The organism is Streptomyces sp. NPDC059785 (assembly GCF_042732375.1).
Taxonomy (GTDB): domain Bacteria; phylum Actinomycetota; class Actinomycetes; order Streptomycetales; family Streptomycetaceae; genus Streptomyces.
Genome location: NZ_JBHWHV010000062.1, coordinates 1 through 56,299, shown reverse-complemented (window position 1 = coordinate 56,299; position 56,299 = coordinate 1). Strand labels below are relative to the sequence as shown.

At 71.9% G+C, this 56,299-nt stretch carries 50 protein-coding genes, 1 tRNA gene and 1 pseudogene (1 of these 52 cut by a window edge); 30 read left to right on the top strand and 22 right to left on the bottom strand.

The genetic code is table 11. The features are described 5' to 3' along the window. Positions 1 to 1,064 carry the 5' portion of a M6 family metalloprotease domain-containing protein gene (locus tag ACFV6E_RS34700; RefSeq protein WP_385467111.1) on the bottom strand. It extends 211 nt beyond the left edge of the window, so the window shows 1,064 of its 1,275 coding nt (coding positions 1–1,064); it begins with the start codon at positions 1,062 to 1,064; its stop codon lies off the left edge, out of view. A 356-nt stretch (positions 1,065 to 1,420) separates the two neighbouring features. Between ACFV6E_RS34700 and ACFV6E_RS34695 the strand changes: the two genes are divergently transcribed. Together ACFV6E_RS34695 and ACFV6E_RS34690 are read left to right on the top strand one after the other, a co-directional pair. Next, positions 1,421 to 2,068, top strand: a complete 648-nt coding sequence (locus ACFV6E_RS34695) for a TetR/AcrR family transcriptional regulator (protein ID WP_385168211.1) — start codon at positions 1,421 to 1,423, stop codon at positions 2,066 to 2,068. Positions 2,069 to 2,280: 212 nt separating this feature from the next. After that, positions 2,281 to 3,837, top strand: a complete 1,557-nt coding sequence (locus tag ACFV6E_RS34690; protein ID WP_385168149.1) for an MFS transporter — start codon at positions 2,281 to 2,283, stop codon at positions 3,835 to 3,837. Positions 3,838 to 3,966: 129 nt separating this feature from the next. On the opposite strand, the gene ACFV6E_RS34685 is transcribed toward ACFV6E_RS34690, so the two are convergent. Next, entirely contained in the window at positions 3,967 to 4,470 is a 504-nt protein-coding gene (locus ACFV6E_RS34685) for a MarR family winged helix-turn-helix transcriptional regulator (protein WP_385168151.1), read from the bottom strand. 137 nt (positions 4,471 to 4,607) lie between these two features. Here ACFV6E_RS34685 and ACFV6E_RS34680 point away from each other — a divergent pair, with 137 nt between their 5' ends. Then, entirely contained in the window at positions 4,608 to 5,417 is an 810-nt protein-coding gene (locus ACFV6E_RS34680) for a dioxygenase (RefSeq protein ID WP_385467108.1), read from the top strand. 42 nt (positions 5,418 to 5,459) lie between these two features. Here the strand turns inward: ACFV6E_RS34680 and ACFV6E_RS34675 are convergent, their stop codons facing one another. After that, positions 5,460 to 6,008 (bottom strand): GNAT family N-acetyltransferase, encoded by a 549-nt coding sequence (locus tag ACFV6E_RS34675; RefSeq protein ID WP_385467105.1) that lies wholly within the window; start codon positions 6,006 to 6,008, stop codon positions 5,460 to 5,462. A 170-nt stretch (positions 6,009 to 6,178) separates the two neighbouring features. On the opposite strand from ACFV6E_RS34675, the gene ACFV6E_RS34670 reads away from it, so the two are divergent. After that, positions 6,179 to 7,177 (top strand): RNA polymerase sigma factor RpoD/SigA, encoded by a 999-nt coding sequence (locus ACFV6E_RS34670; protein WP_385168160.1) that lies wholly within the window; start codon positions 6,179 to 6,181, stop codon positions 7,175 to 7,177. A 378-nt stretch (positions 7,178 to 7,555) separates the two neighbouring features. Here the strand turns inward: ACFV6E_RS34670 and ACFV6E_RS34665 are convergent, their stop codons facing one another. Further along, on the bottom strand, positions 7,556 to 8,560 hold the full coding sequence (locus ACFV6E_RS34665; protein WP_385467102.1) for a helix-turn-helix transcriptional regulator: 1,005 nt from the start codon (positions 8,558 to 8,560) through the stop codon (positions 7,556 to 7,558). Between the two features lie 206 nt (positions 8,561 to 8,766). On the opposite strand from ACFV6E_RS34665, the gene ACFV6E_RS34660 reads away from it, so the two are divergent. The 5 genes from ACFV6E_RS34660 (at position 8,767) to ACFV6E_RS34640 (ending at position 14,902) form a co-directional block, all read left to right on the top strand. After that, entirely contained in the window at positions 8,767 to 10,212 is a 1,446-nt protein-coding gene (locus ACFV6E_RS34660; RefSeq protein WP_385168214.1) for an MFS transporter, read from the top strand. A gap of 206 nt (positions 10,213 to 10,418) precedes the next feature. Next, entirely contained in the window at positions 10,419 to 11,180 is a 762-nt protein-coding gene (locus tag ACFV6E_RS34655; RefSeq protein WP_385168166.1) for a DeoR/GlpR family DNA-binding transcription regulator, read from the top strand. 78 nt (positions 11,181 to 11,258) lie between these two features. Beyond that, entirely contained in the window at positions 11,259 to 12,212 is a 954-nt protein-coding gene (gene pfkB / locus ACFV6E_RS34650; protein ID WP_385168169.1) for a 1-phosphofructokinase, read from the top strand. A 124-nt stretch (positions 12,213 to 12,336) separates the two neighbouring features. Beyond that, on the top strand, positions 12,337 to 14,430 hold the full coding sequence (locus tag ACFV6E_RS34645) for a fructose-specific PTS transporter subunit EIIC (protein ID WP_385467099.1): 2,094 nt from the start codon (positions 12,337 to 12,339) through the stop codon (positions 14,428 to 14,430). A 145-nt stretch (positions 14,431 to 14,575) separates the two neighbouring features. Then, positions 14,576 to 14,902 carry a hypothetical protein gene (locus tag ACFV6E_RS34640; protein WP_385168175.1) on the top strand — a complete coding sequence of 109 codons (327 nt, stop codon included), beginning with the start codon at positions 14,576 to 14,578 and terminating at the stop codon, positions 14,900 to 14,902. Positions 14,903 to 14,949: 47 nt separating this feature from the next. On the opposite strand, the gene ACFV6E_RS34635 is transcribed toward ACFV6E_RS34640, so the two are convergent. The 4 genes from ACFV6E_RS34635 to ACFV6E_RS34620 all read right to left on the bottom strand — a co-directional run bounded on the left by ACFV6E_RS34635 (position 14,950) and on the right by ACFV6E_RS34620 (position 19,480). Continuing rightward, positions 14,950 to 15,693: a DUF6227 family protein gene (locus ACFV6E_RS34635; protein ID WP_385168178.1), complete on the bottom strand. Its 744-nt coding sequence runs from the start codon at positions 15,691 to 15,693 to the stop codon at positions 14,950 to 14,952. 157 nt (positions 15,694 to 15,850) lie between these two features. Continuing rightward, positions 15,851 to 17,059, bottom strand: a complete 1,209-nt coding sequence (locus ACFV6E_RS34630) for an Ig-like domain-containing protein (RefSeq protein WP_385467096.1) — start codon at positions 17,057 to 17,059, stop codon at positions 15,851 to 15,853. A 160-nt stretch (positions 17,060 to 17,219) separates the two neighbouring features. After that, on the bottom strand, positions 17,220 to 18,269 hold the full coding sequence (locus ACFV6E_RS34625; protein WP_385467093.1) for a P1 family peptidase: 1,050 nt from the start codon (positions 18,267 to 18,269) through the stop codon (positions 17,220 to 17,222). Further along, complete coding sequence (locus ACFV6E_RS34620) at positions 18,266 to 19,480, bottom strand: low temperature requirement protein A (RefSeq protein ID WP_385467090.1); 1,215 nt, start codon at positions 19,478 to 19,480, stop codon at positions 18,266 to 18,268. Before ACFV6E_RS34620 ends, ACFV6E_RS34625 begins: the two co-directional genes overlap by 4 nt. Before the next feature lie 64 nt (positions 19,481 to 19,544). Between ACFV6E_RS34620 and ACFV6E_RS34615 the strand changes: the two genes are divergently transcribed. Continuing rightward, entirely contained in the window at positions 19,545 to 19,757 is a 213-nt protein-coding gene (locus tag ACFV6E_RS34615) for a hypothetical protein (protein ID WP_385168190.1), read from the top strand. Positions 19,758 to 19,809: 52 nt separating this feature from the next. Here the strand turns inward: ACFV6E_RS34615 and mscL are convergent, their stop codons facing one another. The 6 genes from mscL to ACFV6E_RS34585 form a co-directional block, all read right to left on the bottom strand. Further along, positions 19,810 to 20,292: a large conductance mechanosensitive channel protein MscL gene (gene mscL, locus ACFV6E_RS34610; RefSeq protein ID WP_385168193.1), complete on the bottom strand. Its 483-nt coding sequence runs from the start codon at positions 20,290 to 20,292 to the stop codon at positions 19,810 to 19,812. Positions 20,293 to 20,406: 114 nt separating this feature from the next. Continuing rightward, positions 20,407 to 20,898 carry a hypothetical protein gene (locus ACFV6E_RS34605; protein WP_385168196.1) on the bottom strand — a complete coding sequence of 164 codons (492 nt, stop codon included), beginning with the start codon at positions 20,896 to 20,898 and terminating at the stop codon, positions 20,407 to 20,409. Positions 20,899 to 21,420: 522 nt separating this feature from the next. Continuing rightward, positions 21,421 to 22,302, bottom strand: coding sequence for an S-methyl-5'-thioadenosine phosphorylase (locus tag ACFV6E_RS34600; protein WP_385467087.1), 882 nt, complete (start codon positions 22,300 to 22,302; stop codon positions 21,421 to 21,423). Between the two features lie 133 nt (positions 22,303 to 22,435). Continuing rightward, complete coding sequence (locus tag ACFV6E_RS34595) at positions 22,436 to 22,765, bottom strand: FmdB family zinc ribbon protein (RefSeq protein ID WP_385168201.1); 330 nt, start codon at positions 22,763 to 22,765, stop codon at positions 22,436 to 22,438. A 68-nt stretch (positions 22,766 to 22,833) separates the two neighbouring features. Further along, positions 22,834 to 24,147, bottom strand: a complete 1,314-nt coding sequence (locus ACFV6E_RS34590; RefSeq protein ID WP_385168203.1) for an MFS transporter — start codon at positions 24,145 to 24,147, stop codon at positions 22,834 to 22,836. A gap of 228 nt (positions 24,148 to 24,375) precedes the next feature. Further along, on the bottom strand, positions 24,376 to 25,929 hold the full coding sequence (locus ACFV6E_RS34585; protein ID WP_385168206.1) for a potassium/proton antiporter: 1,554 nt from the start codon (positions 25,927 to 25,929) through the stop codon (positions 24,376 to 24,378). Positions 25,930 to 26,183: 254 nt separating this feature from the next. Here ACFV6E_RS34585 and ACFV6E_RS34580 point away from each other — a divergent pair, with 254 nt between their 5' ends. Further along, complete coding sequence (locus ACFV6E_RS34580; RefSeq protein ID WP_385467084.1) at positions 26,184 to 28,934, top strand: penicillin acylase family protein; 2,751 nt, start codon at positions 26,184 to 26,186, stop codon at positions 28,932 to 28,934. A 65-nt stretch (positions 28,935 to 28,999) separates the two neighbouring features. Here ACFV6E_RS34580 and ACFV6E_RS34575 read toward each other — a convergent pair whose 3' ends face one another. Continuing rightward, entirely contained in the window at positions 29,000 to 29,614 is a 615-nt protein-coding gene (locus ACFV6E_RS34575; RefSeq protein ID WP_385467081.1) for a 5-formyltetrahydrofolate cyclo-ligase, read from the bottom strand. A 93-nt stretch (positions 29,615 to 29,707) separates the two neighbouring features. Between ACFV6E_RS34575 and galU the strand changes: the two genes are divergently transcribed. The 7 genes from galU to ACFV6E_RS34540 all read left to right on the top strand — a co-directional run bounded on the left by galU (position 29,708) and on the right by ACFV6E_RS34540 (position 35,572). Further along, a complete protein-coding gene (gene galU, locus ACFV6E_RS34570) occupies positions 29,708 to 30,610 on the top strand; it encodes a UTP--glucose-1-phosphate uridylyltransferase GalU (RefSeq protein WP_385174580.1) in 903 nt (300 codons plus the stop codon). Positions 30,611 to 30,614: 4 nt separating this feature from the next. Continuing rightward, complete coding sequence (gene glp / locus ACFV6E_RS34565) at positions 30,615 to 31,937, top strand: gephyrin-like molybdotransferase Glp (protein WP_385467079.1); 1,323 nt, start codon at positions 30,615 to 30,617, stop codon at positions 31,935 to 31,937. Between the two features lie 84 nt (positions 31,938 to 32,021). Beyond that, positions 32,022 to 32,606, top strand: coding sequence for a cyclic pyranopterin monophosphate synthase MoaC (moaC, locus tag ACFV6E_RS34560; RefSeq protein WP_385174575.1), 585 nt, complete (start codon positions 32,022 to 32,024; stop codon positions 32,604 to 32,606). Next, positions 32,603 to 33,115 carry a molybdenum cofactor biosynthesis protein B gene (locus tag ACFV6E_RS34555; RefSeq protein WP_385174572.1) on the top strand — a complete coding sequence of 171 codons (513 nt, stop codon included), beginning with the start codon at positions 32,603 to 32,605 and terminating at the stop codon, positions 33,113 to 33,115. The genes moaC and ACFV6E_RS34555 overlap by 4 nt, the downstream gene beginning before the upstream one ends. Before the next feature lie 17 nt (positions 33,116 to 33,132). After that, positions 33,133 to 33,744 (top strand): GNAT family N-acetyltransferase, encoded by a 612-nt coding sequence (locus ACFV6E_RS34550; protein ID WP_385174569.1) that lies wholly within the window; start codon positions 33,133 to 33,135, stop codon positions 33,742 to 33,744. Positions 33,745 to 34,081: 337 nt separating this feature from the next. Continuing rightward, positions 34,082 to 35,413, top strand: coding sequence for a gephyrin-like molybdotransferase receptor GlpR (gene glpR / locus ACFV6E_RS34545; RefSeq protein ID WP_385174566.1), 1,332 nt, complete (start codon positions 34,082 to 34,084; stop codon positions 35,411 to 35,413). A gap of 85 nt (positions 35,414 to 35,498) precedes the next feature. Continuing rightward, positions 35,499 to 35,572: transfer RNA gene (locus ACFV6E_RS34540), tRNA-Ala, on the top strand. Positions 35,573 to 35,629: 57 nt separating this feature from the next. Here ACFV6E_RS34540 and ACFV6E_RS34535 read toward each other — a convergent pair. Beyond that, entirely contained in the window at positions 35,630 to 36,106 is a 477-nt protein-coding gene (locus tag ACFV6E_RS34535; RefSeq protein ID WP_385467076.1) for a GNAT family N-acetyltransferase, read from the bottom strand. Positions 36,107 to 36,164: 58 nt separating this feature from the next. Between ACFV6E_RS34535 and ACFV6E_RS34530 the strand changes: the two genes are divergently transcribed. Next, positions 36,165 to 36,959 carry an exodeoxyribonuclease III gene (locus tag ACFV6E_RS34530; protein WP_385467073.1) on the top strand — a complete coding sequence of 265 codons (795 nt, stop codon included), beginning with the start codon at positions 36,165 to 36,167 and terminating at the stop codon, positions 36,957 to 36,959. A 20-nt stretch (positions 36,960 to 36,979) separates the two neighbouring features. Here ACFV6E_RS34530 and ACFV6E_RS34525 read toward each other — a convergent pair whose 3' ends face one another. Further along, positions 36,980 to 37,606 (bottom strand): MerR family transcriptional regulator, encoded by a 627-nt coding sequence (locus ACFV6E_RS34525; RefSeq protein ID WP_385174586.1) that lies wholly within the window; start codon positions 37,604 to 37,606, stop codon positions 36,980 to 36,982. Positions 37,607 to 37,758: 152 nt separating this feature from the next. Here ACFV6E_RS34525 and ACFV6E_RS34520 point away from each other — a divergent pair, with 152 nt between their 5' ends. From ACFV6E_RS34520 to ACFV6E_RS34505, 4 genes are all read left to right on the top strand, one after another. After that, entirely contained in the window at positions 37,759 to 39,279 is a 1,521-nt protein-coding gene (locus ACFV6E_RS34520) for a flavin-containing monooxygenase (protein ID WP_385467070.1), read from the top strand. After that, entirely contained in the window at positions 39,276 to 40,226 is a 951-nt protein-coding gene (locus ACFV6E_RS34515; RefSeq protein ID WP_385174557.1) for an alpha/beta fold hydrolase, read from the top strand. The genes ACFV6E_RS34520 and ACFV6E_RS34515 overlap by 4 nt, the downstream gene beginning before the upstream one ends. Then, on the top strand, positions 40,223 to 41,107 hold the full coding sequence (locus tag ACFV6E_RS34510; RefSeq protein WP_385467067.1) for an SDR family oxidoreductase: 885 nt from the start codon (positions 40,223 to 40,225) through the stop codon (positions 41,105 to 41,107). Before ACFV6E_RS34515 ends, ACFV6E_RS34510 begins: the two co-directional genes overlap by 4 nt. A 177-nt stretch (positions 41,108 to 41,284) precedes the next feature. After that, positions 41,285 to 41,470, top strand: a complete 186-nt coding sequence (locus tag ACFV6E_RS34505; protein ID WP_385174551.1) for a hypothetical protein — start codon at positions 41,285 to 41,287, stop codon at positions 41,468 to 41,470. A gap of 81 nt (positions 41,471 to 41,551) precedes the next feature. Here the strand turns inward: ACFV6E_RS34505 and ACFV6E_RS34500 are convergent, their stop codons facing one another. After that, on the bottom strand, positions 41,552 to 44,866 hold the full coding sequence (locus ACFV6E_RS34500) for a S41 family peptidase (RefSeq protein ID WP_385467064.1): 3,315 nt from the start codon (positions 44,864 to 44,866) through the stop codon (positions 41,552 to 41,554). Positions 44,867 to 45,184: 318 nt separating this feature from the next. On the opposite strand from ACFV6E_RS34500, the gene ACFV6E_RS34495 reads away from it, so the two are divergent. After that, a complete protein-coding gene (locus ACFV6E_RS34495) occupies positions 45,185 to 45,775 on the top strand; it encodes a TetR/AcrR family transcriptional regulator (RefSeq protein WP_385164615.1) in 591 nt (196 codons plus the stop codon). Between the two features lie 152 nt (positions 45,776 to 45,927). Continuing rightward, positions 45,928 to 48,159 (top strand): MMPL family transporter, encoded by a 2,232-nt coding sequence (locus ACFV6E_RS34490; RefSeq protein WP_385467062.1) that lies wholly within the window; start codon positions 45,928 to 45,930, stop codon positions 48,157 to 48,159. Between the two features lie 31 nt (positions 48,160 to 48,190). On the opposite strand, the gene ACFV6E_RS34485 is transcribed toward ACFV6E_RS34490, so the two are convergent. Further along, the gene (locus tag ACFV6E_RS34485) at positions 48,191 to 48,571 is read right to left on the bottom strand and encodes an SsgA family sporulation/cell division regulator (RefSeq protein ID WP_385164609.1); all 381 of its coding nucleotides are present in this window, start codon (positions 48,569 to 48,571) and stop codon (positions 48,191 to 48,193) included. Between the two features lie 208 nt (positions 48,572 to 48,779). On the opposite strand from ACFV6E_RS34485, the gene ACFV6E_RS34480 reads away from it, so the two are divergent. The 3 genes from ACFV6E_RS34480 to ACFV6E_RS34470 are packed head-to-tail and all read left to right on the top strand — an operon-like array spanning position 48,780 to position 51,384. Next, complete coding sequence (locus ACFV6E_RS34480) at positions 48,780 to 49,847, top strand: energy-coupling factor ABC transporter permease (RefSeq protein WP_385164606.1); 1,068 nt, start codon at positions 48,780 to 48,782, stop codon at positions 49,845 to 49,847. Continuing rightward, positions 49,847 to 50,608: a cobalt ECF transporter T component CbiQ gene (gene cbiQ / locus ACFV6E_RS34475; protein WP_385467060.1), complete on the top strand. Its 762-nt coding sequence runs from the start codon at positions 49,847 to 49,849 to the stop codon at positions 50,606 to 50,608. The genes ACFV6E_RS34480 and cbiQ overlap by 1 nt, the downstream gene beginning before the upstream one ends. Continuing rightward, entirely contained in the window at positions 50,584 to 51,384 is an 801-nt protein-coding gene (locus ACFV6E_RS34470) for an energy-coupling factor ABC transporter ATP-binding protein (RefSeq protein ID WP_385467057.1), read from the top strand. Before cbiQ ends, ACFV6E_RS34470 begins: the two co-directional genes overlap by 25 nt. Before the next feature lie 210 nt (positions 51,385 to 51,594). Here ACFV6E_RS34470 and ACFV6E_RS34465 read toward each other — a convergent pair whose 3' ends face one another. Next, positions 51,595 to 52,449 carry an NAD(P)H-binding protein gene (locus ACFV6E_RS34465; RefSeq protein WP_385467055.1) on the bottom strand — a complete coding sequence of 285 codons (855 nt, stop codon included), beginning with the start codon at positions 52,447 to 52,449 and terminating at the stop codon, positions 51,595 to 51,597. A 151-nt stretch (positions 52,450 to 52,600) separates the two neighbouring features. Between ACFV6E_RS34465 and ACFV6E_RS34460 the strand changes: the two genes are divergently transcribed. Further along, complete coding sequence (locus ACFV6E_RS34460; protein ID WP_385467052.1) at positions 52,601 to 53,764, top strand: serine hydrolase domain-containing protein; 1,164 nt, start codon at positions 52,601 to 52,603, stop codon at positions 53,762 to 53,764. A 177-nt stretch (positions 53,765 to 53,941) separates the two neighbouring features. Here ACFV6E_RS34460 and ACFV6E_RS34455 read toward each other — a convergent pair whose 3' ends face one another. Together ACFV6E_RS34455 and ACFV6E_RS34450 are read right to left on the bottom strand one after the other, a co-directional pair. Further along, positions 53,942 to 54,952, bottom strand: a complete 1,011-nt coding sequence (locus tag ACFV6E_RS34455; RefSeq protein ID WP_385467051.1) for a helix-turn-helix domain-containing protein — start codon at positions 54,950 to 54,952, stop codon at positions 53,942 to 53,944. Between the two features lie 131 nt (positions 54,953 to 55,083). Further along, positions 55,084 to 55,212 (bottom strand): annotated as a pseudogene (locus tag ACFV6E_RS34450) (EamA family transporter); the annotation flags it as partial. 19 nt (positions 55,213 to 55,231) lie between these two features. Here ACFV6E_RS34450 and ACFV6E_RS34445 point away from each other — a divergent pair. After that, a partial coding sequence (locus ACFV6E_RS34445; protein ID WP_385467049.1) for a recombinase family protein occupies positions 55,232 to 56,299 on the top strand: 1,068 nt, incomplete at its 3' end.

Genomic DNA, 56,299 nt, shown 5'->3' with positions numbered 1-56,299 from the left:
GCGTCGACCTTGTAGACGAGGATGCCGGGGCGGCAGACGGCCTCGTCGTTGCCCGCGCCGGTACGCAGTTCCAGCGCGTAACCGGTCTTCGTGCCGAGCGGTATGAAGACGAGCTTCGTGCCGCCGGGCGTGGCCAGCGGCGTCAGCGTGTACTCCTTCGTGCCGGGCGTCGCGGCGCAGCGGACCTGCGCGTCGTCCAGCCAGCCGAGCTTCCACTTGTGCCAGCCGAGCAGGTCGTTCCCGGCGCCCCAGTCCTCGCTCATGATGTCCCAGTGGCCGACCGCGCCGCCGCCGTCCTGGGTGTAGAGGTCGGGCAGGCCGAAGGTGTGGCCGTTCTCGTGGGGCAGCACCCGGTAGCCGGTGTCGCCGTAGGAGCCGGAGCCGTCGTCCTGGCGGCTGTAGACGAAGGACGCGTTGGAGACCGGCACGCCGTCCGCGACCGGGGCGTCCGCGTTGCCGGCGAACGTCACCGACAGGACGGTGTCCAGCGCGGAGGGCCCCGCGTTCGGGGTGACCAGCACGTTGAGGATGTCGTACGAGCGGAAGTCGACCTCGGGGTCGGCGGTGGCGACGATGTCCTGGACCAGGTCTCGGTAGGCGGGGTCGAAGGGGGCGCCCCGCTCTATCCCGTACTCCTTGAACGTCCTGGGCATCCGCAGCCAGTGTCTGACGGGGGCTTCCGGGCGGTAGTCGAGGCGGCCGTAGGAGCTGGTGCGGAACCATTCCCGGGTCTTCGGGAAGAACTCCTCCAGGCGGTCGAGGGCCTCGCCCTCACCGGGCGCGTCGGTGAAGTCGACCATCAGATTGAGGGCCCGGACGGTGCCGGTGGAGCGGGCGTAGCCGGCGGGGGTCGGGACGCCCTCCGACATCTGTACGTCCTCCGCGCCGCTGATCATGCAGGGGCCGAGCGCCGTGGAGCGGGCCAGTGCGATGGAGCCCGCCGAGGTCCTGCCCGCCGTGAGGTGCCCGGTGCCCGCGGAGGTGCTGGCCGCCAGTGTCAGGGCGGTCACCGAGGCGAGGGCGGCCACACGGCGCGGGCGTATCCGACGGCTGCTCGCCTGCATGCGTGGGCCCTTCGCCTCCCGGCAGCCCCCGGTCGCCGGCTGCACCCTCTCGATCACCCTCGGCCGCGGCGGGCGGCGGCGCTCGCTGGGAGGACCGAACGTGGGAAATCGGGGAGGTGAGGGGCGGTGCGCCGCTCCCGGAACCGGATGCTTCCGGCGATGTGATGCAGGTCACGGAAGGCGCGGGAAATAACTGGGGATCGTTTCCCCGTTTAGCCCTGTGTCCGAGCGAAACGGGGATCGATTCCCCGGATCACGCACCACGGACAGCAAGCCTTCGAGAAAGCCTCACCGGGGCCTCGCCGAGGTCCCACCGAGGCCCCGCTCAGCCCACCAGCTCACTCATGGAGACCACCGTGGACACCGCCACCCCGTGCCGCCGAGCGCCCCGGCCGCGCGCCGACGCTCTGCGCAACCGGGAGCGGATCGTCGCCGCCGCCCGCGAGATGATCGTCGAGTACGGCCCGGAAGTGCCGTTCGACGAGATCGCCCGCCGGGCCGGCGTCGGCAACGCCACGGTGTACCGGAACTTCCCCGACCGCGACACGCTGGTCCGTGAGGTCGTGTGCGCGGTCATGGACCGCACGTCGGAGCGGATCGAGGCGGCTCTCGCGGCCGAGGGCGGCGACGCCTTCGAGGCGCTGAGCGGCTTCGCGCACGCCGCGGCCGACGAGCGGATCGGTGCCCTGTGCCCGATGCTCTCGGAACGCTTCGACCAGGACCACCCCGAGCTCGTCGCCGCGCGCGACCGGATCACGGAACTGGTCGAGCTGCTCATGCAACGGGCCCGGGACGCTGGGCAGTTGCGGCCCGATGTCGCGTCCGGTGATCTGCTGGTGGCGCTCGGTCAGCTCACCCGGCCGCTGCCCGGCACCGTCTGCCGGGGCATCGACCGCTTCATGCACCGGCATCTTCAGCTGTTCCTGGACGGTATGCGGGCCCCGGCCCGTTCCGTACTGCCCGGAGCGGCCGTGACCGTGGAGGACCTCCGGCAAGCCCGATGACCCGAGCGGCACCCCGATGACCCGAGTGGCACCCCGATGACCCGAGTGGCCCTCAGATGACTGCCCGCGCAGTCGACTGACCGGCACCACCGATGAGTTGCGAGCCTCGCGCCCGTCACCATCTACGAATCTTCCTTTACTTACAGGCCCGTCCTTTCCTCCTTCCTCACACGTCCGTCGTTCTCCTGCGAAGTACCGAAGTGGGTACCCCCATGTCTGCAACAGCCAAGGCCACCGCCCCTCCGGCGGTCCCGGCCCCCGACAACAACCGCTGGAAGGCGCTCGTCTTCATCGCGCTCGCCCAGCTCATGGTCGTCCTCGACGCGACCATCGTGAACATCGCCCTGCCCTCCGCCCAGACGGACCTGGGCATCTCCGACGGCAACCGGCAGTGGGTCGTCACGGCCTACGCCCTCGCCTTCGGCGGTCTGCTGCTGTTCGGCGGCCGCATAGCCGACCTGTGGGGCCGCAAGCGCGCCTTCGTCGTCGGTCTGGCCGGCTTCGCCCTGGCCTCCGCCCTCGGTGGCGCGGCCACCAACCAGGCGATGATGTTCGGCGCCCGCGCCCTCCAGGGCGTGTTCGGCGCGCTGCTCGCGCCCGCCGCGCTCTCCCTGCTCGCCGTGATGTTCACGGACGCCAAGGAGCGCGCCAAGGCGTTCGGCATCTACGGTGCGATCGCCGGTGGCGGCAGCGCCGTCGGCCTGCTGCTCGGCGGCTTCCTCACCGAGTACCTGGACTGGCGCTGGACCTTCTTCGTGAACGTGCCGTTCGCCGTGGTCGCCGCGCTCGGTGCCTGGTTCGTCGTCCGTGAGCCCGAGGGCGGCCGCAACCGCTCCCCGCTCGACATCCCCGGCGTGATCCTGTCCACCCTCGGCCTGGTCGCGCTCGTCTACGGCTTCACCCGCGCCGAGTCCAACGGCTGGAGCGACTCCCTGACGATCGGCATGTTCGTCGCCTCGGTGGTGCTGCTCGCGGCGTTCGCGCTGGTGGAGTCCCGGCTCAAGTCGCCGCTGCTGCCGCTGCGCGTGATCACCGACCGCAACCGCGGCGGCGTCTACCTCTCGCTCGGCCTCGCCATCATCGGCATGTTCGGCCTGTTCCTCTTCCTGACCTACTACCTCCAGGTCGTGAAGGGCTACTCGCCGGTCAAGAGCGGCTTCGCGTTCCTGCCCATGGTCGCGGGCATGATCACCGGTTCCACCCAGATCGGTGCCCGGCTGATGACCCGGGTCGCGCCCCGGCTGCTGATGGGCCCCGGCTTCCTGGTCGGCGCCATCGGCATGGGCCTGCTGACCCAGCTCAAGGTCGACTCCTCGTACGCGTCCCTGCTGCTGCCCGGCATGCTGCTGCTCGGCCTCGGCATGGGTACGGCGTTCATGCCGGCCATGTCGCTCGCCACGCACGGTGTCCAGCCGCGTGACGCCGGTGTCGCCTCCGCGATGGTCAACACCTCGCAGCAGGTGGGCGGCGCGATCGGTACGGCGCTGCTGAACACGATCGCCGCCTCGGCCACCACGAGCTACATCAAGGACCACATCGCCGGTGCCGCCTCCGCGCCGCAGCAGCAGCTGGTCCAGATGGAGGGTCTGGTCCACGGCTACACCAGCGCGATCTGGTTCGCCGTCGGCATCCTCGTGGCCGCCTCCGCCATCGCCGTCACCCTCATCAACACCGGAAAGCCGAACCTTTCGGCCGCCTCCGGCGGCAGCGCGGACGATGGTGTCGAGGGCATCGAGGACGAGGTGAAGGTGCCGGTCATCGCCCACTGACCCGGCCCGACCGTACTCCGGTACTTCGTGTACGGGCGCGGGGTGGGGACGCCTCGCCCGTACGCCTTCCAGGTCCGCCCCGGTTCCGCTCAGCGGGACCGGGGCGGACGCATGCGCGCAGGGGCGGAGCTACCGCAGCCAGGGCAGGTCGGCCCCCGCGTCCTTCGGCTGGAGGCCCTCGGCGACGATGCGCATCGCCTCGCCGAGCGCCGTCTGCTGCTCGTCGCTGAGCCGGTCGAAGAGCGCCTGGCGCACCGCCGAGACATGGCCGGGCGCGGTCCGCCGCAGCACCTCGTAACCGTCGTCCGTCAGCACCGCGAACTGCCCCCGCTTGTCGGAGGGACAGTCCTCGCGCCGTACCCAGCCGTTCTTCTCCAGACGGGCGATCGCGTGGGAGAGCCGGGAGCGGGTGATCTTCGCCTTCTTGGCCAGCTCGGTCATCCGCAGCCGTCTGCGAGGAGCCTCGCCGAGCGTCACGAGCAGGCCGTAGTAGATGTGCGGCATGCCGGCGTCGCGCTGGAGCTGTCGGTCGAGATGGTCCTCGAGGAGGGTCGTGGCGTGCATGTACGCGCGCCAGATGCGCTGTTCCTCGTCATTGAGCCAGCGCGGCTCTTCAGCGGGTGCCGTGTTCATGCTTTCCACTGTACGAGCACCCTTCTTGAATTTTAAACAACCAGGGAGTACGCTGTTCGGCGTAGCTTGAGAGTTCAAGTAACCATGATTCACCTACCCGGGGACGCGGGAACCGAACGCCGGAGGGAGTGGCCGTCATGTCCGTCGCCGCGCGAGCTGTCGCCGAGGAGCGCGCCCCACGGGAGCGCATGCCCGCCCTGTACCTGAGCCACGGCGCCCCGCCGCTGGCCGACGACCCCGTCTGGCCCGGCCAGCTGGCCGCCTGGTCCGCGGACCTGCCGCGCCCCACGGCGATCCTCGTCGTCTCCGCCCACTGGGAGGAGGCGCCGCTCGCCCTCGGCGCCGTACGCACCGTGCCCCTGGTCTACGACTTCTGGGGCTTCCCCGAGCACTACTACCAGGTGCGGTACGAGGCCCCGGGCGCGCCCGCGCTCGCCGAGTCCGTACGCAAGCTGCTGCGCGCGCCCGGCACGCCCGTGCAGGACATCCCGGACCGCGGCCTGGACCACGGCGCCTACGTGCCGCTGGTGGAGATGTTCCCGGAGGCCGACATCCCGGTCCTGCAAATCTCCATGCCGACGCTCGACCCGGTCGCGCTCATGGAGATCGGCCGCAAGCTGGCCCCGCTGCGCGACGAGGGCGTACTGATCGTGGGCTCGGGCTTCTTCACGCACAACCTGCGCGCGCTCAGCCCCGAGGGGCACGTGTCCTCGGTGATGGCCGAGTTCGACGACTGGGGGCGGCGTGCCCTGGACGCCCAGGACCTGGACGCACTCCTCGACTTCGAGAACAAGGCTCCCGCCGGCCGCCTCGCACACCCCCGCACCGAGCACTTCGCCCCGCTGTTCGTGACCCTCGGCGCCGCCCACGACGAGCTGTCCACGCAGCGCACGGTGATCGACGGCTTCTGGCTGGGCCTGGCGAAGCGGTCGGTACAGCTCGGCTGACCGGCCGGGGCGGCGTACTTCCGGGACGTACTCCCGCGCGCCTCAAAGATCCTTCTCGTACCAGGCGACGTCCCAGTAGCGGCCGAACTTGCGGCCCACCTCCCGGTACGTGCCGACGTGCCGGAACCCGAAGCGTTCGTGCAGCCGCACGGACGCTTCGTTGGGCTGCGCGATGCCCGCGTAGGCGCGGTGGACGTCCTCGCCCGCGAGCGCGTCGAAGAGGGCCCTGTAGAGCAGGGTGCCGATGCCGCGGCCGCCGGCGTCCGGCGCGAGGTAGACCGTCACCTCCACGGAGGTCGCGTACGCCGGCTTCGCCCGGAAGGCGCTGGACGTGGCATACCCGAGCAGCCGCTCGCCGGACGCGCCCGGCGTGTGGTCCGGCGCACGGTCCGGCCCGGTGGCAACCATCAGGCGGTGCGGGCCGTCTACAGGATGGGAGAGCAGCCACGGGCGGCGCTCCTCGGGGGTGAAGACGGCCGTGTCGAATGTGATCGGTGTCTCACGTACGTAGTGGTTGTAGAGGTCCGTGAGGGCTTCGAGGTCGGCCTCGACTCCCGGTCTGACCTGCGTCTCTGTACGCTCCGTGGGCATCCGGCCTCCCTGTGTGGCGGCACAGGGTACTGCATGATCACGAAAAATGAAGGACGGCATGGGAATTCTGTCCGGATTCCAGTCGTTGTTTCCTACGGATGCCGGGCACTCGGGAGGGTGAACCGAGCGTCCAGGACCACCCGCCAGCCCACCATCGCAAGGGAGCACGCATGGCAACCCGTGCCGTCGCCCGTCGTAAGTCCGCCGCCGGCGAGACCGACGCGGCAAGCAGTGTTCGCGCCGTAGGCGGCGAGATCGCCGACCGCGACCTGGTCGGCATGTATCTCGACGAGATCGCGCGTACGCCGTTGCTCGACGCCGCCAAGGAAGTCGAGCTGTCCCAGATCATCGAGGCGGGTGTGTTCGCGCAGCAGATCCTCGACGGAGAGGTCGACGACGCCAAGGCGGAGGCGACCCGCGAGGAGCTCGAAGCGCTCGTCGCCGACTCCGAGCGGGCGAAGGACGTCTTCATCCGTTCGAACCTCCGCCTGGTCGTCGCCGTGGCCCGGCGTTACCCGCGCAGTGGCCTGCCCCTGCTCGACCTCATCCAGGAGGGCAACGCGGGCCTGGTGCGCGCGGTCGAGAAGTTCGACTACCGCAAGGGCTTCAAGTTCTCGACGTACGCCACGTGGTGGATCCGTCAGGCCATCACGCGCTCGATCGCGGACCAGTCGCGCACCATCCGTCTCCCCGTCCACCTGGTCGAGGAGCTGGGCCGCATCCGCCGGGTGCAGCGCGAGTTCAACCGCGAGCACGGGCGTGAGCCGGAGCCCGCGGAGATCGCCGCGGAGCTGGGCTCGAACCCGGAGCGTGTGGTCGACGTCCTCGACTGGGCCCGCGACCCGGTCTCGCTGAACATGGCGGTGGACGACGAGGGCGAGACCCAGTTCGGCGACCTCTTGGAGGACACCTCCGCGGTGTCGCCGGAGCAGTCCGTACTGACGCTGCTGCGCAGCGAGGAGCTGGACGACCTGATCGGCCGCCTCGACCAGCGCACGGCCTCCATCATCAAGATGCGGTACGGCATCGAGGACGGCCGCGAGCGCACGCTCACCGAGGTCGGCAAGGAGCACGGCCTCACGCGCGAGCGCATCCGCCAGATCGAGAAGCACGCCTTGCTGGAGCTGAAGAAGCTGGCCCGCGACACCGGGTTCGACGCGGCGGCATGACGGTGACGTGACGGCGCGGTGCGGATGTGACGCGTGAGCAACGCGTGCGCGCCACTCGCCGTCCGTTCGCCGGACATGACCGGGTCAAGCTGCTTCAACCGACCGGGCTCGGGGCACAAGAACTCCGAGCCCGTACTGCGGAACCTGCGGAGACCTTCGGATTCGAAGCTGCGTAAACCTTCGGGCTCGCCCCGAGCCAGAGATCCGCGCCGTCACGCCCGGACGGCCGGACGACAACCGAAGAGCGGACAACCGAAGAGCGGACAACCCGAGACGGGTGTCCCAAGAGCCGAGTCCTGACGCACTCCCCCCCGGCGTTGGGACTCTTCCAGAGCCGAGCTCCGTCGCCTCCCCCCTGGCGCCGGGGCTCGGCTCCATTCACGCCGCCGGACTCCCGCTCCCGCCGCCCTCACTTCTGCTCCCGTCCGTCGCCCGGAGCAGGCGCTCGCCCAGGTCGCGCAGGTACCCGGTCAGCTCCGGCGGCCGGCGCACGGTGAACTCGCAGTCCACCAGCGCCAGCCGCACCGCCAGCCACTCCAGGGAGTCGGCCGAGCCGCCGCGCAGCCGGCAACTGTGCTCGCCGAGCGGTTCCGGCGTGCCCAGCCAGGCCGGCAGCCGCGCCGCGACGAACTCGGCGGGCGCCGCGAAGGTCACGTCGAACGCGTACGTCTCCTGCCGGCCGAACATCGACTGGCGCAGATACTCGGCCGCGCTCCCCGTCGGCAGCTCGCGCGGCGCGAAGCGCGCCCCGGTCGCGAAGGGCTCGGCCACCCGGTCGACCCGGAAGGTGCGCCAGTCCTCGCGGTCCAGGTCGTAGGCGACGAGGTACCAGCGGCGGCCGGTGGAGACCAGCCGGTACGGCTCGGTCAGCCGCCGCGAGGGCGTCCCGTCACCGGAGCGGTACGCGAACCGCAGCCGTTCCCGTCCCGCCACCGCGGAGGCCATCACGGTCAGCGTCTCCGGGGCGATGCTCGCGCCGTCCCCGGCGGTCAGCGGGGTGGTGGCGGCCTGGAGCACGGACACCCGGTGCCGCAGCCGGGCCGGCAGCACCTGCTCCAGCTTGGCCAGAGCACGTACGGACGCCTCGTCGACGCCCTCGACGGCGTGCCCCGCCCCGGCTCGCAGCCCCACCGCGATCGCCACGGCCTCCTCGTCGTCGAGCACCAGCGGGGGCATCGCCTTGCCCGCGACCAGCCGGTACCCGCCGTCGGAACCCTTGGTCGCCTGCACCGGGTAGCCCAGCTCGCGCAGCCGGTCGATGTCCCGGCGGACGGTACGGCGCGAGACCCCGAGCCGCGCGGACAGCTCACTGCCGGGCCACTCGCGCGGGGTCTGGAGCAGCGACAGCAGCTGAAGAAGCCGGGCGGGCGTATCGGTGGTCATACGGCGGTCACCTCGGACGTGGTCATACGGCGGTCACCTCGGACGTCATGCCGACAGGGTGCCGTAGGACTAGGACACGATCTGACCTACTGCGGTCCTAGCTTGCTCGCATGACATCGACCGAGACCCCCGCGCCACCTCTCGACAGCACGACGGAGCACGGCAGCACGACCACACCCGACAGTGGCCGGAGCACCACAACCGCCATGGCCGCCGGGCCCGACCGCCGGCGCTGGTTCGCCCTCGCCATCGTGATGACCGCGGCCTTCATGGACCTGGTCGACGTGACGATCGTGAACATAGCGATCCCGTCGATCCAGCGGGACGCGGGCGCCTCGTTCAGCCAGATCCAGTGGATCACCGCGGGCTACGCGCTGGCCTTCGCCGCCGGGCTGATCACCGGTGGCCGGCTCGGTGACATCCACGGCCGCAAGCGGCTCTTCCTGATCGGTATCGGCGGTTTCACGCTCGCGTCCGCCCTGTGCGGCTTCGCCGTGAACCCGGAGATGCTCGTCGCCTCGCGCGTCCTCCAGGGCGCGATGGCCGCGATGATGGTGCCGCAGGTCCTGTCGATCGTGCACGCCACCTTCCCCGCGCACGAGCGCGGCAAGGTCTTCGGGCTGTTCGGCGCGATCGTGGGCCTCGGTGCCGTGTCGGGGCCGCTGCTCGGCGCGCTGCTCACCGAGTGGAACCTGTTCGGCCTGGAATGGCGCCCGATCTTCCTCATCAACCTGCCGGTGGGCGTGGCCGGGCTGCTCCTCGGGCGGAGGTTCATCAGCGAGTCCAGGGCGCCGCGGGCCCTCCGCCTGGACCTGGCCGGCGTCGTCCTCGTCACCCTCGGTCTGCTGATGCTGCTCTACCCGCTCACCCGGGGCCGCGAGCTGGGCTGGCCGCTGTGGGGGTACGCGTCGATGGCCGGTGCCCTCGTCGTCTTCGCGGCGCTGGTGGCGTACGAGCGGCGGAAGGCGGCGCGGGACGGTTCGCCGCTGGTGGAGCTGGAGCTGTTCAGGGTGAAGAGCTTCGCGGCGGGCATCGCCGTGCAGACGGTCTTCGGGATCGGCCTCGGCATCTTCTTCCTCGTGTGGACGCTCTACATGCAGACCGGCCTCGGCTGGAGCCCGCTGCGGGCCGGGCTGACCGGTGTACCGTTCTCGATCGCCGTCTCGGCGGCGGCCGGGCTGTCCGTGCAGACACTGGTCCCGCGCTTCGGACGCAAGGTGCTCCAGGCGGGCGCGCTGACCATGGCGGCCGGTGTGCTGCTCTACATCTGGGAGTCCGACCGGTACGGCATGTCCCTGGCCGCCTGGCAGATGGCGCTGCCGCTCACGGTGATGGGCGTGGGCATGGGGCTGATCGTGGCTCCGCTGACGGACGCGGTGCTGTCGGAGGTGCCGCGTGAGCACTCCGGTTCGGCGTCCGGTCTCATCAACACCGTGCAGCAGATGGGCAACGCGCTCGGTCTGGGGCTCGTCTCCGTGGTCTTCTTCGGCTCGATCGGCGACCGGCTGACCCCCGCCGAGGTGGGACCGGCCTTCGCGACCGCCTTCGAGCACGCGCTCGGCTGGGTGGCCGGCGTACTGGGCCTGATCTTCCTGCTGATGTTCGCCCTGCCGAAGCGGCCCGCCCAGCACGTGGAGGGCGGGGACGCGTAGCACGCGGAGGGCGGGGCGGGGACGCGTAGCCGGGCGCCCGCACCGGGCCCCCGTACCCTCACCCCTCCTTGTTCCGCCTTGTTCTGCCTCGTTCCGCGAAGCCCGTTCATGCCCACTTCGCGCCCGAACCTGTTTACTTTGTGGAATTCCGGGCGTAGCCTCCGACTGAAACCACAGGTTCGGGCATCAGTCGGAGGCGAACGGACATGTACGCACCGGAGCGGCAGCAGGAGATCCTCCGGCTGGCCCGTGACGGCGGCCGGGTGGACGTCGTCTCCCTGGCCGAGGAGTTCCAGGTCACCGCGGAGACGATCCGCCGGGACCTGAAGGCGCTCGACCGCGCCGGTCTCGTCCGCCGTGTCCACGGCGGCGCGATCCCGGCCGGGCGCCTGGACTTCGAGCCCGACCTCGCCGAACGTGAGTCGACCGCGGCCGACGAGAAGGACCGCATCGCCCAGGCTGCCACGGCGGAGCTGCCGGTCGAGGGCACGGTCATCCTCGACGCGGGCAGCACGGTCGCCCGGCTCGCCGGTGCCCTCCCGCTGGAGGCGGAGCTGACCGCCGTCACCCACAGCCTGCCGATCGCCGCCCGCCTCGCCGACCACCCCGGCATCCAGCTCCACCTCGTCGGCGGCCGCGTCCGGCACCGTACGCGCGCCGCCGTCGACGCCTGGGCCCTGCGCGCGTACGGCGAGATCCGCGCGGACGTGCTCTTCGTGGCGGCCAACGGTTTCTCCGTCGACCACGGGCTGACCACCCCCGACCTCGCCGAAGCCGCCGTGAAGCGGGCGGCGGTGCAGGCCGCCCGCCGGGTGGTGCTGCTCGCCGACTCCTCCAAGCACGGCCAGGAACACTTCGCCCGCTTCGGCGCCCTGAGCGACGTGGACCTGCTGATCACCGACAGCGGACTGAGCCCCGAGGACACCGCCGCCATCGAGCGCGGCGGCACGGAAGTGCTGCATGTCTAGATCGAAGCGCTGCGTATCCAGACCGAAGTGCCGCATGTCCGGACCGAAGTGCCGCATGTCCAGGAAGAACGAGTACCGATGATCCTCACCGTCACCCCCAACCCCTCCCTCGACCGTACGTACGAGGTGCCGTCGCTCGGCCGCGGCGAGGTCATCCGGGCCACCGGCGAACGGATGGACCCGGGCGGCAAGGGCGTGAACGTCTCACGGGCGGTCGCCGCCGCCGGCCGGCGCACCGTCGCCGTACTGCCGCTGGGCGGCGCCCCCGGCGCCCTCGTCGCCGAACTGCTCGACGCGCAGGGCATCGAGGTCGCGCCCGTCCCCGTCGCCGGGGCGACCCGCTCCAACATCTCGGTCGCCGAGCCGGACGGCACCCTCACGAAGATCAACGCGCCCGGCCCCGAACTCACCGCCGCCGAGGCCGAACTGCTCCTGGACACGGTCCGCCGCCAGTACCGCGCCGGCGACACCCGCTGGATCACCTGCTGCGGCAGCCTGCCCCGCGGCCTCGCGCCCTCCTGGTACGCGGAGCTGGTCGCCCGCGCCCACGCGGCGGGCGCCCGGATCGCCCTGGACACCTCGGGCCCCGCGCTGCTCGCCGCCCTCCGCGAACGGCCCGACCTCGTCAAGCCCAACGCCGAGGAGCTCGCCGGAGCCGTCGGCCGCCCGCTCGCCACCGTCGGCGACGCGGTCAAGGCCGCCGAGGAACTGCGCGAGCTGGGCGCCGGTGCCGTACTGGCGAGCCTCGGCGCGGACGGCCAACTGCTCGTCGACGCCTCGGGCACCTGGTTCGGCAGCGCCCGGGTCGACGCCGTACGCAGCAACGTCGGCGCCGGTGACTCCTCCCTCGCCGGTTTCCTGATCGCCGGCGGCAACGGCCCCGAGGCGCTCGCCTCCGCCGTCGCGCACGGCGCCGCCGCCGTACAACTCCCCGGCAGCGTCATGCCGCGCCCCGCCGACCTGGACCCCGCCGCGGTGACCGTCACCCACGAGGTCCCCGCCGACCGCGCCCTCACGGAGCCGGCGTCATGACACCCCCCGGCACCATCCTCCCTGTTCCCGTCCCCGTCCCCGTTACCGTCCCCGTCCCCGTCCCCCTCCCCGAGACCCCAGCCCACGAGTTCCCCCGGGCGATACGCGTGCGAAGGAGCCCGCGATGAGCGAGATGATCACCGCGGACCTGGTCGACCTCGACCTGTCCGCCGAGACCAAGGAGGCGGCGGCACGTGCCCTCGCCGAACGCATGGTGGCCCTGGGGCGGGTGACCGACCTCGACGGTTTCCTCGCCGACGTGGCGGCCCGCGAGGCGCAGATGCCGACCGGCCTCGACGGCGGCATCGGCATCCCGCACTGCCGCAGCGCGCACGTCACCGAGCCGACGCTCGCCTTCGGACGCAGCGCCGCCGGGGTCGACTTCGGGGCGCCGGACGGACCCGCCGACCTGATCTTCCTGATCGCCGCTCCCGCCGGAGCCGACGACGCCCACCTCACGATCCTCTCGTCGCTGGCCCGGCAGCTCATGAACGAGGAGTTCACCGCGGCGCTGCGCGCCGTGGACGACGCGGCGACCGCGGCGGCGCTGATCCGCGGCGAGAAGCCGACCGAGGAAGCGCTCGGTGCGGCGCAGGCTCCCGCTGAAGACGTCCCCGCTGAAGACGTCCCCGCCGAAGACGCCTCCGCCGAAGACGCCTCCGCTGAGGACGCTCCTGCCGAGGGCGCCCCCGCTCCTGCCGCGAACGAGGACCGCCCCCCGTTCCGGATCGTCGCCGTCACCTCCTGCCCCACCGGTATCGCCCACACCTACATGGCGGCCGAGTCGCTGGAGAAGGCCGGCCGCGAGGCGGGCGTCGAACTCGTCGTCGAGACGCAGGGTTCGGCCGGGTTCACCCGGCTCGACCCGGCCGTGATCGCCGCCGCCGACGGCGTGGTCTTCGCGCACGACGTGCCCGTACGCGACAAGGACCGCTTCGCCGGCAAGCCGACCGTCGACGTCGGCGTGAAGGCGGGCATCAACCGCCCCGGCGAGCTGATCACCGAGGTCCGCGAGAAGGCGGCACGCGGCGAGGTAACCTCCGGTTCCGCGCCGGACACCCCCGTCGACCGGTCCGGCGAATCCGGCGAGGGTTACGGGACCAAGCTCCGTAAGTGGCTGATGTCGGGCGTCAGTTACATGGTCCCGTTCGTCGCCGCGGGCGGTCTGCTGATCGCCCTCGGCTTCGCGATCGGCGGCTACCAGATCAACAAGGCACCCTCGGTCATGGACCACTTCGTGTGGACGCAGGCCGACAGCTGGGGCGCCCTGCTCTTCCAGATCGGCAACGTCGCCTTCGGCTTCCTCGTCCCCGTCCTGGCCGGCTACATCGCCTACGGCATGGCCGACCGCCCCGGCCTCGTCCCGGGCTTCGTCGGCGGCGCGATCTCGCTCACCATCAACGCCGGTTTCCTCGGCGGCCTGGCGGCCGGTCTGATCGCCGGTGGTGTGGTGATGGCGATCCAGCGGGTCCGCATCCCGGCGGCGCTGCGCGGCATCATGCCGGTGGTGGTGATCCCGCTGATCTCCTCGGCGGTCGTCGGGTTCCTGATGTTCGTCGTGATCGGCAAGCCCATCGCCTCCGCGCAGAAGGGCATGACCGACTGGCTGAGCGGCCTCAGCGGCGCCAACGCCGTCCTGCTCGGCGCCCTGCTCGGCCTGATGATGTGCTTCGACCTCGGCGGCCCGGTCAACAAGGTCGCCTACGCCTTCGCCACCGCGGGCATCGCCGTCGCCGAGCCCAGCGACTCCGCGATGAAGATCATGGCCGCGGTGATGGCCGCCGGTATGGTCCCGCCGCTGGCGATGGCCCTGGCGACGACCGTGCGCGGCAGGCTCTTCACGCGGACCGAGCGCGAGAACGGCAAGGCCGCCTGGGTGCTCGGCATCTCCTTCATCTCCGAGGGCGCGATCCCGTTCGCCGCGGCCGACCCGCTGCGCGTGATCCCCTCCTCGATGGTGGGCGGCGCGATCACCGGGGCCCTGTCGATGGCGTTCGGCGCGACGCTGCGCGCCCCGCACGGCGGCGTCTTCGTGGTGCCGCTGATCGGCAACCCGTTCCTCTACCTGGTCGCGATCGCCGCCGGCGTCGCGGTCACCGCCACCCTGGTCGTCGTCCTGAAGGGCCTGCGCAAGCAGGGGCCCCAGGGCGCCGGTGCCGGAGCGGCCGACGGCCGGACGGCCGCCGACGCCGGGACCAAGGAGCCGGTCGCGGCCTGAGGCATGAACAGTCGGCGCTCATAGCCGACGCGAACAGCCGCCCGCTTTGCGGCGGCTGTGAGCGGTTCAGGAACGCTTAACCGCTTCTGCGAGATACATCACGGTCCGGGGTCGAAGTCCCGGACCGTGGTGTTCACTGGGGCGCATGGCTGAGCATGTGTCGATCCTTCAGGTGACCGTGGTGGCCGTCGTCCTGCTGGGGACCGCCCTCTGGGTCGCCGGAGCCGTGCGCCTGCTGCGCCGCGGCCGGCCGACGGAGGCCACTTCCGACCGAAAGGGGGCCACTTCCGACCGGTCGGAGGAGACACCCGGTCGGCCTGAGGAGGTGGCGCGGCGCCGCAGCGAGACCCTTCGGGCGCTGCCCCGCCAGCGCCGCGTCGGCCCCGCCGCCGAGTCGGTCGAACTCAGTTCCCAGGAACGCGCCGCCTTCGCCGCCCTGATCCGGCAGTTCAGCGACAGCCACCGCCGGTAGCCGGGACCGGACCCGGCATCCTTACGGCATCGGCATCGGCGTGAGTGTCAGCCGCAGCGGGCCGCCCGGCGCTCCATCGCGTCGCGGGCCGCCTCCTCCGTCGCGTACACCTCGCACATGTGCCGTCGGTCCGGCGTCGCCGTGTGCTCCACCTCCCAGAGGGAGATCTCGCGTCCGTCCCGCAGCAGGAACGCGTGCTCGTACAGCGAGAAGCACGGGCCGACCCGGCGGCCGGGGCGGCCGAACGCCTGGGTGATCTGGTGGGCGAACGCCTCGCGTTGCAGGAGCGCGGTCAGCGGCGGCTCCGGCAGGTCGGTGTTCTCCGCGCGCCGCAGCAGCCGGCGCGCGTGGTCCGCGGAGTCGTCCGGGACGTAGACGTGGCGGGGCTGGGGGAGCGGCGACAGCTGCACCGTCACGGGCAGCTCGAAGTCAGGGGCGTCCGCCGGCAGCGGCAGCCGGGACGTCGCGGCGCGCAGCTCCTCCTCGTCCGCGTACACCTCGTGCTGGGCCTCGCTGCCGGGCGCGGTGTTGTGGACCAGCTCCCACAGCGTGACCGCCGAGCCGTCGGCGAGCAGCCACGTGTGCCGGTACGTCTCCCGGTGCAGGCCCGCGCTGTGGTGCGCGGAGTGCAGCGAACTGTCCTGGGCCAGCGCGCAGTCGAGAAGCTGTATCGTCTCGTCCGGCAGGTCGAATGAGTTCAGGGCGCGACCGAGGAGTCGCGCGAGGTGCTCCTCCGGAGACTCGGGCGACTCGGGTGGTTCGTACGCTGTTGTGTCGTACGGAACGCTCAAGGCTTCTCCCGGCGTTGCTGCATGTCACCTTGTGGGTGCATACCGTAGCCCCTCGGTCGGACATCATGTCCGCGAACCGAGAAAACGTACGGACAGAAAACGGGCGGGCCGCGCGAGAGGTTCCCGCGCGACCCGCCGTAGCGTCAAAAAGCCCTCGTCAGGCGGCACTTCCCGCGGTCCACTCGCTCCACGACATGTTCCAGCCGTTGAGCCCGTTGTCCGGCGAGACCGTCTTGTCGGGGGAGTTCTTCACCGTGACGACGTCCCCGATGAGCGAGTTGTCGAAGAACCACTTGGCCGTCGTGTCGCCCTGCGCGCCCTGCACGTCGGCCAGTCCCACGCAGCCGTGGCTCGTGCCCTCCCGCCCGAAGGGCGGGTTGCCCCGGCTGTACCAGTAGTTGCCGTGGATGAACGTCCCCGACGACGTCAGCCGCATCGCGTGCGGCACGTCCGGGATGTCGTACTCCCCGCCGTAACCGACCGTCGACCCGTCCATCCGCGTCTGCGTGAACTTCTCCGAGATCACCATCTGGCCGTTGTACGTGGTGTTCTGCGGGCTGCCCGCCGAGATCGGGATCGTCCTGACGGTCTCACCGTCCCGCACCACCGTCATCGTCTGCGTGTTCACGTCCACCGTGGAGACCTGCGAGCGGCCCACGGTGAAGGTGACGGTCTTGTCCTGCACGCCGTAGACGCCGTCCGCGCCCTCCACACCGTCCAGGTCGATCTTCATCGTGACCTTGGAACCGGCCTTCCAGTACTCCTCCGGCCTGAAGTCGAGCCGCTGCGTCCCGAACCAGTGCCCCTCCACCTGCTGGCCGCTGTCGGACGTCACCGTGATGTGCGACTGCACGGCCTTCTTCTCGCTGATCGCCTTGTCGAAGGTGAACGAGACCGGCATCCCGACCCCGACCTTGGCGCCGCCGTCCGGCGTGTACGTACCGATGAAGCTGTTGCCCGTCGAGACCGTCGTGAAGATGGAGTTGGCCGCGGCCGTGTGCCCGTCCCCGTCCTTCGCCGTCGCCGCTATCCGGTACTTCGTCCCCCGCTCCAGCTGCTCCTCCGGCTTCCACACGGTGTCGTTCCCGGACAGCGCCCCGGGCACGGCCGCCCCGGTCTCGGCCACGGTCATCTTCACCTCGGTCAGCTTGCCGTCGCTGACCTTCACGCCGGTCGCGTTGATGGACGCGTTCGTCGAACCGTCCTTCGCCGAGATCGCGATCTCCGGCGCGGACGCCTTGCCGTCCTTGCCTTCTCCGTTGTCCGCGGTGGCGTCGCCGCCGCAGGCAGTGAGGGTGAGGGCGCCGACCATCAGGGCGGCACAGGCCCCCAGTACGCGCCGCGCGTGAATGTCCGGCGTTGTCACGGGCTGCTCCAGGTTGTCGTGTGGTGAGTGTTCCGCTCCCCTGCGCGGGGGAAGAGCGGCCCACGGCACCCGGAGGTTCCCTCCGTCCCCCGCCGATCACCGTCACGTGACAGAACCGGGACAATCGCCCACTCAACCGTTCACCCGACCACCCCTCGCGTCACCTCCCCCCACCGTTCCCGTACAACTCCTCGTACGACGGCCAGCTCCCGCCCGGCCCCGCCACCGGCTCCGCCGCCCGCACCGCCCGCACGATCGCCCGGGTCACGACGTCCGCGCCCGCCGCGAGCACCTCGTTGAGCGCGAGCGGCTGCCCGGGCAGCGGCGGCCCGTCACCCGTCGCCAGCGCGAAGACGGTGTCCCCGTCATGGAGCAGATGCACCGGCCGTACGGCCCGCGCGATGCCGTCGTGCGCCGTGCCCGCCAGCTTCTGCGCCTGGGCCCGCGTCAGCGCGGTGTCGGTGGCGACGACGGCGAGCGTGGTGTTCAGCGGCGGCGAACCGTTGCCCGCCGCGGTCTGGGCCAGCCGCCGCCGCGCCGCGGCGTGCACCTCCGCCGGCGGGCACGCCGTACGGCCTTGCAGCAACTCCCCGTACAGCGCCCCCGTTCCCGGCTCCACCGCGGAGCCCGCCGCGTTGGCCACGACCAGCGCGGCCACCGTGATCCCCGAGCCGAGCCGCACGCTCGCGGTACCGATGCCGCCCTTCAGCGCCCCGATCGCCGCTCCGGTGCCCGCGCCGACGCATCCCTCGGTCACCGGCGCGCCCGGCTCGCTCGCGGCGGCGGCCTCGACCGCCGCCCGGCCGGTGGCCGCGTCCGGGCGGGCCCGGAAGTCGCCGCCGCGGCCGAGGTCGAAGACGCAGGCGGCCGGCACGACCGGCACCACGTGCGTCGGGTCCGGGCCCACCCGCACCCCGCGGCCCCGCTCCTCCAGCCAGGCCATCACGCCCGACGCCGAGTCCAGGCCGTAGGCGCTGCCGCCGGTCAGCACGAAGGCCTCGACCTTCTGCACCACGTTGCGCGGGTCCAGCGCGTCGGTCTCCTTGGTGCCGGGCCCGCCGCCGCGCACGTCCACGGCCGCGGTCGCCCCGCCCTCGGGTGCCAGCACCACGGTGGTGCCGGTGAGCCAGCCGCCGCCGGTGCGGGTCGCGTGCCCCACCCGCAGCCCCGCGACATCCGTCAGCGCGTCGAGCGCCCCGCCCTGTGTCATGCCTTCACCGTCCTGCGTGCCGTCAGGGTGACGCCGACCACCACCGCCAGTGCGGCCACGATGCCCGCGACGAGCACCGCCTGTTCCCCGAGGAACGGGCACACGATGATCAGCAGGGAGGTGGTCGGCAGGATGAGCTGCTCCGCGATACCGGCCTTGTAGTGGCGCGAGTGCAGCGCCCACACGGTGAGGAAGAACAGCGCGGTCGGCAGGGCCACCGCGGCGGAGGCGGCGAGCCGCGAGATGTGCGCCTCGCCGATCGCCTGCTCGACCGCGACCTCGAGCCCCGCGCCGATCGCCGCGGCCGACGCGAAGATCAGGTAGTGGCCGTATCCCCACAGGAACGCCTGCCGCTGGGACCGCAGGTGCTCGTGCCCCGGCACCACGAAGTAGACCCACCAGGCGGCGAACACGATCAGCAGCCCGCCCACGGCGATCGGCAGCAGCGCGCCCAGCTCCTCGTGCTTGTCCGCCGCCGACTTCACGGCGACCGTGGCGGCCGCGATCGTCTCGCCGAGCACGATGATGGTGAACAGGCCGTAGCGCTCGGCGATGTGATGCGGGTGCCAGGCGGAGGGCACGTGCCGCTCCGCGAACACCGGGACGGCCAGCTCGACGAGGACCATCACCAGGAACAGCCACGGCCGCGCGGACTGCGGCAGCACGATCAGTCCGAGCCAGCCGACCTGGCACAGCAGCACACCGCCCGCGTACCGAAGCGCCATCCGTCTCTCGGCGCCACCGGCGGACCGGGCCGCGCGCAGCCACTGGGTGATCATGGCCAGCCGCATGATCACGTAGCCGAGCCAGACGAACAGGAAGTCGTGGTCCTGGAAGGCTCTCGACACTCCGGCCGCGAGCACCAGCACACCGGCGATCTGGAGCAGCGTGACGAACCGGTACAGCGCGTCGTCGTTGTCGTACGCCGAGGCGAACCAGGTGAAGTTCATCCAGGCCCACCAGATCGCGAAGAAGATCATCGCGTAGTACATGATCCCCGTGCCCGCGTGCCCCTCGGCGACGGCGTGCACGAGCTGGACCCCGCCCTGGGCGACGGCCACGACGAAACAGAGGTCGAAGAACAGCTCCAGCGGCGACGCGACCCGGTGTGCCTCGCCCTTGGCGCGAGCGGTCATCCGGCGCAGCGGTCCGCGGTCGGCCGCTTCCGGAGTGCGGGTGGGTTCGGGTTCGGAGGAGGAACTGGTCGTCATACCGCCAAGCACAGCAGAAAAGATCCAGAAACGCTCGTACGGGGGCGGGACGTACCCTGGACGCATGAGCAGCACCCCCGATCCCGCGCCGCGGCCGACGTCCTCCGGTGCCGGGCGCCCGGAGAACCCCAAGGCCGCACTGGTCTTCGACGACCCGCTGAGCCGGCAGTCCTCGGACGACACGGACCGCGGCTGGGGCGAGCGGACCGACGGCGACGGTGACAGCGCGGCCGACCTGAAGCGCTTCCTCGACGAGAAGCCGCCGCACCACCTCTGACGCCGGCTCCGGGCCGGAGCCTCGGCGGCCGCCACGGCAGGACGCCGGCGCGCTACTCCCGGTCGCGGCCGCCCGCCTCGCGCTGCTGGGCCAGCAGCGCGTCGCGGATCTCCTTGAGCACCGCCAGCTCGGTCACCTCGATCACCTCGGAGGTGCTTTCCTTCGCCTTCCGGCGGGCCTGCTGCATGGCCAGATACTTGGACATGGGCAGAACCATGAGGAAGTAGACGACGGCCGCGGTGATCAGGAAGCTGAGCGTCGCGCTGAGCACCGAGCCCCACATGATGGGGATGCCCTTCTGGACCGTGCCGTCCGCCGACATGGCGCAGGGCGCTTGCAGGCACGAGTGGTACTTGTCGAGATCCTTGGTGCCGAACGCGCCCACCAGCGGGTTGATGATGCCCTTCACCAGTGAGTTCACGATGTTGGTGAAGGCCGCGCCGATGACGACCGCGACTGCCAGGTCGACGACGTTGCCACGCATCAAGAAGGCTTTGAAGCCATCCCAGACGCCCGGCTCCTTCTTCTCGCTCACCACAAGGCCCCTTCGCGCACGTCGTAGATCGAACAGTTCCGCAACCTACGTCAGGGCCCGCCCGACCTGTCCAATCGGACCCCTCGATCGAGGGACTTGACAGCGCATCGCAGGTCAGCACAGCGTCACCGCCAGCCGTGCGGAAGTGCTGGCCCCGACCAGCCGGGCCGCCGTGGCGCGGGGGACCGCGAGCACCACCAGCGCACCCGTCTCCACGGCGCCGACGTCCGGCACCTCGGTCACACGCGCGCCCGACGCGACGACCCGTGTCCCGCCGCCGCTGTCCGCCGCGACGACGTCCACCCGGTCGCCCGGCCGCAGCAGCCGGACCGTGGCCCCGTCGGCGATCCGCACCGGCGCGGTCACCGTCCGGACCGCGCTCCGCGCACGTCCGGCGGCCGGGGCGGGCGCGGCCGCGGCAGCGGTGGCGGCGGGACCGGGCGGCGCCGGATGACCCCGGGCCCGCCCGGCGTCACCGGGCCCCGCCGCGACGAGCGCGGCAGCGGTGACCGCGAGACCCGCGGCGACGGCCCGCCTGCGGTGCCGCAGCAACCGCCGCAGCCGGCCGTGCCCGCCGCGCACCCGGACGGGAGGGAAGTGCGGCACCTCGCACGTGGGCGGGGCGTCCGGGCCGAGCGGGCCAGCGGAAGTCGGACGCTCCGCCCACGAGGGAGGAGAGGGAAGAGAAGGAGGAGAAGGAGAAGCGGGAGGAGAGGGGATCCGCTGTGCCATGAGTGCCACCACCTGCGACGAGAGACCGGCCGGAACGGCTTGCGATCCCACGATGAGGCACGGCGGCGAAGTCCGCCGGAGCCCGTGGATTACCCACGGGTTGTGGACAACTCCGTCCCCCGAACGGGAAGTTCCGCCCGGCCTGCCCGGCCCGCCTGCCCGGCCCGCCTGGCCCGCCTGCCTGGCCCGCCTGCCTGGCCCGCCTGGCCGGTCTGCCTGGCCGGTCTGCCTGGCCCGCCTGCCTGGCCCGCCTGGCCGGTCTGCCTGGCCCGCCTGCCTGGCCCGCCTGCCTGGCCCGCCCGCCCGGCCTGCCTGCCTGCCCGGTCTGCCTGGCCCGCCCGCCCGCCCGGCCCGCCTGGCCCGCCCGGCCTCGGGCAGCTCGCAGCCCGCCCCGCCTCAGGGCAGCTCGAACCCCGGGTCCATCCCGCCCAGCGCCGTCGTGCACAGGCAGTCCCGCGCCCCGTTCGCCGGCAGTCCCGCGATCGCCTCGAAGAGCACCCCGCGCAACCGGTCGACGTTGGCCGCGAACACCTTCAGCACGTCCTCGTGCGAGACGCCCTCGCCGGTCTCGGCGCCCGCGTCGAGGTCGGTGACGAGGGTCAACGACGTGTAGCAGAGTTCCAGTTCACGGGCGAGCGTGGCCTCGGGGTGACCGGTCATGCCCACCACCGACCAGCCCTGCGCCTGGTGCCAGAGGGACTCGGCCCGGGTCGAGAACCGCGGGCCCTCGACGACCACGAGCGTGCCGCCGTCCACCGGTTCCCAGTCCCGTCCGCGCGCGGCCGCGAGGGCCGCCGCGCGCCCGGCGGGGCAGTAGGGGTCGGCCAGCGACACGTGCACGACGTTCGGCACCCGGCCGCCGGGCAGCGGCAGCCCGTCGAAGTACGTCTGGGTCCTGGCCTTCGTACGGTCGACGAGCTGGTCCGGGACGAGGAGGGTGCCAGGACCGTACTCGGGCCGCAGGCCGCCGACGGCGCAGGGGCCGAGCACCTGCCGTACGCCGACGGAGCGCAGGGCCCAGAGGTTGGCGCGGTAGTTGATGCGGTGCGGCGGCAGGTGGTGGCCGCGGCCGTGGCGGGGGAGGAACGCGACGCGCCGGCCCGCGACCTCGCCGAGGAAGAGGGAGTCGCTGGGCGGTCCGTAGGGGGTGTCGACCTGTATCTCGGTCACGTCGTCCAGGAACGAGTAGAGCCCCGAGCCGCCGATGACCCCGATCTCGGCCGCCGGAGCCTGCTTCTGGGCGGGGTCCTGCGCGTTCTCGTTCACCATGTTCGCCATGGAGCGCACCCTAGCCGGACCCGGAGAACAGCCGGACCCGGAGAACGCCGAAGGCCCCGCCGTCCGGGACGGCGGGGCCTTCAGAGCGAGCACTGGCTGCCGGGTACGGGCCGGTGCGTACGCGGTACGCGGTCTACGCGGCGGAGCTGCCGGCCGACGAGGAACCCGCCGAGGACGACTTCGAGTCCGAGGACGACGAAGAGGACGACGAGGACGTGGTCGACGACTTGGAGTCGGACGACGAACTCGACTTCGAGGACGACGCCGGGCTGCTGCTCGACGAGGAGCCGCGGCTGTCGTTCCGGTAGAACCCGGAGCCCTTGAACACAATGCCGACGGCCGAGAACACCTTCTTCAGGCGGCCACCGCAGTTGGGGCACTCGGTCAGAGCGTCGTCGGTGAACTTCTGCACCGCCTCGAGGCCCTCGCCACACTCGGTGCACTGGTACTGGTAGGTCGGCACTGGTCTTCCTCCTGGCACTCTCACTCAATGAGTGCTAACGACGGTCCATAGTGACCTATTCCCGGGGATCAGTCCACTGCCACCGGAGAGCGGTGACCGACGCCACGTGCCACCGTCCGGCTCCGCGAGGGCGGTGACAGGTGTGACGAGAGGGTCAGGAGGGTCGCCAGCGCAAGCACCGTACCGGCCATCGGGACCAGGAAACCGGCGCCGTCCCACAGGCGGTCCTCGAGCTGTCCGGCGGCCGTGACGGCCGCCGCCTGGCCCAGTGCCACCGCGCCGGTCAGCCAGGTGAAGGCCTCGGTGCGGACGGCCGCCGGGACGAGGGCCTCGACCAGGGTGTAGCCGGTGATCAGGGCGGGCGCGATGCACATGCCGACCAGCAGGCCGACACCGGCGAGCACGACGACGGAGTGGGCGGCCCACAGTCCGGAGGCGGTCAGTGCGAGCGCGGTGTACCCGAGGACGAGCCGCCGCCGCGGGGCCGCCTTCCAGGCGATGGCGCCGCAGACGATCCCGGAGAGCATGTTGCCCGCGGCGAAGATCCCGTACAGGACGCCGTTCAGGCCGGGTTCGCCGATGGACTCGGTGAAGGCGGCGAGCGAGACCTGCATGCCGCCGAAGACCGAGCCGATGCCCAGGAAGGTCGCGATCAGGACCCGCACCCCGGGGACGGCCAGTGCCAAGGCGTGCTCCACGCGCGCGTGCTCCGTGTCTCCGGCGCCCTGGAGCCGCCCTTCGGGCTCCGCCTCCGCACAGCGCCGGGCGGCCACCGCGGGCTGCGTGCTCTTCTGCGCGGCGAAGAGCAGTCCGCCCACCAGGGTCAGCGCGGCCTCGGTCAGCAGCCCGGCGGCAGGGTTCACGGCGGTGCACAGGGCGGTGGCGAGCAGGGGTCCGAAGACGAAGGTGAGCTCGTCGGTGACGGACTCGAAGGCCGCCGCGGTCGTCATCAGCGGGGAGTCCGCGAGCTTGACGCCCCAGCGGGCGCGGACCATCGGGCCGACCTGCGGCACCGAGGCGCCGGTGGGCACGGCGGCCGCGAACAGCGCCCACAGGGGCGCGTCCGACAGCGCCAGAGCCGTCAGCGCGAGGCCCGCCAGGGCGTGCACGAGCACCCCGGGCAGCAGGACGGCGCGCTGGCCGTAGCGGTCGGCGAGCCGTCCGCTGTAGGGGGCGAACAGCGCCATGGCGACGCCGGTCACGGCGGCGACGGCGCCCGCGGCCCCGTAGGAGCCGCTGGTGTGCTGCACCAGGAGCACGATGGAGATGGTGAGCATCGCGAACGGCTGCCGTGCGGCGAAGCCGGGGAGCAGGAACGTCCAGGCGCCGCGTGTGCGCAGCAGCTGTCCGTACCCGGGGCGGGAGGTGACCGTGGACGCCACGGCCCATGCCTTTCTGCCGCCTGGTAGCGCGCCCGTGCGGGGGGCGCCGAGAGCTGTCCTCTTGCGCGGAACTGCGGTAGATACCGGCGCCCGATGAGGGAGGACGTCCCGGCCGCCATACGGTCGCGCCAGCTCTGCGTCAGGCAGAGTTGGTTCGATCAGGGTGCGCACCGATCGTACAGGGGTGCGAGCCGGCGGAGCCGGGCGAACCGGCCCTCCCAGGGACCCTCATCGCCCGGCCCGCTGCCCCGCCCCGCGATCCGTCCCGTCGTCCGACGTGCCCAGCCAGCCGGCGAGCTTGCCGCCCTGCCCGACCGCGCGCAGCCGCTTCTCGGCCGCGTCCCTGACCGGGTCGGTGGCCACCACGAGCAGTTCGTCACCGTGCCGCAGGACGGTGGTCGGCAGCGGCACGAAGGACGTGCCCTCGCGGACGACGAGCGTGACGGCGGCGCCCGCGGGCAGCCGCAGTTCGCTCACCTCGACGCCGTGCATGCGGGACCCCTCCGGGATGCCCACGGACAGCAGATGCCCGCGCAGGCGCTCCAGGGGCGCCGATTCGATCCCCAGGTCGGCGGTTCCGGCGGAGGTGTCCAGGCGCAGCTTCCGGGCCAGCCAGGGAAGCGTGGGTCCCTGGATGAGGGTGTAGACGACGACCAGGACGAAGACGATGTTGAAAACCCGCTCACTGCCCGTCACCCCGTTCACCATCGGGATGGTCGCCAGGATGATGGGCACGGCGCCGCGCAGTCCGGCCCAGGACATCAGGGCCTTCTCCTGCCAGGGGAGTCGGAACGGCAGCAGCGTGGCGAAGACGCTCAGGGGGCGTGCCACCACGGTCAGCACCAGACCGATGACGAGGGCGGGCCAGATGTCGTCGGCCATCTCGTGCGGGGTGACGAGCAGGCCGAGCAGGACGAACATGCCGATCTGGGCGATCCAGCCGAGACCCTCGGCGAAGCCGCGGGTGGCCGGCCAGTGCGGCAGCTTGGCGTTGCCGAGCAGCATCGAGGCGAGGTAGACGGCGAGGAAGCCGCTGCCGTGGGCGAGCGCCCCGGCGGCGTACGCGGTGACGGCGATGGCCATGACGGCGATCGGGTAGAGGCCGGAGGCGGGCAGCGCCACGTGCCGCAGCCCGAACGCGCCGAGCCAGCCGACCGCGAGACCGATGGCGGCGCCGATGGCGAGCTCCAGGGCTATCTCGCCGAGCAGCACGTACCAGTGCTCCACCGGGCCCGCCGTGGAGAACGCGACGACCAGGATGACCACCGGGGCGTCGTTGAACCCCGATTCGGCCTCGAGCATGCCCGTCACGCGCGCGGGCAGCGGGATGCGCCGCAGGACCGAGAAGACCGCCGCCGCGTCCGTCGAGGACACCACCGCTCCGACGATGAGCGCCTGCCGCCATTCGAGCCCGACCACGTAGTGCGCGCCGGCGGCCGTCACCCCGACGCTCACCGCGACACCGGCGAGCGCCAGCGCGGAGGCCGCCGGCAGCACCGGCCCGACCTCTTTCCACTTCGTGCCCAGGCCGCCCTCGGCGAGGATCACGACCAGGGCCGCGTACCCGATGACCTGGGTCATCTCGGCGCTGTCGAAGTGGATGTCGCCGAGGCCGTCCTGGCCCATGGCGACGCCTATCCCCAGATAGACGAGCAGGCTGGGCAGGCCGCTGCGGGACGAGATGCGGACCGCCGCCACGGCGACGAGCAGGACGAGCGAGCAGATGAGCAGGAGCTGGTTGAGGTGGTGGACAGTCAGCGGCCGTTCCCTTCCTTGACGCACGCGATCAGCGCGAGCTCACGGACTTTGCAACCCGAGCACTTCGTTCCTGATATCGGTCACGGAACCCAAGTACTTCGTTACCTTACCTAACTCTTGACGTTTTCTTGACGCTCGTGGGGCAAGATCGAACGCTCATACCCCCGGGATCCCGACTCCGCGTCAAGGCGCGGCGGGCCCTGCGCCTACAGTTGCTCCAGCGCTCATTCGAAGTCACAGCCCGGCCTGCCGCTCGCGTAAGGACAGCAAGGACAGCGATGCCCCCCAACACCACCGCCTCTTCCGGCCAAAAGCCCGGCAAGTCCGGCAGGAAGAAGGGGCGCAGAGCCCGTCTGATCGTGATCGTTCTGGTGCTGGCCATCGTCGGCGGCGTCGCCTACGGCGCCTACTGGACCATCAGCACCGTCCGCGCCTCCCTGCCGCAGACCAAGGGCTCGATCGAGCTCAGCGGCCTGTCGGGGCCGGTCGACGTGAAGCGGGACGGCTACGGCATCCCGCAGATCTACGCCTCCTCCGACGAGGACCTGTTCATGGCGCAGGGCTACGTCCAGGCGCAGGACCGGTTCTACGAGATGGACGTGCGCCGCCACATGACCTCGGGCCGGCTGTCCGAGATGTTCGGCAAGGGACAGGTGAAGAACGACGAATTCCTGCGCACCCTCGGCTGGCACCGCGTGGCGCAGAAGGAGTACGACACCAAGCTGTCGGACTCCACGAAGAAATACCTCCAGGCGTACGCCAAGGGGGTCAACGCCTACCTCAAGGGCAAGGACGGCGCGGACCTCTCCCTGGAGTACGCGGCCCTGGGCTTCACCAACGACTACAAGCCCGAGAAGTGGACCCCGGTCGACTCGGTGGCCTGGCTCAAGGCGATGGCCTGGGACCTGCGCGGCAACATGCAGGACGAGATCGACCGCTCCCTGATGACCAGCCGCCTCGGCCCGAAGCAGATCGCCGACCTGTACCCGGACTACCCGTACAGCCGGAACAAGACGATCGTCCAGGAGGGCCAGTACGACGAGGTCACCCAGACCTGGTCGCAGAGCTCCTCGTCCTCCTCCACGGGCTCCGCGGCGGGCACGGGGCTGGCCGGCGGCACCGAGGCGCCCAGCGGCTTCCAGAGCCAGCTCTCGGGCCTCTACGACGTCCTGGACGACGTCCCCACGGCCGTCGGCGTGAACGGCAACGGCATCGGCTCGAACTCCTGGGTCGTCGACGGCGACCACACCATCACCGGCAAGCCGCTGCTCGCCAACGACCCGCACCTGTCCGCCTCGCTGCCGTCGGTCTGGTACCAGATGGGCCTGCACTGCCGCAGCGTGAACGCCAAGTGCCAGTACGACGTCGCGGGCTACACCTTCGCCGGGATGCCCGGCGTCGTCATCGGCCACAACCAGGACATCGCCTGGGGCCTGACCAACTCCGGGGTCGACGTCTCCGACCTCTACCTGGAGAAGCTCACCGGGGACGGCTACCAGTACGACGGCAAGGTGGTGCCGTTCACGACCCGCAAGGAGAAGATCGACGTCGCGGGCGGCAAGTCCAAGACGATCGTCGTGCGGGAGACCGGCAACGGGCCGCTGCTCTCGGACCGCGACGACGAGCTCGTCAAGGTCGGCAAGAAGGCCACCGTCGACACCGCGGCGCCCGACCGCGGCGACGGCTACGGCATCTCGCTGCGCTGGACCGCGCTCGAGGCGGGCAACACCATGGACGCCGTCTTCGAGCTGGACAAGGCGTCGGACTGGACCGAGTTCCGCAAGGCGTCCGAGTCCTTCGAGGTCCCCTCGCAGAACCTGGTCTACGCCGACACCGACGGCAACATCGGCTACCAGCTCCCGGGCCGGATCCCCACGCGCGGCAAGGGCGACGGCTCGCTGCCGTCGCCGGGCTGGGACTCCAAGTACCGCTGGACCGGCTACATCGACCAGGACGAGCTGCCCTACGAGTACAACCCCAAGCGCGGCTACATCGTGACCGCCAACCAGGCCGTCGTCGACGAGGACAAGTACCCCTACACGCTCACCACGGACTGGGGCTACGGCGCGCGCAGCCAGCGGATCACCGACCTGATCGAGTCGAAGATCAAGGGCGGCGGCAAGATCTCGACCGACGACATGCGCCAGATGCAGCTCGACAACAGCAGCGAGATCGCCAAGCTGCTGGTGCCCAAGCTGCTCGACATCGACGTCTCCGACCCGGACGTCCGCCAGGCCCAGAAGCTTCTGGAGGGCTGGGACTACACCCAGGACGCCGACTCAGCGGCGGCCGCTTACTTCAACGCGACCTGGCGCAACATCCTCAAGCTCGCCTTCGGCAACAAGCTCCCCAAGGAGCTGCGGGTCAAGGGCCAGTGCCTGTCGGTGGACCGGGTGGACACCACCGGGCCCGCGGACGAGGACCAGAAGGTGCGCGAGTGCGGCGAGCGCGACGCGGACCAGGCGCAGCCGGACGGCGGCGACCGCTGGTTCGAGGTGGTCCGCAAGATCATCGACGACGAGGACAACGACTGGTGGCAGTCGCCCAAGTCGCGCACCGACAAGGCCACGGACACCCGTGACGAGCTGCTCGGGCGGGCCATGAAGGACGCCCGCTGGGAGCTGACGGCCAAGCTGGGCAAGGACATCGACACCTGGTCCTGGGGCCGGCTGCACCGTCTGTTCCTGAAGAACCAGACCCTCGGCACCGAGGGCCCGAGCCTGCTGAAGTACGCGCTCAACCGCGGTCCCTGGAAGCTCAGCGGCGGCGAGGCGACGGTCAACGCGACCGGCTGGAACGCGGCCGGGGGCTACAACGTCGTCTGGGTCCCGTCGATGCGCATGGTGGTGAACCTCGGGGACCTCGACAAGTCGAAGTGGATCAACCTCACCGGCGCCTCGGGACACGCCTACAGCGCCCACTACACCGACCAGACGGAGAAGTGGGTCAAGGGCGAGCTGTTGTCCTGGTCGTTCTCGGACAAGGCCGTCGACAAGAGCACGAGCGACACGCTGCTGCTGAAGCCGTGACGCCCGGCGGATCGTGAAAGTGGCCCTCCACGCGCGCGGGGAGGGCCACTTCCGTTCTCCCGCCGTCAGCGGAACCGGCGCACCCCCGAGGGCGTCACCACCGCGTGCACCGGCCGGTCGTGCGGCTCCCCGGGGATCCGCTCGACGACCTCGGCGTCGTACAGCAGCACCACCAGGGCCGGACCGGCGCCCGTGGCCTCCAGCCGGGCCAGCACCCGGTCGTACGAGCCGCCGCCGCGGCCCAGGCGCGTGCCGCGCGCGTCGACCGCGAGGCCGGGCAGCAGCACGGCGTCGGCCTCCAGGACGGCCGCCGGGCCGAGCGGCTCGCCCGACGGCTCCAGGAGGGCCATCCGCCCGCCCCCCCGGCGCTCGACGAGCGCATCCACGCCGTCGTACCTCCCCCAGTCCAGATCGTCGTCCGGCAGCAGCCGGGGCAGGAGTACGCGCACGCCCCGCGCGCGCAGCGCGTCCAGGACGGCCGCGGTACCCGGCTCACCGCCCACGGAGACGTACGCCGCCACCGTGCGCGCGTGCGCCAGTTCGGGCAGCCGGAGCGCGTGGACGGCCAGGGCGGCGGCCGATTCCCGCACGTCACCGGCCGTCAACCTGTTCCTCACCGCGAGGAGTTCCCGTCGCAACGTTCGCTTGTCAGGCTCCGCTCGGGGACCGAGATGGCTCACAGGTGACTCCCGTATTCTCGTAATGCGCTCAAATGAGAACGAATTAACCGGAGCCACAGATTCCGCACATAGCCACCGGATATGGTTGCGGGCATGAGCGAGTCACACCCCAGGATCAGCAAGGCTGTCATCCCCGCAGCAGGCCTCGGCACCCGGTTCCTGCCGGCCACCAAAGCCACTCCCAAGGAGATGCTGCCGGTCGTCGACAAGCCCGCGATCCAGTACGTGGTCGAAGAGGCCGTATCCGCGGGGCTCGACGACGTCCTCATGATCACCGGTCGTAACAAGCGTCCCCTGGAGGACCACTTCGACCGCAACTACGAGCTCGAGTCCGCCCTCCAGAAGAAGGGCGACGCGAGCCGGCTCGCCAAGGTCCAGGAGTCCAGCGACCTGGCCACCATGCACTACGTCCGCCAGGGCGACCCCAAGGGGCTCGGCCACGCGGTCCTGTGCGCCGCCCCGCACGTCGGCAGCGAGCCCTTCGCCGTCCTCCTCGGCGACGACCTGATCGACCCGCGCGACCCCCTGCTCGCCCGCATGGTCGAGGCCCAGGAGCAGCACGGCGGCAGCGTCGTCGCCCTCATGGAGGTCGCCCCCGAGCAGATCCACCTCTACGGGTGCGCCGCCGTCGAGGCCACCGGCGACGACGACATCGTCAAGGTGACGGACCTGATCGAGAAGCCGGACGCGGCGGACGCACCCAGCAACTACGCGGTCATCGGCCGCTACGTGCTCGACCCCGGCATCTTCGACATCCTGCGCAAGACCGAGCCCGGCCGCGGCGGCGAGATCCAGCTCACCGACGCCCTCCAGCAGCTCGCCGCGGACGAGAAGATCGGCGGCCCGGTGCACGGCGTGGTCTTCAAGGGCCGCCGCTATGACACCGGCGACCGCGGCGACTACCTGCGTGCCATTGTCAGACTCGCGTGCGAACGTGAAGACCTGGGCCCGGACTTCCGGACCTGGCTTCGCAGTTACGTCACCGAGGAGATGTAGCAATTTGACCAGCCCCGCGACCCGTGTCACCGGCCAGGACCACATCTGGTCGGTGACCGAGCACCTGGAGGACATCCTCTCCGCCGTCCGCCCCCTCGATCCGATCGAGTTGCAGCTCCTCGACGCCCAGGGCTGCGTCCTGGTGGAGGACGTCACGGTGCCGGTCTCCCTGCCGCCGTTCGACAACAGCTCGATGGACGGGTACGCGGTCCGGGTCGCCGATGTCGCGGGCGCCAGCGAGGAGTTCCCGGCCGTCCTGACCGTCGTCGGCGACGTGGCCGCGGGCCAGGCCGAGCCGCCGTACGTGGGGCCCGGCGAGGCGGCGCGCATCATGACCGGCGCCCCGCTGCCGCCCGGCGCCGAGGCGGTCGTCCCCGTGGAGTGGACCGACGGCGGCCTGGGCAAGGGCGCCGTCTCCGGGATGCGGGCCCACAGCGCGTCCCCCGAGGGCGCCTCGGGCCAGGTGCGGGTCCACCGCCCGGCCGAGGAGCGCGCGCACGTGCGCGCGGAGGGCAGCGACGTCAGGGCCGGTGACCGGGCCCTGACGGCCGGCACGGTCCTCGGCCCGCCGCAGATCGGCCTGCTCGCCGCCATCGGCCGCGGCACGGTACGCGTGCGCCCGCGCCCGCGCGTGGTCGTCCTCTCCACCGGCAGCGAGCTCGTCCAGCCCGACGAGGAGCTGGGCTCCGGCCAGATCTACGACTCCAACAGCTTCGCCCTCACCGCCGCCGCGGCGGACGCCGGGGCGATCGCCTACCGCGTGGGCGCGGTCGCCGACGACGCCGAGACGCTCCGCGCCACCATCGAGGACCAGCTCATCCGCGCGGACCTGCTGGTCACCACCGGCGGCGTCAGCGTCGGGGCGTACGACGTGGTCAAGGAGGCCCTGTCCTCGGTCGGCGACGAGGACGAGGCGGGCAGCGGCGTCGACTTCCGCAAGCTCGCCATGCAGCCCGGCAAGCCCCAGGGCTTCGGCGGCATCGGCCCCGACCACACCCCGCTGCTCGCCCTCCCGGGCAACCCGGTCTCCTCGTACGTCTCCTTCGAGCTGTTCGTCCGCCCCGCGATCCGCACCATGGCGGGCCTGACGGACGTGCACCGGCCCACCACCCGGGCCACCCTGCGCACCGGCAAGGCGCTGACCTCTCCGGAGGGCCGCCGGCAGTTCCTGCGCGGCACGTACGCGGACGGCGAGGTGACGCCCGTCGGCGGCGCCGGATCCCACCTGATCGCCGCGCTCGCCCACGCCGACTCGCTGATCGTCGTCCCCGAAGAGGTCACCTCCGTCGAGCCCGGCACGGAGGTCGAGGTGGTCCTGCTCGGCTGACCGCCCGGGCTTGGCGGTACCGTTGCGCGCACAACAGGCCACGCGCCGCACCGCGACGGGCCCTGACCGGGAGCGCCACAGCAGATGAGTACGCAGGACCGACTGACACACATCGACGACGCGGGCGCGGCCCGGATGGTCGACGTATCCGGCAAGGACGTGACCGCGCGCACCGCCCGCGCCAGCGGCCGGGTCCTGGTCTCACCCCGTGTGGTCGAGCTGCTGCGCGGCGAGGGCGTCCCCAAGGGCGACGCCCTCGCCACCGCGCGCATCGCGGGCATCATGGGCGCCAAGCGCACCCCCGAGCTGATCCCGCTGTGCCACCCGTTGTCTGTGTCGGGTGTCAAGGTTGATCTGTCGGTCGCCGACGACGCGGTGGAGATCCGCGCCACGGTGAAGACCACGGACCGTACGGGCGTCGAGATGGAGGCGCTCACCGCGGTCGGCGTCGCGGCGCTCACGGTGATCGACATGGTCAAGGCGGTCGACAAGGGGGCGGTCATCACGGACGTGCGGGTTGAGGAGAAGACCGGCGGCAAGTCGGGCGACTGGCGCCGGGAGCCGGGCGGCGTGAGCCGTGGGCCGGGCGACGGAAGCCGTGGGTCGGCTGACGTGAGCCGTGAGTCGGGCGACGGGAGCCGTGAGTCGGGCGACGGGAGCCGGGCATGACGCCCCGGCCGTACCGCGCGCTCGTCGTCACGGCCTCCAACCGCGCCGCCGCCGGGGTCTACCAGGACCGGGGCGGCCCCCTGATCACCGCGGCGCTTCAGTCGTACGGCTTCGCGGCGGACGGCCCGCGGGTGGTCCCGGACGGCGATCCGGTCGAGGCGGAGCTGCGGGCCGGCGTCGAGGCCGGGTACGACGTCGTCGTGACCACCGGCGGCACCGGCATCTCGCCCACCGACCGCACCCCCGAGGCCACCCGGAGCGTCATCGACCGCGAGGTGCCGGGCATCGCCGAGGCGATCCGTGCCTACGGCCGGGAGAAGGTGCCGACGTCGGCGCTCTCCCGGGGCCTCGCGGGGGTCGCCGGGCGGACGCTGATCGTGAACCTGCCCGGCTCCACCGGCGGCGTACGCGACGGCCTGGCCGTCCTGGAGCCGCTGCTCAGACACGCCGTCGACCAGATCCGCGGCGGTGACCACCCGGGGAACAGCGGCAGTGGGGGTGCGAGCTGAACAGCCCATCCTGGCCCGTGGAGCTGACGGACGGCGAGGTCGTCCTGCGGCCGATAAAGGTGCGCGACCAGCGGGCCTGGCGCGAGGTCAACCGGCGCAACCGGGACTGGCTGCGGCCCTGGGAGGCGACCATCCCGCCGCCCACGGCGAGCGGCCCGACGGCGCACCGGCCGACGTACCGGCAGATGGTCAGGCACCTGCGCGCCGAAGCCAGTGCGGGCCGGATGCTGCCCTTCGTGATCGAGTACCAGGGGCGGCTCGCCGGGCAGTTGACGGTCGCCGGGATCACCTGGGGCTCGATGTGCTCGGGGCACATCGGCTACTGGGTGGACGAGGCCGTGGCCGGACGGGGTGTCATGCCGACGTCCGTCGCGCTCGCGGTGGACCACTGCTTCCGCACCGTCGGACTGCACCGCATCGAAGTCTGTATTCGCCCCGAGAACGGGCCGAGCCGCAGAGTCGTGGAGAAACTCGGATTCCGCGAGGAAGGGCTGCGTCCGCGATATCTTCACATCGACGGAGCCTGGCGTGACCATCTGGTCTTCGCACTCACCGCCGAAGAGGTGCCCGAAGGACTGCTCACCCGCTGGCAGCGGGAGCGGGCGCGGAACCCGCGCCAGAACACGTAGGGGCTCCGCCGGTTACGCGTGGCGGTCGTCCGCGGCGGTGTCGTGGCTGGTCGCGCCCCCGCGGCGGAGCCGCAGATGTGCACTCCCGCGCCCCTGGACGGTGCCCCTCGGGGCCTGACCGGGGGCGCGGCCGGATTCGGTTGTTCCGCGGACTGGGCAAATGAAATAGGTGTTCGAAATTGATCGGGTGGCGACCGTCCCGGGGCGTTAATTTCGCGGTTGCGGTGGCCTGGTGATCACATCGGTCACAAAAAAAGCTCGAAATATCAGCCAGATCGTGCGACACACCGGCTCAATTGGCAGATGGCCTCATGCAAACCCCTCTACCGTGTGAGGCGTGAGCAGCAGCGGCCTCATCTACGCAGTCATCGTCGGGGCCTGGGCCGCCTACTTGGTGCCGATGTGGCTCCGTAGGCAGGACGAGCTGAACGAAGCCCGTCCGACGGAACGCTTCAGCACCGCCATCCGGCTGCTGTCCGGACGGGCGGGGATGGAGCGCCGGTACGCCAAGGACCTGCAGGCGCGCTCCACCGACGAGGAGGAGCCCAGCGCCGACCCGGACGGCGTCACCGACTCGGTGGACGTCCGGGCCTTCGCCGTGCCGCCGGCCGGCCCCGGCCCGCAGGAGCAGGCCAGACAGCGGTCCCGGGCGCAGGCCGCCCAGGACCGGCAGCGGCCGCAGGCGCAGGCACGGGTCCCCGGGGAAGCGCCCGCCCAGCGTGAAGCGCCCGCCTCGCGCGAGGCGCCCGCCCGGACCACCGGCAGACCCGCCCCCCGGGGCGACGCCTCCCGGGCCGACGCCTCCAGGGCGGCCGCGTCCCGGGCGGCCGGACAGTCCGCACCGCGACCGTCCGCCGCCCAGTCCGCGTCCGCCTCCCGGTCCGCGCCGTCCGCCCCGGCCTCGCAGCCCGCGCGACGGGCCGCCGCGGCGGAGGCCGCGGCACGCGCCCGGCGCTCCAAGGTGCTGGCGCGCCGACGGCGCACCACCACCGTGCTCTTCCTCGCCTTCACGCTCGGCGCCGTCGTCGCCGCGGTCGGCGGGCTCGCCTTCCTCTGGGCGCCCGCCGCGCCCGCCGTCCTGCTCAGCGCCTACATCGCCTATCTGCGCTCCCAGGAGCGGCGGCGCTTCACCTACGTCATGGACCGGCGGCGGGCCGAGGCGGCGGCGCAGCGGCTGCGCGAGCGGCAGCCCCGGCGCAGGCCCACGCCCGACCCCGGCGTCGAGGAGCCGGACGACTCCCCCGAGCCGGAAGTCGACCCCGGACTCTCCGCCCTCGCGGCCGACCGCCGCGCCCTGGTCGAGCAGACCGACCACGCGGAGTGGGTCGACCAGCAGCGCGAGCGCCAGCGGCGGCCGGGCCACGGCGACAGCTGGGACCCCGTCCCGGTGCCGCTGCCGACGTACGTCACCGCGCCGGTCGCCCCGCGCGCGACGCCCAGCGTCGACCTGGGCGACCCGGACGCCTGGAGCTCGGCGCGGTCCAGCGCCGCGGAGCCCAAGGCGCCGGAGGCGGAGCCCGTCGTGGAGGAGCGGGCGGACCCGGCCGGTGACGACGGACGCAGCGACGCCCGCCGAGCGGCCTCCGCCCGCCGCGCCCGCGAGCGCGGCCGGACCCCGCTGTTCGACCAGTACGAGGACGGCGGACGGCCGCGCGCGGCCAACGAGTGACGGCCGATCCGGAGCCCGGCGCTGACCAGCCAGGAACGGATTTCCGAGCACCCGGATGGGGATGCTAGAGTTTCACTCGTTGCAAGGGCCTGTGGCGCAGTCCGGTAGCGCACCTCGTTCGCATCGAGGGGGCCAGGGGTTCAAATCCCCTCAGGTCCACTGCAATTGAGAGCCCCGTCGGATCCGTCCGACGGGGTTCTCGTGCATCCGGGGCCGCTACAGGTTCTTGGCGTAGCAGCGGCTTCCGTCGTGGTGGCGGTAGAGGCCGAACTTGGCGCAGGGCTCGTAGCCGCTGGAGGCGTACAGGGCCATGGCCTCCGGCTGCTTGGTGCCGGTCTCCAGGACCATGCGGCGGCGGCCGGCCGCGCGGGCGTCGGCCTCCAGGGCGGCCAGGATGCGGCGGGCCAGCCCCAGGCCGCGGGCCTCGGTGAGCACGAACATCCGCTTCAGCTCGGCGTCGCCGTCCTCGTATCCCTCGTCGCCCGCGTCCTGGGTGCGCCAGCCGCCCGTGGCCATCGGGCGGTCCCGCTCGTCGTACGCGATCAGGTACAGGCCGGCCGGCGGGGCGAACATCGTCGGGTCGAGCGGTGTGATGTCGCCCTCGTCCCCGTAGCGCTCGGCGTATTCGAGCTGCACCAGGTCGTTGAGTTTCACGGCGTCGGGGTGGTCGAAGGAGACCGGGCGTATATTCATGCGTGTCATCGTACTTCTATGCGGTGGGAACGGGTGACGGATTAAGTATCGTGCCCGGGTGCTGACTGTTACCTCTGTGAACGTGAATGGCCTGCGAGCCGCCGCCAAGAAGGGCTTCGTGGAGTGGCTCGCCGGGACGGACGCCGACGTCGTGTGCCTCCAGGAGGTACGGGCCGAACCGGCGCAGCTTCCGGAGGCGGTGCGGGCGCCCGAGGGGTGGCACGTGCTGCACGCGCCGGCCGCCGCGAAGGGCAGGGCCGGTGTGTCCCTCTTCACACGGCGCGAGCCCGACCGGGTCCGGGTCGGCTTCGGCTCCGCCGAGTTCGACGGCAGCGGACGTTACGTCGAGGCGGACCTGCCCGGCGTCACGGTCGCGAGCCTCTACCTTCCCTCCGGCGAGGTCGGGACCGAGCGGCAGGACGAGAAGATCCGCTTCATGGCGGAGTTCCGCACCTATCTCCATGGGCTGCGGGAGCGGGCCGCCGCCGACGGGCGCGAGGTCCTGGTCTGCGGCGACTGGAACATCGCCCACCAGGAGGCCGACCTCAAGAACTGGCGCGCCAACCGCAGGAACTCCGGCTTCCTGCCGGAGGAGCGGGACTGGCTGGGCTCGGTCTTCGAGGACGGCTACGTGGACGTCGTACGGGCCCTCCACCCCGGCGTCGAGGGCCCGTACTCGTGGTGGTCGTACCGGGGGCGGGCCTTCGACAATGACAGCGGATGGAGGATCGACCTCCATGTCTCGACGGCCGGGCTCGCGGGCAAGGCCGTGAAGGGGTTCGTGGAGCGGGCCGCCACGCACGAGGAGCGGTGGTCCGACCACGCGCCCGTCACCGTCGTCTACGGCGTGTGAGCCGGGAGTCGGTGGTCCGGCTACGGGTTCCGGTCCCGTAGCCGCCGGTCCATCGCCAGGGAGAGCTCCGCCTCCACCACGCTCTTGGCCAGGGGGCGGAGGCGTTCGACGTCGGACGGGGTGCGGTTCTCCGTGAGGACCAGGTCGGCGAAGAGGGCGGCCATGGCGTCGGCGTGTTCGCGGACGCGGCGGGCGGCGGCGAGGATGTCGGCGAGGGGGATGCCCTCGCGGACCAGGGTCGCCGAGGTCTCCAGCAGGCGGCGGCTGATGTGGACGATCTCCGTGCCGTCGATGCCCAGGTAGCCCAGGTCCATCGCCGCTTCGAGGTTCTCCGGGGTGTCCTGGCCCGCGAAGACGTCCGCCAGTTCCTCGGGGGAGAGGCGGACCGGGGTCTCCTCGGAGGGGGCGCCGAGGCCGAGGAGGTCGCCGACGTCGCGGCCGTGGTCGAAGGCCTCGGCGAGTTCGGCGATGCCGCTGAGGGTGTGGCCGCGTTCCAGCAGGGCGGCGATGGTGCGCAGGCGGGCCAGGTGGTCGTCGTCGTACCAGGCGATGCGGCCCTCGCGCCGGGGTGGCGGGATGAGCTTGCGCTCCCGGTAGAAGCGCAGGGTGCGCACCGTAATGCCGGCCTCCCTGGCCAGCTCCTCCATCCGGTACTCCCGCTTGTCCGCCACGGGCCGAGCCTATGTCGTACCGACGGTAACTTTCCTTCTCCCGACCCCTACCCATCAGTACGGAGCTGCTCTACCCTCCAATTGCGCCAGTGTTCACTGGCAGAGTCGTGCGGCAAGGAGGCGTCGGGATGACCGAGCACGAGCATGTACGGGTGGCGGTGGTCGGGTCGGGGTTCGGCGGGCTCGGGGCCGCCGTGCGGCTGCGCCGCGAGGGCGTGACCGACTTCGTCGTCCTGGAACGGGCCGGCAGCGTGGGCGGCACCTGGCGGGACAACAGCTACCCCGGGTGCGCGTGCGACGTGCCGTCCCACCTCTACTCGTTCTCCTTCGCGCCCAACCCCGACTGGCCGCGCACCTTCTCCGGGCAGGAGCACATCCGCGCCTACCTGGAGCGCGTCACGGACCTCTACGGACTCCGGCCGCACCTGCGCTTCGACTCCGAAGTGAAGATGATGCGCTGGGACAACGAGCGGCTGCACTGGGAGATCGAGACGGCGAGCGGGTCGCTCACCGCCGATCTCGTCGTCTCCGCCGCCGGGCCGCTGTCCGACCCGAAGGTCCCGGACGTGCCGGGCCTGGACACCTTCCCCGGCAAGGTCTTCCACTCGGCCCGCTGGGACCACGGCTACGACCTGCGGGGCAGGCGGGTCGCCATGATCGGCACCGGCGCCTCGGCGATCCAGATCGTGCCCGCGATCCAGCCCGACGTCGAGCGGCTGACGCTCTTCCAGCGCACCCCGGCGTGGGTGATGCCGCGCATGGACCGCGCCATCACCGGGGCGGAGCGCTGGCTGCACCGCCGGCTGCCGTTCACCACGCAGGCGCGCCGCGGACTGCTGTGGGGGATCAGGGAATTGCAGGTCCAGGCGTTCACCAAGCGGCCCGACGAGCTGGGGCTCGTCGAGCAGCTCGCCAAGCGGAACATCGCGCGGGCGATCAAGGATCCGGCGCTGCGGGCCAAGCTCACCCCCGACTACCGCATCGGGTGCAAGCGCATCCTGCTCTCCAACGCCTACTATCCGGCGCTCGCGCAGCCCAATGTCGACGTCGTCGCCAGCGGGCTCGACCGTATCGAGGGCTCGACGCTCGTCGGCGCCGACGGCTCCACCGCCGAGGCCGACGTGATCGTCTTCGGCACCGGCTTCCACGTCACCGACATGCCGATCGCCGAGCGGGTCGTCGGCGCGGACGGGCGGACGCTGGCGGAGGTCTGGCGGAGCGGCATGAAGTCGCTGCGCGGCGCCACCGCGGCCGGCTTCCCCAACTGGATGACGATCATCGGCCCGAACACCGGCCTCGGGAACTCCAGCATGATCCTGATGATCGAGTCCCAGCTCAACTACCTCGCCGACTACGTGCGCCAGCTCGACGTCCTCGGCGGACGCGTGGCGCTCGACGCCCGGCCCGCCGCCGTCGACGCCTGGAACGCCAAGGTCCAGAAGCGCATGGAGCGCACGGTCTGGAGCACCGGCGGCTGCACGAGCTGGTACCTCGACCCCAGCGGCCGCAACACCACCATCTGGCCGGGCACGACGACCGAGTTCCGGGGTGCCACGCGCCGGGTGGACCTCGGCGAGTACGAGGTCGTACGGCCGCCCGGGGCCACGGTGGACGACGGTGCGGCGCGGAAGGTGGAGGCCGAGGCGTGAGCAGGCTGATGCACGTGGCCGAGGGGCCGTACGCGCCGCCCGTGCCGCGCGAGGTGCTGACCGTCAAGTCCGCCGACGGCGCGCGGCTGCACGCCGAGGTGCACGGGCCGAAGGGCGCGCCCGCCGTCGTCCTCGCCCACGGCTGGACCTGCTCGACCGCCTTCTGGGCGGCGCAGATCCGCGAACTGGCGGCCGGGCACCGGGTGATCGCCTACGACCAGCGCGGGCACGGGCGCAGTCCGGCGAACCGGGTATGCAGCACCGACGCGCTCGCCGACGACCTGGAGGCGGTGCTCGCCGCGACGCTCGCGCCCGGTGAGAAGGCCGTGCTCGCGGGCCACTCCATGGGCGGCATGACGCTGCTGGCCGCGGCCGGGCGGCCCGGTTTCCGGGAGCACGCGGCGGCGGTGCTGCTGTGCAGTACGGGCAGCTCGCGGCTGGTGGCCGAGTCGCTGGTGATCCCGCTTCGGGCCGGGTGGCTGCGGACCAGGCTCACCAGGTCCGTGCTGGGGTCGCGGGTGCCGCTCGGGCCCGTCACGCCGGCCGCCAAGCGGATCCTCAAGTACGCGACCATGGGCCCCGGTTCGGCGCCGGGCATGGTCGAGGCGTGCGCGCACATCGTGCACGCCTGCCCGCGGCAGGTGCGCCGCTCCTGGTCGCACGTGCTCGACCTGCTCGACCTCGATCACGGGATACGGGAGCTGCGGGTGCCGGCCGCCGTCGTGGTCGGTACGGCGGACCGGATGACGCCGCCGGTGCACGCGCGGGCCCTCGCGGCCCGGCTGCCGCACTGCGTCGGCCTCACCGAACTGCCCGGACTCGGGCACATGACACCGGTGGAGGCGCCCGAGCTGGTGACGGCCCGCATCCGGGAGCTGGCCGCCGAGTACGTACCTGCACGTGAACGGAGTTCAGAGCACTCGGACTTGAAGGAGGCGGGCGCATGAGCAGGGTGAGCCTGGAGGGACAGGTCGCGGTCGTCACGGGAGCGGCGCGCGGTGTCGGGGAACTCCTCGCCCGCAAGCTCTCGGCGCGCGGCGCCAAGGTGGCGCTGGTCGGCCTGGAGGCGGACGAGCTGAAGCAGGTCTCGGAGCGGCTGCACAGCGAGAGCGACCACTGGTACGCCGACGTGACCGACCACGAGGCGATGGCCCGGGTCGCCGCGGAGGTGAAGCGGCGGTTCGGGAAGGTCGACATCGTCGTCGCCAACGCCGGGGTCGCCAACGGCGGTCCGTTCGCGGACTCCGACCCCGTCGCCTGGCGCCGGGTCATCGAGGTCAATCTGATCGGCTCGGCGGTGACGGCGCGCGCCTTCCTGCCGGTGCTGAGGGAGAGCCGCGGCTATCTGCTCCAGATAGCGTCCCTGGCCGCGATCACGCCCGCGCCCATGATGAGCGCGTACTGCGCGTCCAAGTCGGGCGTGGAGGCGTACGCGCACAGCCTGCGCGCGGAGGTCGGCCACCAGGGTGTCCGGGTCGGGGTGGCCTATCTGTCCTGGACCGACACGGACATGGTGCGGGGCGCCGACCAGGACGACGTGATGCGCGAGCTGCGGCAGCGGCTGCCGTGGCCGTCCAACAAGACGTATCCGCTGGGTCCCGCGATCGACCGGATCGTCGCCGGGATCGAGCGGCGCTCCAGCCATGTGTACGCCCAGTGGTGGCTGCGCGGCATGCAGGGCATCCGGGGTTACCTCCCGGCCGTCATCGGGGTGGTGGGCCAGCGCGAGATGCGCCGGTTCGCACCGCGGCTGGAGGGGGTCTCCAAGGGGCTGGTGGGCGCGGGCGGCGCGGCGGACGAGGAGGGGCGGCGGCGCGCCCGGTCCTGAACCGATGAGGGGCGGCGGCGCGCCCGGTCCTACACCGATGAGGGGCGGCGGCGCGCCCGGTCCTGAACCGGTGGACACGGCTCGGCTCACGGTCCGTAACTGGTCGAAATGCGCGGTATGTCCCCGCGTGCAAGTCTGGTCTCGCTCGATCAAACACCCCCTACAGGAGTGAACTCCATGGGTATGAAGGACCAGTTCCAGGACAAGGCCGACCAGCTCAAGCAGCAGGCCAAGCAGAAGGCCGGCCAGCAGGGCGACCAGGCCCGTGACCGCGGCCAGCAGGCCCGCGAGCGTGGCCAGGACCGCGCGAGCCAGGCGCAGCAGGACGCGCAGGACCGCTTCGACCAGGACTACGAGGCCTGACGGAGCACGCACGACTTCACCCCGGACGGGGCGCCCTCCGACACGGAGCGCGCCCCGTTCGCCATGTGTGGGGCCGTGGGCTCAGGAGCGCGGCGGCAGCTCCGGCCGGGTGCGGTCCGGGGCGTCGGAGAGGTCGGGCGGCGACGCGGGCGGGTGGGTGCGCAGCAGGTCGCAGGCGAGCCGCACGGCGTCGTCGAGCTGCGCGTGGCGGCCCTCGGCCCAGTCCAGCGGCGTACGCAGGATCTCCAGGTCGGGCGCGACGCCGTGGTTCTCCACGGACCAGCCGTAGGCGTCGAACCAGGCCGCGTTCATCGGCACCGTGATGACCGTGCCGTCGCCGAGCCGGTGCCGCCCGGTCATGCCGACGACCCCGCCCCAGGTGCGCTGGCCGACCACGGGCCCCAGCTCCAGCAGCTTGAACGCGGCCGTGATCATGTCGCCGTCCGAGGCGGTGGACTCGTCCGCGAGGGCGACGACCGGACCCCGGGGCGCGGTCGAGGCGTACGACACCGGCTGCGCGTCGCGGGTCAGGTCCCAGCCGATGATCTTCCGGGTGAGCTTCTCGACGACGAGTTCGCTGATGTGGCCGCCCGCGTTGCCGCGCACGTCGACGAGGAGGGCGGGCCGGGACACCTCCATGCGCAGGTCGCGGTTGAACTGGGCCCAGCCGGAGCCGCCCATGTCGGGGATGTGCAGATAGCCGCAGTGGCCGTGGCTCAGCTCGTGCACGACGGCGCGCCGCTTGGTGACCCAGTCCTGGTAGCGCAGCGGCCGTTCGTCGATCAGCGGCACCACCGCGACCCGGCGGGCGGGCCCGGGGCCCTCCGCGGGCCGGAAGGTCAGCTCGACCGTCGTCCCGCCCGCGCCCGCGAGCAGCGGGAACGGTCCCCGCACCGGGTCGACGGGGCGGCCGTCCACATGGGTGAGCACCGCGCCCTCGCGGATGCCCGAACCGGCCAGCGGGGAGCGGGCCTTGGAGTCGGAGGAGTCGCCGGGCAGGATCCGCTTCACCAGCCAGGCGCCGTCCCGGCAGACGAAGTCGGCGCCGAGCAGGCCCTGCCAGCGCTGGTAGTGCGGCGGGCCCTCGTTGCGGCGGGCGGCGGAGACATAGGCGTGGGACGTGCCGAGTTCGCCGAGCACCTCGCGCAGCAGATCGGCGAACTCGTCCGGGGAGGCGATCCGGTCGAGCAGCGGCCGGTACTGGCGAAGGACCGCGTCCCAGTCGATCCCGCACATGTCCGGGTCCCAGTAGTAGGCGCGGATCAGCCGGCCCGCCTCCGCGTACGACTGGCGCCACTCGGCGGGCGGGTCGACCTCGTGCAGGATGCGGCGCAGGTCGATCCAGACCGTGCTGTCGCCGTCGCCGGGCTCGGTGGCGGGGACGGCGCGCAGGTCGCCCTCGTCGACCACGACGAGCCGGCTGCCGTCGCCGCTGACCGTGAACCAGTCCAGGTGGGAGACGAGTTCGCGCTTCTTGGCCTTGGCGATGTCGAAGTGTTCCAGGGTGGGCCGGCCCGTCATGTCGTCCGGGTTGGCGAAGGTCTCGCCGAGCGCCCCGGAGATCGGCCAGCGCAGCCAGACCAGACCGCCGCCGGCCACCGGGTGCAGCGCCGAGTACTTGGAGGCGGTGACCGGGAACGGGGTCACCCGGTTCTCCAGGCCCTCGGCCTCTACGCACGCCGTGGCGCCGTCGTCGGGTTCCTCCGGGGCCGGGTCGAGCCCGCCGGCCACCGGGCGCCCGTCCGGGTTCAGCGCGAACGGCGAAGGGGTGGCCGAGGAGAGCGGTACGAGGTAGGGGCGGCAGCCCAGCGGGAAGGACAGGTCGCCGGTGTGCACGTCGTAGACCGGGTCGAAGCCGCGCCAGGACAGGAAGGCCAGATAGCGGCCGTCCCGGGTGAAGACCGGGTTCTCGTCCTCGAAGCGGCCGTTGGTGACGTCGACGACCGTCCGGTCCCTGATCCGGGCCATCTTGATCGACCGCAGGGTGCGGCCGACGCCCGGGTGCGACCAGGTCAGCCAGGCCCCGTCGGGGGAGAACGCCAGGTCCCGCACGGGCCCGTTGACGGACCGGATCAGCTCTACGACCTCACCGCCGCCCGCGGCTTCGGCTTCGGTACCGGTGCCGGACGCGTCCTCGCCGCCGGGCTCCGCCGCCGTACTGATCAGCAGCAGCCGTCCGTCGTGCGAGGCGAGGGCGAGGCGCTCGCCGGACGGGTCCGACACCATCTCCAGGACCCGGCCCAGCGCGCCGGAGGCGAGCCGGCGCGGCGCGCGCTCGCCGGTGGCGCGCGGCAGCCCGGCGATCTCCACGGCGTCCTCGCCGTCCGCGTCGGTGAGGTGCGCGACCTGCCCGGTCGAGCCCAGCATCTCCGGGAGCCTGACCCGTACGCCCGGGGTGTCCGTGAGGGTGCGGGCCGGGCCGTCGCGGTGGGTGAGCCAGTACAGGCTGCCGCGTACGACGACGGCGCTGGCGCGGCCCGTCTCGTCCACCGAGATGCCGTCGACGTGCTGGGCGGCGGGCACCTGATACGTGCGCCGGCCCGCGCGAGGCCCGCACAGGCGGACGTCCAGACGGTGCGGGACCGAGCCGGGGGACAGGTCGTCGACGAGCCACAGGTCGCCGGCGCACTGGTAGACGACGCGGGTGCCGTCGCTGGAGGCGTGCCGGGCGTAGAAGGCGTCGTGGTCGGTGTGGCGGCGCAGGTCGGAGCCGTCGTACGCGCACGAGTAGAGGTTGCCGACGCCCTCGTGGTCGGAGAGGAAGGCGATGCGTCCGGCCACGAACATGGGGGAGTGCAGGTGGCCGCCGAGGTCGGGCAGGAGCCGCTGTCCGTGCAGCCACAGGCGTCCCGTGGCGCCGCCCCGGTACCGCTTCCACGAGGCGGGTTCGTGCGGCGGCGTGCCGGTGAGCAGCAGGGTCTTCCGTTCGCCCGCGATGTCGGCGACCTGGATGTCGGAGACCGGGCCCCAGGGCAGCCGGCGTCCGTCCCCGCCGTCGGTGGGGACGTCGTAGGCCCAGGTGAAGTGGGAGAAGGGCTGGCCGTGCGAGGCGACGGCGAGGATGTCGCAGTGCCCGTCCCGCTCGGGCGGCGACCAGCCGCAGACCTGGGTGTCCGCGCTGCCCCAGTAGGTGAGCCGGGTGCCGGGCCCGCCGTCCACCGGCACCAGATGGATCTCCGGGACGAGACTGCGCCAGCTCGTGTACGCGATCCGGCTGCCGTCGGGCGAGAACCGCGGGTGGCCGACCTTGGTCCGGTCGACGGTCAGCCGCCAGGCCCGTTCCGGGCTGTCCAGGGGGGCCAGCCAGAGGTCGTCCTCGGCGGCGAAGCAAAGGCGGTTCCCGCGGAGGTGCGGGAATCGCAGGTACCCGGGGTTTTTCTGGTGATCGGCGCTCACTTGTCCATGCTTGGCCCGGGGGACCGGGGCGGCAACTCCAATGCTCTCCACTGGGGTGCCGCGGTCTGCCGTCAGGTGACTGCGGCGCCGTCGTGGCTGGTCGCGCAGTTCCCCGCGCCCCTTCGGGGCGCGCGCCCCTGGCGGACGCCGAAACGTCCCCGTTGCCTGACTCGGAGATCCGTGACGCAGCCCACGTACGAAACTGTTTCGTTTCGCTAGGGGATGGGGTTACTCTCTACGTGTACGAAACAGTTTCGTTCGCGGCGGCGCCTCCGATAAGGTGCTGTCCGGACGTATGGGAGCAGGAAGGTGAGTGCGATGGCTGATGCCGCAACGGTGCGCCGCAGTCGGATCACCCCCGAGCGCGAGGCCGAGCTGTACGCGGCCGTGCTCGACCTGCTCCGGGAAGTCGGTTACGACGCGCTGACCATGGACGCCGTCGCCGCCCGTACGCGTTCCAGCAAGGCCACCCTCTACCGCCAGTGGGGCGGCAAGGCCGAACTGGTCGTCAAGGCGATGCGGAACCAGAAGCCGGTCGCGCTCGCCGGAGTGGACACCGGGTCCCTGCGGGGCGACTTCCACGCGCTCACGTTCCGGCAGGACGACTGCGACATGGAACAGGACTCCGCGCTGATGCGGGGTCTGGCCAATGCCTTCCACTCGCACCCCGACCTGCTCCGGGCGTTCCGGGAATGGATCATCGAGCCGGAGCTGCGCGAGCTGCGCCGGATGATCCAGCGTGCCGTCGACCGCGGTGAGGTCCGTGCGGACAACCCGGCGAAGGAGTACCTGATGCACATGATCATCGGTGCCTTCGCGACCCGTGCGCTGATCGACGAACTGCCGCCGTCGCAGGAATTCCTCCGTTCGTACATCGACGCCGTGGTGCTCCCCGCCCTCGGCTGTTGACCCCCGTACCTGCCCTCCCTCACCCCCCTCTGCCGACCCACCTGACGCGACCGCTCACGTCGTCGGGCTGACCCTCCCTGCCGTCGCCCCGCACCCACCGGGCGTCCGCACCAGCCCCTGCCGTTCCACGACCTGACCGGGAGTACGAACTCGTGGCCACGTTCCTCTACAAACTCGGCCGACTCGCCTTCAGGCGACGGCATTTCGTCGCCCTGATATGGGTGGCCCTGCTCGCGCTCGCCGGCGTCGGGGCCGCTTCGGCCCCCACCGCGGGCGACAGTTCCTTCTCGATCCCCGGCACCGAGGCGCAGAAGGCCTTCGACCTGCTGGAGGAACGTTTCCCCGGGTCCAGCGCCGACGGCGCGACCGCCCGGGTCGTCTTCCAGGCGCCCGACGGCCAGAAGATGGCGGACGCGGCGAACAAGTCCGCCGTCGAGAAGGCCGTCTCGGAGCTCGGCGACGGTTCCGAGGTCGTCTCCGTCACCGACCCCTTCAAGGCCAAGTCCATCAGCCAGGACGGCACGATCGCGTACGCCCAGGTGTCGTACAAGGTCTCCGGCGTGGAGCTGAAGGAGGCCACCACCGACGCGCTGGAGAAGGTTGCGCAGGACACGCGGGACACCGGGCTCACGGTCGAGATCGGCGGTGACGCGCTCCAGGCCATGCCCGAGACCGGGTCCACCGAGGTCATCGGCATCGTCGTGGCGGCCGTCGTCCTGGTGATCACCTTCGGGTCGCTGATCGCGGCCGGGCTGCCGCTGCTGACCGCGCTGATCGGCGTCGGCATCGGCGTCTCGACGATCACCGCGCTGGCCAAGGCGCTCGACCTCGGCTCCACCACCTCCATCCTCGCGATGATGATCGGCCTCGCGGTCGGCATCGACTACGCCCTCTTCATCGTCTCCCGCTACCGGGCCGAGCTGGCCGAGGGCCGCCAACGCGAGGACGCGGCCGGACGGGCCGTCGGCACCGCGGGGTCCGCCGTGGTCTTCGCCGGTCTCACCGTCGTGATCGCGCTGGTCGGCCTGTCCGTCGTCAACATTCCGATGCTCACCAAGATGGGCGCCGCCGCCGCGGGCACGGTCGTCATCGCCGTCCTCATCGCCCTCACCATGGTCCCGGCGCTGCTCGGCTACGCGGGCCGCAAGGTGCAGCCCGCGGGCAGGAAGAGCCGGCTGCTCGGCGGCAACAGCAAGAAGGCGCAGGCCGCAGCGGACGGGGAGCGGCCCAACATGGGCACCCGCTGGGCCCGGTTCGTCGTCCGCCGTCCCCTGACCGTGCTGCTCCTCGGCGTCGTCGGCCTGGGCGCCGTCGCCATACCGGCCGCCTCGCTGGAGCTGGGCCTGCCCGACGACGGCTCGCAGCCGACGTCCACGACGCAGCGCCGCGCCTACGACCTGCTCTCGGAAGGGTTCGGGCCCGGTTTCAACGGCCCGCTGATGGTCGTGGTCGACGCCAAGTCCAGCGACGACCCCAAGGGCGCCGTCACCACGGTGTCGGACACCGTCAAGGACATCAAGGGCGTCGTCAGCGTCACCCCGGCGACCTACAACAAGGCCGGTGACACGGCCATGATCAGCGTCATCCCGGACTCCAAGCCGTCCTCGACCGAGACCGAGAACATCGTGCACGCCATCCGCGGCGCGGGCGGCACCATCACGTCCGACACGGACGCGAAGGTCCTGGTCACCGGCTCGACCGCGATGAACATCGACTTCTCGCAGAAGATGAACGACGCGCTGCTGCCGTACCTGGCGCTGGTGGTCGGTCTCGCCTTCCTGCTGCTGATCGTGGTCTTCCGCTCGATCCTGGTCCCGCTCAAGGCGGCCCTCGGCTTCCTGCTCTCGGTGCTCGCCGCGCTCGGCGCCGTCGTCGCGGTCTTCCAGTGGGGCTGGCTGTCCGGCCTCATGGGCGTCGAGGAGACCGGCCCGATCATGTCGATGATGCCGATCTTCATGGTCGGCGTGGTCTTCGGCCTCGCGATGGACTACGAGGTTTTCCTCGTGACCCGGATGCGGGAGGCGTACGTCCACGGCGAGCGGCCGGGCCAGGCGATCGTGACCGGCTTCCGGCACGGGGCCCGGGTGGTCACCGCCGCCGCCGTCATCATGATCGCCGTCTTCGCCGGCTTCATCGGCTCCAGCGAGTCGATGATCAAGATGATCGGCTTCGGCCTCGCCATCGCCGTCTTCTTCGACGCCTTCGTGGTCCGCATGGCGATCGTCCCGGCGGTGCTCGCCCTGCTCGGCAAGCGCGCCTGGTGGCTGCCGAAGTGGCTGGACCGCGCGATCCCGAACGTCGACGTCGAGGGCGAGGGCCTGCGCGCCCACGACGCGGACGGCCCGAAGGACGGGGACGAGGACCGGGCACTGGCCCGCGTCTGACGGCCCGCCCGGCGCTTCGAGGACCCGGCCCCTACTGCCGCACCGGTGCGGCAGCAGGGGCCGGGGTCGTGGCCGGAGTCGTGGCCGTGGCCGCGTACGTGGAGCGCAGGAAGCGGATCAGCGTCGTGGCGTCGAACTGGACGACCGCCACGCCGTGGGCGGAGTGGAACTCCACGACCGCCCGGACCCGGCCGCACGGCCAGACGCTCACCCGGCCCGCGCTGGCGGGCGCGAGCAGACCGCGTTCCAGCAGGTCACGGGTGAAGGTCCAGCGGTGCGGGCCGGGCAGGCACACGCGGACGCGGGCGGGGTCGGCCACGGGGTCGTAGCTGAGGACGACCGGGACGGCGCGCTCGCCGTCCTGGGAGTCCGTGACGAGATGAGCTCGCGCGTACTGTTCGACGACGGACATCGGCCCGCTCCTCACGCTGCGTAACCCAAGCAGAAGCTGTGAATCCGCTCTGACTTCCCAATGTGGCACAGATTGCCGGGTCCGCATCCCGGTCAGGTGGCCTCAGTCAATAGGCCACCTGACCGGGAAACGCGCGAGTAATTGAGAACTTAATTGGGGGTTCACTCGCTCTTGCAAGTCATTCGCAGGTAGGCGTTATTCTCGGTACGTGCATGTGCCTGACGGATTCATCAATGTCCCGGTCTCCGCGGTCACCGGCGTGGTCGCCGCCGGTGCCGTCGCCGTGAGCCTCAAGGGGGCCCGCCGCGAGCTGGACGAGCGCACCGCGCCGCTCGCCGGTCTGGTCGCCGCCTTCATCTTCGCCGTACAGATGCTGAACTTCCCGGTCGCGGCCGGGACCAGTGGACATCTGCTCGGCGGTGCCCTCGCCGCGATACTCGTCGGCCCCTGTACCGGGGTCCTCTGTGTGTCCGTGGTGCTGCTCATGCAGGGCATCCTCTTCGCGGACGGCGGTCTGACCGCCCTCGGCGTGAACATCACGGACATGGCGATCGTCACCACGGTCGTCGGCTACGCGGTCTTCCGCGGCCTGGTCAAGGTGCTCCCGCGGGGGCGGCGCTCCGTCACCGTCGCCGCCTTCGTCTCCGCGCTGCTGTCCGTCCCGGCCGCCGCGGTTGCCTTCACCCTCATCTACGCCGTCGGCGGCACCACCGACGTCTCCCTCTCCAAGGTCGCCACCGCCATGATCGGCGTCCACGTCCTCATCGGCATCGGCGAGGCCGTGATCACCGCCCTCACGGTGGGCGCCGTCATCGCCGTACGGCCCGACCTCGTGTACGGGGCGCGCGGCCTGAAGCAGAACCTCCGGCTGCGGGTGAACGGCGAGCTGGTCGACGCCCCCGAGCCGGTCACCGCCCCGGCCCCCGCCCGCACCTCGCACCGCAAGGTGTGGATCACCGGCCTGGTCACCTCCCTGGTGCTCGCCGGGTTCGTCAGCTTCTACGCCTCCGCCAGCCCCGACGGCCTGGAGAAGGTCGCCGCCGACAAGGGCATCGACAAGAAGGCCGAGGAGCACGCCGCGGCCGACTCGCCGCTCGCCGACTACGGCGTCAAGGACGTCTCCGACGCCCGGCTCTCCGGCGGCCTCGCGGGCGTGATCGGCGTCGGCGTCACCGTAGTCGCGGGCAGCGCCGTCTTCTGGGCCGTGCGCAGGCGCCGCGGCGGCGACAGCTCGCCGGCCTCCGTGCCCTCCGTGCCCGAATCCGACTCCGTCTGATGGGCGCGGGCCACGCCCATCGGCTCTACCGGCACGGGCACTCGCCGGTGCACGCCCTGCCGCCGCACACCAAGCTCGCCGCCGCCTTCGCCTTCGTGATCGTCGTCGTCTCCACCCCGCGCGAGGCGATGTGGGCCTTCGCGCTGTACGCCGTGCTCCTCGCGGCCGTGGCGTACCGGGCGCGGATCCCCGCGGGCTTCCTGCTGAAGCGGCTGCTGATCGAGATCCCGTTCGTCGCCTTCGCGGTGCTGATGCCGTTCGTGGCCGAGGGCGAGCGGGTCGACGTCCTCGGCCTGTTGCTGAGCGTCAACGGCCTGTGGGGCGCCTGGAACGTACTGGCCAAGGGCACCCTGGGCGTCGCCGCCTCGGTCCTGCTCGCCTCCACCACCGAACTGCGCGAACTGCTCCTCGGCCTCCAGCGGCTCAAACTGCCGCCGCTTCTCGTGCAGATCGCCTCCTTCATGATCCGCTACGGCGACGTCATCACCGACGAGATGCGCCGCATGCGCATCGCCCGCGAGTCCCGCGGCTTCGAGGCCCGCGGCGTACGGCACTGGGGCGTCCTCGCCAAGTCCGCCGGCGCCCTGTTCATCCGCTCCTACGAACGCGGCGAGCGGGTGCACCTCGCCATGGTGAGCCGGGGGTACGCCGGATCCATGCCGGTGATCGACGAGGTGAGCGCGGACCGGGCGCAGTGGTCGTACGCGCTGGCCCTCCCGTTCGCCGCCCTCGTCGTATGTCTGCTGGGATGGACCCTGTGACCGCCTCCGATGCCCGTACCGCCGACGTCCCGCCCTCCCTGGAAGTGGCCGGGCTCGCCTTCGCCTACCCCGACGGCCACCAGGCCCTCTTCGGGGTCGACTTCGCCATCGGGCGCGGCGAGCGCGTGGCGCTGCTCGGCCCGAACGGCGCCGGCAAGACCACGCTCGTGCTGCATCTCAACGGCATCCTGACCGGCGGTGCCGGGACGGTGACCGTGGCCGGGCTGCCGGTCGGCAAGCGGCACATGGCCGAGATCCGGCGGATGGTCGGCATCGTCTTCCAGGACCCCGACGACCAGCTCTTCATGCCGACCGTGCGCGAGGACGTGGCCTTCGGGCCCGCGGCGGCCGGGCTGAAGGGCGACGAGCTGGAGACACGGGTGCGCACGGCCCTGGAGCGGGTCGGCATGGCGGAGTTCGCGGACCGCCCGCCGCACCACCTCTCCTTCGGGCAGCGCCGCCGGGTGGCCGTGGCGACCGTGCTCGCGATGGAGCCGGAGATCCTCGTCCTGGACGAGCCCTCCTCCAACCTGGACCCGGCCTCCCGGCGCGAACTCGCCGACATCCTGCGCTCGCTGGACGTCACCGTCCTGATGGTCACGCACGACCTGCCGTACGCCCTCGAACTGTGCCCCCGTGCCCTGATCCTCAGCGAGGGCGTGATCGCCGCCGACGGGCCGACCGGCGAACTCCTCTCCGACGACGCGCTGATGCGCACCCACCGCCTGGAGCTGCCGTTCGGCTTCGACCCGCGGTCGGTGACGACGGGGGCGTGACCGACCCCGGCGCCGGGGGCTCAGAGCCTGTGTCGTATCCCCGGCCGGGCGTGCGGCGTCTGGCACGCACTCCCCCTAGCTCTGCGAGCAGGGGGGACCCTCAGCCGCGTTGCCGAAACGTCCTAGTAGCTCCTCTCCCAAGGTCTTAAGGACCAGGGGGGACCCCCATGACGCCGCGCGCTGATCCGACCGGGGTTTGGACACAGGCTTTCAGACCGCGGCTCCGGCCGCGAAGGTTCCGGCGTGCTCCGCCGCCCACTGGGCGAAGGTGCGGGCCGGGCGGCCGGTGACCTGCTCGACGGTGCCGACGACCGTGCGGCCCACCTCCGGGGTGTCGCCGTACGCCACGCGCAGGAAGCCGATCACGTCCTCCGGCATGCCGGACGCCCGCCACCGCTCGACGGCCTCCTCCTCGGTCAGCTCGACCAGCGCGATCTCCCGGCCGCGGGCGGCGGCGAGCGCGGCCACCTTGTCGCCGACGGTCAGCAGCTCGGGTCCGGTGATCACGTACTCCCGCCCGCCGTGGCCCTCCTCGGTCAGCGCGACCGCGGCGACGGCGCCGATGTCGCCCTCGTGGACCATGGCGCTCAGCCGGCCGGTGAACGGCTCGCGGACCTCGTCGGCGGCCGTGACCCCGGGCGCCCACTCCAGGGCGTTGGACATGAACTCCACCGGCATGAGCACCGTCCAGTCGAATCCGCCGTCGGCGCGCACGGCGTCCTCCAGGAGCGAGGGGCCGCCGCCGTGCAGCACGGTGATCCGGCGGACGCCGGCCGCGCGGGCCAGCTCCAGGATGCGCGGGCCGGTCTCCAGCGGGGCGAAATAGGCCCCGCCGAAGGTGATCAGGTGCAGCCCGGTGACGCCCTCCAGGGCGGGGACCAGGGAGTCGGGGTCGGTCAGGTCGCCCCGGACGGCCTCGACACCAGCCGGGAGACCGGCCTTCGACGGGTCCCGGGTGAGGGCGCGGACCTGGTGACCGCGGTCGAGGAGTTCGGCGACGACCTGACGCCCGACGGTGCCGGTGGCGCCGGTGACGAGGATCTTCTGGTTCTTGTTCTGCGTCATGGCTTCACCGTAGGAAGACTTGCGGTCAGGTTCTGTCCGCGAGTGATCGAAGGTGTGGGCGATCGCACCCGGCCGTGAGGAATCGCCACCGGTGGACCGTTGTTGACCACATGGAAGTCTCGGCCGGGGCATGAGAAACAGGAGTGCGGACGTGGACGTGAACGGCACAGTGGCCGAGGGCTTCGAGCCGGTCAGGGAGGCGTTCGTCCGCACCTTCGACACGCTCGGCGAGCGGGGCGCCGCGGTGGCCGTCTACCGCCACGGCCGCAAGGTCGTCGACCTGTGGGGCGGCACCCGGGACGTGGACGGGACCGAGCCCTGGCAGCGCGGCACCGCGCACGTTCTGCACTCCGCGACCAAGGGCGTCGCCGCCGCCGCGCTGCTCCTGCTGCACCAGCGCGGCGAGCTCGACCTCGACGCCCCGGTGGGCGCGTACTGGCCGGAGTTCAAGACGCGGGGCAAGGAGCGGATCCTCGTACGGCACGTGCTGGCGCACCGGGCGGGTCTGCCGGTCGTCGACCGGCCGCTGACGCCCGCCGAGGCAGCCGACCCCGACCGTACGGCCGCCGCCCTGGTCGCGCAGGCCCCCGAGTGGGAACCGGGCACGGCGCACGGCTACCACCCGCACACCTACGGCTGGTTCGCCGGCGAGCTGGTGCGCCGGATCACCGGGCGCGGCGTCGGGGAGTGGATCGCGGACGAGATCGCCGGCCCGCTCGGCGCGGACCTCTGGGTCGGGCTGCCGGACGCCGAGCGCGGCCGGACGGGCCGGTCGGGGCGCGTCGCGCCGCCGGAGACGGCGAACACCCTGCGGATGCGGCCCAAGCGGTCGGTGGCCGAGGCGTACGCCGACCCGTCCTCCCTCACCAGCCGCGCTTTCGCCGCGATCACCCCGGCCCCCGACGACAACGACCCGGCGTACCGGGCGGCGGCCCTGCCCGCCTCCAACGGCATCGCGACGGCGGAGGCGCTGGCCCGGTTCTACGCGTCCCTCATCGGCGAAGTGGACGGCCGGGCACCGCTGTTCACCCCTAAGACGGTGGCACGGGCCCGCGCGGAGGAATCCGCCGGGCCCGACCGCGTGCTCGTCGTGTCCACCCGCTTCGGCCTCGGCTTCATGCTGCACGGCCCGGCGTCCCCGCTCCTCGCTCCCGGCTCCTTCGGCCACCCGGGCCGCGGCGGCCCTCTCGGTTTCGCCGACCCCGAGTCGGGCATCGCCTTCGGCTACGTCACCAACGGCTTCCGCAAGACGGTCACGAGCGACCCTCGGGCGCAGGCGCTGCTGCGGGGGGTACGGGCGGCCCTGTCGTCCTGACCGCACAGGCCCCGCCGGGAAGCGCGGCGGGGCACGGCGAAGGCGTACCAGGACACCCCCGCGGTCCTGGCACGCCTTGATTCCCCCGTCCCGGAAGTCCTCCCGGGTCCGCTCGTAGCGCGGTGCTCACAAGGATGCTCGGCGGACGCCCGCCTGTCGTTGGCCGGGAGTCCCCGGTTACTTGGCGGAGCGTCCACAGCCCCGCGCGGCCACCCCGGGGACCGCGGCGAGCGTCTGCCTGCGGAACTCGCCCGGCGGCAGGCCGTACGCGGTGCGGAAGGCCCGGGTGAACTCGGGGGCGCGGGCGAACCCCCAGCGGGCCCCGACCGCGTGCACCGGCAGCGTGGTCAGGGCCGGGTCGCAGAGGTCGCGGCGGGCGTTCGCCAGCCGCCGGTTCCGGACGTAGGCGGCCACGGACACGTCCTCGGCCTGGAAGAGGCGGTACAGGTGACTGCGCGAGACGTGGTGCGCGGCGGCGATCCGGGCGGGGGTCAGCTCCGGGTCCGCCAGATGCCGGTCGACGAACGCCTTGACGCGCAGGAGCAGCGTCCGTTCGTGGGTCTCGGGCGGCAGCCGGAGGTCGTCGTCCACGGCGTGGGCGAAGACGGCCGTCACCAGGTCCGCGACGACGGTGCCGAGGCGGGGCGCGTCCGACGGCCGGTACGGGCCGGTGTCCGACGCCAGTTGGACGAGCAGCTGGGCCAGCAGGGCGCCGGTCCCCTCGCGGCCCGATATCCGGCGCCCGACGGCCCGTTCGGCGTGGCCCGCGGGCAGCGCCACCAGCGCCCGCGGGAGCTCGACCCCCACGATGGTGACCGGGTCGGGGCCGGTGTGGATCTCGTACGACCGCGAGGAGCAGTTCACGTGGAAGTCGCGGATCCCGTACGCGGCCTGCTGTCTGTCCCAGGCGGCCAGTCCCTCGCCCCGCAGCAGCAGGGAGAGGTGGAAGGTCTCCGGGTCGGACTGGCGGACGAGCTTCGGGGTCCGGCGGAAGACGAGGTGGTCGAAGGTGGCCGGCCACACCACCACGTCCCCGAGTTCGAACACCCGCTGGTGCCCGCGGTAGTCCGCCGCGCGGTCGCTGTCCAGCTCCATGGGGGCGTGGGTGCGGCCCAACCGCTGCGTCCACGCCTCGAACCGGTCGGCCACCGGCAGATCCAGGGTTCGCAGGACCGACTCGTGCAGCACGCGGTCAGTGAATCACACGGGGCCCGCCGGCCCCGGAACCGGCCCTTCCGGACGACGGCCGGTGCCTGGCGGGGGCGGGCCGCCGTCCGGCGGGGGCCGGTCGCGCGGTACCCCCCGCCCCTGGGACGGCCTCAACCGGCGTGCAGCATCAGCCCGATGCCGACCACGAGCAGGCCCGCCGCGGCGACGCGCGGCGCCCCGAAGCGCTCCTTGAAGAATACCGCTCCGATGGCCGCCCCGACGATGATCGAAATCATCCTTTGCTCATACGGTGATTGCATGAGCCGATCGAAGCCAGCCAGGACCGCGATCATCCCGGGCGAGCCCGCAGCGATCTACTGCCGTATCTCTCACACCAAGGACGAGGATCAGACTGGAGTCGACCGACAGGAGCGCATCTGCCGCGAGGTCGCAGAACGGCTCCGACTCCGGGTCGAGGCGCGTCACGTCTACGTGGACAACAACCGCTCGGCGTGGCAGCGCAACCGCAACCGGCCAGGGTGGAACGAGATGCTGGAGGCGATGGGAGAAGGCGAGATCCGGCACGTCATCGTCTACCACCCCGACCGCCTCATGCGGCAGCCCAAGGACCTCGAAGAGCTTCTCTCGATCGCCGACGACAAGCGCGTGCTCCTGCACGGCGAGGCGAACCGACGCGACCTGTCGGACCCCGACGACCGGTTCATCCTCCGCATCGAGGTGGCCCACGCGTGCCGCTCCTCCGACGACTCGTCACGACGGCTGAAGGACGCCCTGAAGGACAAGGCCCGCGAGGGCAAGCCGCACGTGGGCAATCGTCCCTACGGCTACACGGGCAACGGTCAGGCGATCATCGAGAAAGAGGCGGAGATCGTCCGCGAGGTGTATCGGCGGTACCTGGACGGTCAGTCACCCCTGCGCATTGCCGAGGACCTCGCGGCGCGGGGAGTGGTGACGTCCAAGGGCAATACGTGGCAACCGGAGAACGTCCGTCATCTGCTGGTGTCCACATTCGTGGCAGGTATCCGAACCCATCTGGGTGAGGAGGTGGGACCCGGGACGTGGCCCGCCATCATCGATCGCGGCCAGTGGGATGAGGTTCAGCGGCATAGGAAGTACCGAGCTCAGCAGGCCAGGGATGAGCAGAAGCGACCGAGCCGCTTCTATCTGCTGCGTGGAGTCGCGACGTGCTCATGCGGAGTCCGCATGGCCGGTACGAACGGCGTGCGGTACGCCTACTACCGGTGCACGCGAGCCGGCGACGTCGGACAGCAGAAGGATCGTGTCCCTCGTCGTGGTGTTGGGGATCAACGACCGGGAGTGCGCGGGCGTCTGCCCGGGGCGCACTTCCATGGATGGGTCCCGCTC

What these genes read in the sequence shown, in the direction of transcription:
- ACFV6E_RS34640 (WP_385168175.1), top strand. Translation starts at nt 14,576, where the DNA reads ATGGCTGAGCATGTGTCGATCCTTCAGGTGACCGTGGTGGCCGTCGTC.
- ACFV6E_RS34495 (WP_385164615.1), top strand. Translation starts at nt 45,185, where the DNA reads ATGGCTGATGCCGCAACGGTGCGCCGCAGTCGGATCACCCCCGAGCGC.
- ACFV6E_RS34675 (WP_385467105.1), bottom strand. Translation starts at nt 6,008, where the DNA reads ATGCCCACGGAGCGTACAGAGACGCAGGTCAGACCGGGAGTCGAGGCC.
- moaC (WP_385174575.1), top strand. Translation starts at nt 32,022, where the DNA reads ATGAGTACGCAGGACCGACTGACACACATCGACGACGCGGGCGCGGCC.
- ACFV6E_RS34520 (WP_385467070.1), top strand. Translation starts at nt 37,759, where the DNA reads ATGACCGAGCACGAGCATGTACGGGTGGCGGTGGTCGGGTCGGGGTTC.
- ACFV6E_RS34620 (WP_385467090.1), bottom strand. Translation starts at nt 19,480, where the DNA reads ATGACGACCAGTTCCTCCTCCGAACCCGAACCCACCCGCACTCCGGAA.
- ACFV6E_RS34625 (WP_385467093.1), bottom strand. Translation starts at nt 18,269, where the DNA reads ATGACACAGGGCGGGGCGCTCGACGCGCTGACGGATGTCGCGGGGCTG.
- ACFV6E_RS34505 (WP_385174551.1), top strand. Translation starts at nt 41,285, where the DNA reads ATGGGTATGAAGGACCAGTTCCAGGACAAGGCCGACCAGCTCAAGCAG.
- ACFV6E_RS34535 (WP_385467076.1), bottom strand. Translation starts at nt 36,106, where the DNA reads ATGAATATACGCCCGGTCTCCTTCGACCACCCCGACGCCGTGAAACTC.
- ACFV6E_RS34600 (WP_385467087.1), bottom strand. Translation starts at nt 22,302, where the DNA reads ATGGCGAACATGGTGAACGAGAACGCGCAGGACCCCGCCCAGAAGCAG.
- ACFV6E_RS34580 (WP_385467084.1), top strand. Translation starts at nt 26,184, where the DNA reads ATGCCCCCCAACACCACCGCCTCTTCCGGCCAAAAGCCCGGCAAGTCC.
- pfkB (WP_385168169.1), top strand. Translation starts at nt 11,259, where the DNA reads ATGATCCTCACCGTCACCCCCAACCCCTCCCTCGACCGTACGTACGAG.
- cbiQ (WP_385467060.1), top strand. Translation starts at nt 49,847, where the DNA reads ATGGGCGCGGGCCACGCCCATCGGCTCTACCGGCACGGGCACTCGCCG.
- ACFV6E_RS34555 (WP_385174572.1), top strand. Translation starts at nt 32,603, where the DNA reads ATGACGCCCCGGCCGTACCGCGCGCTCGTCGTCACGGCCTCCAACCGC.
- ACFV6E_RS34685 (WP_385168151.1), bottom strand. Translation starts at nt 4,470, where the DNA reads ATGAACACGGCACCCGCTGAAGAGCCGCGCTGGCTCAATGACGAGGAA.
- ACFV6E_RS34670 (WP_385168160.1), top strand. Translation starts at nt 6,179, where the DNA reads ATGGCAACCCGTGCCGTCGCCCGTCGTAAGTCCGCCGCCGGCGAGACC.
- ACFV6E_RS34655 (WP_385168166.1), top strand. Translation starts at nt 10,419, where the DNA reads ATGTACGCACCGGAGCGGCAGCAGGAGATCCTCCGGCTGGCCCGTGAC.
- ACFV6E_RS34690 (WP_385168149.1), top strand. Translation starts at nt 2,281, where the DNA reads ATGTCTGCAACAGCCAAGGCCACCGCCCCTCCGGCGGTCCCGGCCCCC.
- ACFV6E_RS34660 (WP_385168214.1), top strand. Translation starts at nt 8,767, where the DNA reads ATGGCCGCCGGGCCCGACCGCCGGCGCTGGTTCGCCCTCGCCATCGTG.
- galU (WP_385174580.1), top strand. Translation starts at nt 29,708, where the DNA reads ATGAGCGAGTCACACCCCAGGATCAGCAAGGCTGTCATCCCCGCAGCA.
- ACFV6E_RS34470 (WP_385467057.1), top strand. Translation starts at nt 50,584, where the DNA reads ATGTCTGCTGGGATGGACCCTGTGACCGCCTCCGATGCCCGTACCGCC.
- ACFV6E_RS34485 (WP_385164609.1), bottom strand. Translation starts at nt 48,571, where the DNA reads ATGTCCGTCGTCGAACAGTACGCGCGAGCTCATCTCGTCACGGACTCC.
- ACFV6E_RS34525 (WP_385174586.1), bottom strand. Translation starts at nt 37,606, where the DNA reads ATGGAGGAGCTGGCCAGGGAGGCCGGCATTACGGTGCGCACCCTGCGC.
- ACFV6E_RS34510 (WP_385467067.1), top strand. Translation starts at nt 40,223, where the DNA reads ATGAGCAGGGTGAGCCTGGAGGGACAGGTCGCGGTCGTCACGGGAGCG.
- ACFV6E_RS34465 (WP_385467055.1), bottom strand. Translation starts at nt 52,449, where the DNA reads ATGACGCAGAACAAGAACCAGAAGATCCTCGTCACCGGCGCCACCGGC.
- ACFV6E_RS34665 (WP_385467102.1), bottom strand. Translation starts at nt 8,560, where the DNA reads ATGACCACCGATACGCCCGCCCGGCTTCTTCAGCTGCTGTCGCTGCTC.
- ACFV6E_RS34645 (WP_385467099.1), top strand. Translation starts at nt 12,337, where the DNA reads ATGAGCGAGATGATCACCGCGGACCTGGTCGACCTCGACCTGTCCGCC.
- ACFV6E_RS34680 (WP_385467108.1), top strand. Translation starts at nt 4,608, where the DNA reads ATGTCCGTCGCCGCGCGAGCTGTCGCCGAGGAGCGCGCCCCACGGGAG.
- ACFV6E_RS34615 (WP_385168190.1), top strand. Translation starts at nt 19,545, where the DNA reads ATGAGCAGCACCCCCGATCCCGCGCCGCGGCCGACGTCCTCCGGTGCC.